We start from the raw sequence: 56,408 nt of genomic DNA on the forward strand, positions 1-56,408 counted from the left end.
TCTGGTAACTCATCGTAATTAGAAACATCAATAACACCTTCTTGACCGACTAATTCTATAATTTCATTTCCGAAACTGTCAAACTGCAAAGTTAAGTCTGCTCCAATACCATAAGTTACATGGTGTATGCTTTCAACTTTTCTCCCTAAATATGCTTTATTTCCTTCTTCATCATAAATTACTGGTACGACATTGACTGTTCGCATCGTAAACCGTCCGTCTCCATCCACAAAAATCGGTGAAAACTCGATTTTACTGATACCGGAATAATTCTCCTTGATATAAGTAGCTATCTGTTCCTCATAAAGTCTGAAACCATGTTTATAAAGCTGATTCACTTTTTCTCTTGCCATATAACGATTATACCCCCAAATTCCTGTGATAGCGATGAGAACCACAGCCAGCAGTCCCCAAAACACTTTAGCTGGTCTGCTCAATCCTTTCTTTTTAGCCATAGCCTGCTCCTTATCTTTTGAGACAACACTATTCATTCGTTTTAATTGTTGTTAGTATAGCATAGGATAAATAAAAAGGCAAACAGTTTAACTGATAAAAAATTGCCTTCTTTCAACAATATATTTCTTGCCATAAGGAATATTCCCATGGTTCTTCCTATCCAGATAGGTCACATCTCTGGTCGAATCCATATAAATGGTGGCGTGCTGATCCAGCCAAGCCTTCTCCTCAGCGGTTATGCCTTTAGGATTAGCCTTAGAATAGAGAGCGCTGCTGGCTGCCCAGTCCATGAAGTTGGTGATTTTGGGAACCTGATGCGCTGCGGCTACTTTAGCAACTGCCGGACCCGACTGGCTGAAGCCGGACATGTTGGAAATGGTCCCGCCGCCATGGTCTTTTTCCAGTTTGGCAGCTGTGCTATCATAAAAATCGGAGATATCGTCCACCTGCGGGGTCATCCCGCTTCGAGCTTCGATTACATTTTTAGTGGAATTCCAGGCATCCTCACCAAAACCTTCTTTGCCAACCAGCTGAGTGCCGGCCACCACAATGGTGGTTTGGCTGTAGTCGGTGTTTGTACAGTTTGCATCAGCACAAGGTGCAAGAGCTACCGCTTCGGTTGTACTGTCCTCAACATGGATAACTTCATACCAAACAGGCTTACTTTTTGTACCTACATTGACAGCCTGACCTATTTCACATTTAGAATAATCTATATTCCCTTGTATTTGTTGTATTTGACTATCTGTCAGTGCCATTGAGCATAGTCTCCCTTCTTTATCTCCAAGTTATAAACAATCTCAACATCTGGACTGCCTTCTGAATTTTTTTCTATCCCTTTTAGTTGATTATTATCAATCAAAGCGAATATATTGTCATCTAGAGCTGGAGCAGTCCCCAATTTTGCTTCTTCAGGAAGAATAATTGTATCGGACACATCAATCTCTTCGCCTGATCTTGAACTTGCCAAATAAATAATTTCTTCAGCATCACTTCCTAACTCTAGTACATAAAAATCTGTTGGAAACCCGTACCTACCATACATAGTGTTTCCTATTTTTCTCCCTAACAAAGCACGATTTCCGTACTCATCATATACCACTGGCACCACATCTAGGTTTAGAAATGAATGCTGGCCATCACCAGATATAAAAATTGGTGAGAACTCGATTTTACTGACACCGGAATAGTTCTCTTTAATATAAGTGGCGATTTGTTCTTCCAGCAACTGAAAGCCGTGCTGATAAAGCTGGTCAACCTTTTTCTTTTGCATATAGCGATTATACCCCCAAATTCCTGTGATAGCGATGACAACTGCAGCCAGCAGTCCCCAAAACACTTTAGCCGGTCTGCTTAAACTTTTCTTTTTAGCCATAGCCTGCTCCTTATTCCCTGTAGATAATTCGTTTTAATGGTTATCAGTATAGCACAGTGATACCGAAAAAACCAGTAAGTGATAATATTTTAGACAGCTCAAAGAAAAAAATGGCTTATCAGCATGCTGAGAAAGAGCACACGTTAAAGAAAAGGCAAAAGAGCCAGGGTTTCTCCCCGGCTCTGCAGTTTGCAGGTTAAAAGGCTAACCATAAACAGAAGGCTATGCCATAGAAATCTTTTTTTCAGCAGTTTAAAAGAGCCTTCTCCTTATACTGCCAGTGAATTTTAGCTTTGCATTTTTAGCTCAAAGAGCGCCTACTCCTTAGCATATTTATGGGTTAAGTAGTAAACTCCGTCCTTTTCTTTAAAGTCAAGATGGACATAAGGCAGGAAGCCTTCAGAAGCTGAGTAATCAAGATAAGTTACATCCAGCTGTTTTTCAAATCCTTCACCGTCCCCAAAGTTAACGATTCTTTGATCCGATAAACGCGGGTCTCCAAACTGCTTTTGAATATCTGTCCATTTACTGCCTACTGTTAAGTCCGAATTGGGAGCTTCAGGGGCCTCTTGCAGGGCATCAAAATCAGACTGCGTCCAGTTCGCCCGATAATCTTTCTTTATCGTGACAGTATTATTTGAAAGGCCTTCAGCTGTTGCTTTGTCCAGACTGTAAATCCCGTCTTTTCGAACAAAACGCAGCTCAACTTCCTTTAAAGAACTATAATCTCCATTGAAATAAGTCAAGGACAAACTGTCACCGTTCATTCGGCCTTCCGTTGCTTTGCCGTAAGTTTTGAGAATAGTCTTAATTCTAGTCCCTCTATTGCTGTCATGAATGGAATAAACTTTCAAGGACAGAAAGTCAGACTCGGTCCAGTCAAATTGATAATCTCCGTCAATATAGTCATTAATGTCTGCACTGTCTTCCTTGTCATCATCGCTGTCCTCCTCTTTTTTCTCTTTAACTTTTTTGCCGCTGTCCTTTTTGGAGGCATTCATCTTGTTTTGATCTTTATTGAGCCGTCCGACAGTCGTTTGAGAACTGCTGTTAAAATAGGTATAAGCTGTCACACCCGATCCGGCTGCAAAGACAAGGACAGATAGCGTAAAAGCAATAAGCAGCCAAGTTTTTTTCCTCTTTTTCCAGTTGAAAAACAGCAAGACTGCAGCAAAAGCTGCTCCTATCAAAGCTGCTGCCGCAAAGGGAAGCTTCCAAGGTGTCAGCAGAGCCAAGAGCAAAGAAAGTCCAGAAACTGCCAGAGCAATCATCGGCCAAACTTTCTTTTCACCCGTTTTCCTATCAGAGCTGACAGATGCTGACTGCTCTGCGGAATTCCCCTGAGTGCCTCCGGCAATGTCAATAATCTTGCCCGGATCAAAACCGGTCTCTTTTGCCTTTATTAATTCCTGCGGACTGGGCTTGCGGCCGACAGCTGTTTCAAATAAATCCGTCCACTCTTCTTTGGTTGCCATAAGATCTCCCTTCCCTCATTTAATCATCTTTATTTTATCATAATTTCGGAGCAATAAACCGGTCAGTTCTTTCCAGCAGCTAAATTTCATCAAAACAGCACCCCTAAAGTTAGACAAGAAATCTAACTTTAGGGGTGCTGTTCAAATCGCAGCTTTTTCGTTTAAACCGTTAAGCTGTCTCATCATTTATGTCAAAAAACGGCTTAAGCTCCGCTAGTGTATTTGTGTGTCAAATAATAAACGCCGTCTTCTTCTTTAAAATCAAGGCTGACATAGGATAAATAGTCTCCGGAAGCTGAGTAATCGCTGTAGGTAACATCCAAGGTTTTCTCAAAGCCATCACCATTACCGTAATTAGAAATACTTTCTACAGCTGACTCAGGATTGCCAAATTTCTTTTGAATATCTGTCCACTTGCTGCCTGCTGTCAGGTCCGAATCTGAAGCCTCTTTTAAATCATCAAAATCAGACTGTTTCCAGGTTGATTTATAATTTGAATCAGTCTTAATATTATCAGTAAAACCATAGGCATGAGCGTAGGCCAGTGTGTAGATTCCGTCTCTTCGGCTGAACGCCAGATCAACTATTTTAGAATTATTGCTGTCTTTATAAGTTAAATACAGATTATTATCGCTGATTCGAGCCTCACTCGCCTTGCCATAGGTTTTAAGAATATCTTTAACCTTGTCACCGCTTTTGTCTGATGAAACAGAGTAAACATTCAGAGACAGAAAGTCAGACTCGCTCCAGTCAAACTTATAATCTTTATCAATATAATCATTGATGTCCGTGCTGTCTTCCTCGTCATCATCAAGGTCATCCTTGTCGGTATCTTTATCACGATTAGGCTCCTTGGTAACAGTCTTAAACCAGTCGCTGCTGAAAGTCGTGTAGGCTGTCACGCCCAGACTGACCGCAAAAGCAAGGATAGATACCGCAAAAGCAATAAAGGTCAGATGTTTCTTTGGCTTTTTCCAATTGACAATCAGCAGCACCATAGCCATAATAACAGCCAGCAAAGCTAAGGACGTAAAGATAAGCTTCCAAGGTGTCAGCAGGGTCAGCAGTAAGAACAGACCGGAAATCACCAATGAAATAATCGGCAAAACAATTTTTTCTTTGTCCTTCTTATCAGACGGAACTCCCGCATTTCCCACTGAAGTTTTTTGGGGGTGCTGTACATTACTGTCCTGCTTCGTTCCAGATATTTCAATAATCTTAGTCGGATCAAAACCGGTCTCTTTTGCCTTCATAAATTCCTGCGGACTGGGCTTGCGGCCGACTACTGTCTCAAACAAACTGGTCCACTCTTCTTTTGTTGCCATAAGATCTCCTCCAATTTTTAATTACTCCTATTCTATCATAATTTTTAACCAGTCGCTATATGTCTATTTTTTTATAAGACGTTAATAAAATTTTTTGCAAGCAGAATAGCTAGTCAGCAGTATAAGTATCGTTTTACTGATTTGCAGATTAAAATAAGAATATAGAGATATTTAAAACGATTCAAACAGATTTGATTGCCTCCTACAATAAGCAATATATAGATTCTAGGGTGCAAAAATGGCATTATTGATCCAAAAAATCCAAAAGTATACCTCCAATGTCTCCAACCAGCTGAAGGGTTTGTTTTTTAACTTTAGCAGGATAGAGAAAAGAGGTTTTATTGATTGTCAAAAATTTTGCCTGTTTGTTTGCTGCTGTCAATTTCAAAAAAGGATATTTAATAATGGCAGGAGTGTTCATACCGACACCTAATTCCAAATAGATGATTCTCTTATTGACATTTGCTTCCAGCCATGTTCCATAACGCTGTTTAGCATTTTCCCAGCCAAGATCTTCAACAAAACGGTCATCTGAACGCAGATTAACAGTCATCACAGCACCGCATTTGGGACAATAAGGAATCAAATCACTAGGAACAGCCATGTTTTCCTGCTTCTTAATCATTTCAAGAATGACATCCTTATTATCGTATGTTTTTTGGTGGCAGGGAACGGAGCATTGAAATAATCCATAATCTCCTTGGGTATAAAAAAGCTTCTTTTTATTAAAACCAGCTTTTTGGACTTGGTGATCAACATTGGTGGTTAAAATGAAGTAATTCTTATCCCTAAGTAATTCTAATAAATTAAGATAAGGCTCCCCAGCATCAACAGCAAAGCGATTATAGTAGATATGTCGGCTCCACCAAGCCCAGTACTCTTCTTGACTGGCAAAAGGAAAAAAACCTCCGGAATACATATCAGTAATACCGTATTTTTCCTTAAAATCTGAGAAATAACGCGTGAAGCGTTCTCCTGAGTAAGTTAAACCAGCAGATTCAGACATACCGGCACCTATTCCCACTAAAACGGCTTCTGCATTTTGTAAAAGACGGCCAGCCTCTTTAAGAGTTTTGGAGTAATTTACCATAGATTTTTTCATCTTTTTCTTTGAAAACATTAAACACCACTTTTATTGAACTACCGGTTTTCTGTAAAAAATGTTTGACAGCAGTGACTGCAATTTGTGCAGCTTCTTCAGCTGGAAAAAGAAACTCCCCCGTTGAAATACAGCAAAATACAAGACTGTTTAAATGGTGCTGCTCAGCCATTGACAGGCAAGACTGATAGCAGGAACGTAATGCTTCTCGATTGCGATTTGTAAGCTTTTGATTTACAATCGGACCCACCGTGTGGATAATATACTGACTTGGCAGATTATAGGCCGGCGTTATTTTAGCCTGTCCTGTTCTTTCTAAATGCCCCTGTTCCACCATAAGTCTATTGCAAGTCTGTCTCAGACGGATACCTGCAAAAGTATGAATAGCATTATCAATACAGGAATGGTTAGGCAGAAAACAGCCTAGCATCTGGCTGTTAGCTGCATTAACAATAGCATCTGCCTTAAACCTGGTGATATCTCCCCGCCAAAGGTAGAGCTGGGGCTGGAGAGGAGAAAGATCATCAACTGCTATCACTCCTTTTTGCAGCAATTCTGTCTGCAAATAGCTGTCTTCAACAGCCAAAAATTCATCGGAAACAGCCTGAGGAGGTCTGACATTTAAAAGAGCTCGAAGAAGAGTTTTTTGCGCTTCACTACTATCAGGAATCTCAATATCACTGTAAGCCCTGTTTTCTTTTAATAAATAATGAATTAAAAATAGACATTTTTCTGTCTGTTTCATCTTAACTCTCCCCTATGCCCACTTTCCCCTTTATTACAACATTATAGAGGAATTATTTTTACATTTTTAAAGAAGCCTTCCGTCCCCACATCCACCCAAAGCCCAACTTGGCCTTTGCTGTCACCATGTTTCAAATCGTTAACTATCAGGGTAGGCTGTCCCTGATGATGTAAGTAAAATTGCGCTTTGCTTCCCTGAACAGCTATTTTTAAATGAATCCATTCATCTAAAGTCATATCCGCATAAGCTTCATATTCCCCAGGGTGTGACCTTCTTGAGTGCATATATTTAAAATGAGGATAGGAAAAATATTGTGTTGCACGGTTTCGCCGCAGCTGCAGGTCAGATCTGCCATTTGTAGGACGAATATAAAAAGCTTCAAATATCGAATCATCGGCAGCAATTCTAAAAGCAATCCCAATGAAACCACGGGCATGGTCAGGAGCATCAGGTAACAGCCGGCTTAGAACATCAGCTTCAATGATACCGTTATGAAAATGATTGTCTGACAGTTTGACATAGGTCGCTTCATCATCTTCTGTGATAGTCTTATCTTTAGTGACACAGATGACTGGTCCATGATGCCGATTGACTAAGGAATAACTGCAGCCTACTGCTTTTAACTTATTTTCCTCTAATCCGATCATTTCTTTTTCCTTTCGTTAAAGACGACTGCAGCATTGACTATAATTTTTTAATGAAACTGCATTCCGCCGTCAATTTCAAGTGTTTGACCGGTCATATAATCAGAGTCTGACCCTGCTAAAAAAGCCACACCTGCTGCCACATCTTCCGGTTCTGACAAACGTCCCAAAGTAATCGTTTGACTGAATTGTTGCAACGCCCACTCCTCAGTCTGATTATTAGCTTTGGCAAGATCTTCGACCGCCGACAGCATCATTGGTGTTTTAACAGTTCCGGGTGCATAAGCATTCACTGTAATTCCTTTTGCAGCTAAATCTTTAGCGGCAACCTGCGTTAAACCGCGCACAGCAAATTTAGAACTGCTGTAAAGAAAGGCGCCGGCATTACCGACTACGCCACCTTGTGAACTGGCATTGATAATCTTGCCGATGATTTCTGTGCCTTGTCGCTCTTTCTTTTCAAATTGTTCTAAGGCAGCCTGTGTCCCCCAAACAATGCTAGCTACATTTATATGAAATATTTGGTCGAATTGTTCTAGCCCGACTGCTTCAATTGGTGTCCCTGGTGCGATGCCAGCATTATTTACCAGAACATCAAGCCCACCTAAAATTTCAGCAGTTGTTCTAACCGCCGAAAAGAAACTGTCACGATCTGCTACATCAACCTGAACCGCCAGTGCATGGCCGCCGTCCCTCTTGATAGCTTCAGCAACTGCCTCAGCCTTTTGAATATTCAAGTCAGCAACTGCAAGCGCAAAACCGTCCTTTGCCAAACGTTTTGAGATAGCCTCACCGATACCTTGTGCTCCCCCCGTTACCATCGCTGTTTTTACCATTTTTTCTCCTTTTTCTTTCGCTTTCAATTGCTTATCTGACAAAACCATCAATCGTTTCTCTGTAAACCGCGCCAAAACCATCGAGAATTCTTTTCACCTCAGCATTTGGGCGTCCGTAGACCGTGCAGGCTCTTACCTCAACAAGATTCATATAATCTTTTGCAAAATGCTGTGTGAAACCGTCCAGATGTATCTTTGCGGCTTCGTTATCACGATAGTGTTCAATTGTATGGACTATATTATCTTTGATTGACCAGTGATAAGTGAGCGCTCCTTCTTCTTCACGCGTATGATCAACCATTTTCTTAATCAGTTCTCTTAAGGATGATAGGTCTTTTTCATCAACTTTAGCTTCTACCAAATACATAATACTGTTTTCTTTCATATCCATTCCTCTTTTTATTTTATAATTATTTAGTTCATTGCAGCGCCGCCATCGACATTAATAGCTTGCCCGGTGATATAGTCAGCCAGGTCAGAAGCTAAAAACAGAGCCGTATATGCAATATCTTCCGGCTTCTGATCGCCTCTTTTAAGAGGGATAAAATGTTTCAGGCTTGTTCTCCAAGCTTCTTCTTTGTCTTGCCCGGCTTGGGCATAACTGTCTAAAATTTTTTCCCACATTTGTGAGCGGATAATCCCAGGACAAATAGCATTAACATTAATATTATAATCTGCTCCAGCATACGCTCCTGCCTGTGTCAAATAAATGATGCCCGCTTTAGTCATACCATAATGAGAAAATCCTTCTGGTAAAGCATGACGTCCTGCAAATGATGAGGTATTAATAATTTTACCCTTATCATATTTCCTCATTCGCTTAATTCCTGCCTGCATTCCGTTATTTGCTCCAAGCAAATTGATGTTAAACAATTTCTGAATATCTTCTTGGCTGGTTTCTAAAAAGGAATCCAGAGTCACTATCCCTGCATTGTTAATAATAATATCCAATCGTCCCGTTTCTTTTTCTGCTTTTTCTAAAACAGCATCAACCGATTCATAATCTGAAACATCACAGGATACAGCTACAGCTTTATAGCCTTGGTCAACAATATCTTGGGCTAAAATCTGTGCATTCTCAAGCATAATATCTGCCACATAAACCGTTGCCTGAGCTTCAGCAAAAACTTGGGCCATCGCTTGACCGATTCCCCGCCCTGCACCGAAAATAACAGCAGTTTGTTTATCCAATAAAATTTCCATTATATAATCCTCCTTTATTTGATACTACTATAAAAATCCTTTGCCACATCAACATACTCTTTTCCTTCGACATCAACTTGAGCATTAAGTTTTGTGACGGTTTCAGTATCTAAACGTGCTGACAATTTATTTAAAATAGTTTTAATTTCAGGATTTGCTTCTAAAATAGTGTCCCGAACAACAGGAGCTAAGTTATAGGGCGGCCAAACATGTTTGTCATCCTCTAAAATAAGAAACTTATCAGTCTCTGCCAGCTGGCCTTCAGTTGTATAAGCAGGCGTCACGTCTGCCTCATTGTTCTCAAGGACCTGATATTTCAAACTGTTGTCATAAACTTTTGAAGACTGCCAATTAAATTTTCCGTAGACTTTTTCAAGCGCCGGCAGACCGTCCTCACGCTCCTCGTATTCACCCTGTGAAGCCATACGGATATTTCCAGCATTTTTTTGCAAATCTGAAATAGTCTTGATATTGTATTTATCAGCTGTTTCTTTGCGAATAGCCAGTCCGGCACTGTCATTAGCCTCTGCGTAATCCAGCCAAGTTAGCTGAAACTGCTCCTCATACTGTCTCTTTACGGTTTCGTACACTTTTTCAGGATCTGTTTCCAGTTCTTCTCCCAAAATGGTTAATAACCCTGTCCCCGTATATTCAGGATAAAGGTCAATCTCATCATTAAGAATTGTTTCATGGATAAGAGAGCTTGAAATATTAGCGACACGTTCAACCTTATAGTCCGCATCTTCCAGTGCTAAAGCATAGATTTCAGCCACAACCAGATTTTCTGTGAAATCTTTAGACCCTATTCTGATAGTCGTCTCACTTTGAGAAGTTCGGGCTGACTGTCTAAACCAAATCAACCCTCCGCCAATTACTCCTATGATAAGCAGCAAAAGCCCTAAAATACGTTTCTTTCCTTTCATTAACTTTCTCCTTCAACAAGATACAAAGCCCGTTAAAAAATCCGTATGAAAATAGGGACAGACGAACGATGACTCGCGTCGCGACGGATGTCATCTTTTTCACTAGGATTTTAGGGCGTGTTCAATTATAACAAGATACAAAGGCCGTTTAAAGCTCACAGCAAAAATAGGAGCCTGACCGACGAGTCACTAAAGACTCTAGGGAGGGCTATCTTTTTTGCAAAGAGCTTAGGGCGTGTTCAATTATAACAAGATACAAAGCCCGTTAAAAAATCCGTATGAAAATGACGGTAAGTCCGAAATCTTCGATTTCGCAGACGCACCTCTGCTAGGACGGCTAGAAGGGTGCAGCAGGCTGTTAAGACTGCAAAGCCTTCAGACGTTTACGACTGCCTAACTGTGAAATCAGTTCGATATTTGACAAGGCTTTTTCCCGCAGCGTTTAGGCCGTGTTTGATTTTTAAGCATCATATTTGTTCTTTAAAAGATAGCGTTTGGCTGATAAATTGGGAGAGAATGATTGAAATTCTGCCCAAACTTCAGTCAAATAGTAAGCGATAACCTTATCAGGCTGGTCACCAAATTGTGAGCTTAACACTGGACTGGATTCAAAACAGCGCTCAATAATTCGCCTGTCTTTCGTAAAGTTTACCTTTCCGCCCAGACGCAGGTAAGTCATCGTTTCCTGCTCACCGATACAAAGCTGCAAATAGGGATGCGTTCGCATTTCTCTATATGAACTGTAGAAGGTCACAGTATCAAAATACAAGACACCGTCTTCCTCAAATTTAAATTCTAGCGGACGAATCTGCGGGTAGCCGTCCAAACCAAGTGTTGTCCCGTACTGCAGAGGGAAACGTTCAAAAATCTTGGTCACTACGGCCAGTCCATCATCAAAATCTAGTGACCTAAAAAATTCCAAATGTGTCATCGCCATTCACTCACCTCCCATAATGCCATTTCATCAGCAATCAATTTCGAATAGTAGCCTAAATCGAGTTTCTCTGCAGATAAAGTGTCTATCGGTTCTATGCGCAGTCGGCTGTTAGCCACTTCTTTTAAAGGTGTATCCGGCTTGATGCCGTATTTTTTAAAAAAGACCGCTTCTTGGCTGACTGCTTTTTTACTGACATACAGCCGCCTGTAATCCCATGCTTCCTTACTTTGTGATACAAAGAAGGCTTTCGCAGACAAAATTTCCTGACAGCAAGCATTTTTAAACACAAATTGCCGGCGATTCTTTAAAGGATACAAAGGAAGCATAAAGTATTCTTTGATATGTTCTAACGACTCTTTTTGGATAAAATCTGCCAAATAAACTGAAATCACAGAGGCATCAAATTTCCCCAATTCAATAATCATACGACGCAAAACAGCATCCACAATCGGCGGTGCATCCAAATTAGTTGCCACATCAGCACCCTCATAATGATTAAATGAAGATCCTCTAAAAACCTGTTTTTGTTCCCGACTATCAAAGTAGGTATAATTGTTAGTATCTTTAATCAACAAATTTTCAACAATGCGATACTCAAAGTAGCTGTCTAAGGTTTGCAGCTGCTGCTCGAAACGTTTTTGATTTAAATGATGTGTTTCCAGAAAAATCACTTCATTATTAAGACTGATCGGGGACATGCCTTCCTCAACTAATGTTGTCAAAAGACCGACCAAGAGGAGATTATGTGTTATGCGCATACTATAAGCATAATGCGGAGTGTGCAAATGGTGGTCAAAAGAAGTATCCATACTTCCCTGAATCGGATATAAGAGCCGATTCAAAGCCTGACGTTTATCCGGTTCGCTCCGCCATTTTGTCAAAACTTTTGCCACCTGCTGCTGAAAATAAGCATCTTTTACCGTATGCTGCATAATACTTGCCTGAATATGAGTCAAGTCAAGCCGAATGGCATAATCAAAGTGTTTCACTTTAATTTGATTACTCCAATTCTTTTTAGGATCAAATGGCTCAATCTGAAATCCAATAGGGGCGGAAGCTCCTGATGAAATAACAAATTTTCCTAGTTGCGTAAGAGCACCGTTTTTGCCAAACTTTTTTCTGATAGCCTGTTTAGGATTAGGTCTTTGATAAGTATAGTAAAGCTGTTCAAGATTCCCTTTTAAAAAATAGGTGAAAGGCAGGTATTTCTGAGGAATAAAAACCGAAGCAGCATCTCTTAGCTTTTTTTGTGTATAAAAAGATTCTGACAGCTGAGCATCAGTTGTTGTCAGATTAACAGGAATCGAAAACTGTCCCGAAAATTCTTGCAGCAAATAATTCTTTTGCTGGAAAACCTTTTGAAATGCTTTTGTTTGAAAGATTAATTCTAAGTGCATCAGATAGTCTTTGACTGTCCTAGCAGGGCGTAGTTGTGCCTGAATTTCCAAACGGTCAAAACTGTTATGGTAGATTCGGCCATCGAAGGTCTCAATATCTAACATAAGCGGATGGGTCAGTAATTCTAAGTAAAAAGAATAATAGTCAGCACCTGTATCAGCCAGTACATTTCTTAAACGCTGACTGGGAGATCCTATCAATTCTTTAAGTACTTTGACTTTTTGACTAATATTTTTAGCTGTCAATCCCCTAGATATTAAAGTACTAACTACTGTAAGTATTGGTTTTTCTATATGGGCACCGCGGTAAGAAATTTTATAGTAAGTTTGGTTTTCCAGCAGCCAAGTAAGTTTTTCTCTGAATATTTCATAGTCAGCAGTTAAGCTAAATACAGAGTACTGCCCTTCAGACCAGAAGTGTAAATGAAGAGCCTCCTCGGCAGTCAGACTATAATAAATAAACTTCATGACAGGTCCTCTTACTACAGGTGGTTTTTGTTATATTTTAAAATAAGAAGGATAATTAGTCAAACATTTTTACTAATATAAATTGACCGATTTCTTAAATTTAGCTCACAGATCTCTGTAGTCTATCAAGCTGATATCTTGCTGGGTCAGCCATTGTTTGACATCAGGGCTTGTTAGCACAGCAACTTCTTGTGTTCGAGGGATGGTTAGGCTGGAGTGCGTTAGAATGTCATCATCAAGATAACCGGGGTGAAAAACAGCCAGCTGGACCACTTCCTCATCTGCCTTTGCCACCATACGTTTTAACATATCAAAAGGATTGTAATCTGGCGCCATCGATTCCATATTGAACTGGACCTGTGACTGGCCTATCCTAAGGGGAGCTCCTCCCATAGAAAAACCGGAATATTTCAAATGGTATTTATCTGCCACATGCTCCAATCCCTTAAAGAAATTTTCTGAAGCTACCGCATGCCCTTCAAAATAGTCCGGCTGCCGGCCGAAAACCTCCACAAAACGATGGTACTGTGCTTCAATTTCCAAGACCACTTCCTCAAAGACAACAAAGTCTTCCTTAGCAGAACGGTATACTTTCGATGATTTAAAGTCACCATTCTCATCAACCAGACTTGGAATAAGCGCAGGATTCGTTAAAGGCTTACCAGCACAAATGTTAGTATGTACGCCAAGAGCCAAATCACAGTCTTTGATTAAATCAACACCGTGCTGGGTAGCCGGCATGTTAACCATCACTCCCAGACTGCGGATAAGACCAGCTTTGATGGTTTTTTCAATCCCGTAATTAACCGCCTCAGAATAACCGAGGTCATCTGCACGTAACAGTAATTTTTTTGGCATAAGCTCTCCTTATTTAATCAATTTTAGCAAGAAATTTCCTGGTAAAACATCATCTTCAGTTGTTGCCACAACACTCTCAAATGCATCTGTATTACTAACGACAATCGGTGTAAGGCTGCTGAGCCCAGCTTTTTTAACGACTTCAAGATCAACATCAATTAACTTCTGTCCTTTTTTTACCTTATCACCTATAGTCACATATGTTGTAAATCCTTGACCATCAAGCGTTACTGTGTCCATACCAATATGAATAAGGACTTCAGCTCCGTCATCGGTTGTCAAACCAATTGCATGACCAGTAGGAAAGAGAACGCTTATCTCTCCATCGGCCGGTGCGAAAACAGCCCCTTCAGATGGTTCAACAGCAATACCCTTGCCCATCATGCCAGATGCAAAAACGTCATCTTCCACATCAGCAAGTTTTACAGTATTACCGGCCAAGGGACTGGTAATTGTAATAGTTTGTGTCTTCTCTGACACCGATGGACTGACGTGCTGACTTTCTTTTTCAAAACCAAAGAAATATGTCAAAAAAGCAGTTCCAAAAAAAGCAAGACCCGTTGCTACAAAACCATTAATAATATTAGCCATTCCTCCGGCAAAATAGCCGACAACGCTGAGAAAATTCGAAGCGCCGGCAACATACAAACCAACATGGGTTAAACCAGCATAAGCACCTGCTAAACCACCGCCTAAAGCTAGGGTAATAATGGTACGCTTATATTTGAGCATGACCCCGTAAATAGTGGGCTCAGTCACTCCGCCAACAATACCGCTGATAACATAACCAAAGGTAAGTGCTTTTTCTTCCTTATCTTTAATTTTAAGCGCCGCTCCTAAAGCCAATCCAAATGTTGCCCAAGTAGCAAGAATAGCTGCTACCATAATAAAACGGTCAACACCATTAGTAAGAAGACTGGTTAAAGCAAAAGTAATTAAGACAATATGCATGCCGGTCATGACTAACAATTCCCAAAGAGCAGCAACGACAGCAACCGCTAAGAAACCTCCGATTCCACCAAAAGCAATCAGACCGCTACCAATCCAGCCGCCTAAAATATTACCCAGCGGAGCAAGCGCGGCAAGTACAAGCGGTGTCATGATGAACATCGTTAAGAAAGGAACAAAAATGGTTGATAGCACAGCCGGAATTATCTTTTTAAAAAATTTTTCCACATAAAACATCACCCATACACTTAAAACCGCTGGAATGACAGTTTGAGAATAGTTGTGGATAGTTGTCGGAATAAGACCATAAACAGTAAAACCTTGACCATCCAGTTGAACCAATTCCGGAACAACTAAAAGTGCTCCGACATATAAGCCCATAATCTGACTGGCACCCAATTTTTTAGCCGCAGTGAAACCTAAAAAAATTGGCAGAAAGTAGAAGAAAGCACTGTAAAGAAAACCACATAAGAGGTAAAAGTCGCTTTCTGCACTGACCAGACCCAGTAATTCCGGTCCGACAACTACTTGAATGGTCTTAAACATTGCTGCTGTAATCATAGCAGGAATGAGAGGTGTCATACTGCCTGACAGATAATCTAAGGCTTTTAAAAAAGCAGATTTGACTGTTAATTTTTCTTTTAACTTATCTCTGTTTTCCGATTCTGATTTAACAGCCAAACCAGTTAAATCAGTAAAAGCTGCAAAAACTTTATCCACAGTCTGACCAATAATAATCTGGTACTGTTCTCCGGCACGATTAACCCCTATCACACCCTTAATCGCTTTAACCTTCTCGTCATTAATCTGTGACTGATCTTTGAGATTTAAACGCAGACGTGTCATACAGTGAGTTGCATTGGAAATATTATCTTTCCCAACTTCTGCAATAATTTGTTCGGCCATTTGCTTGTATCCATCTTTAGCCATAAACATTACCATCCTTGATACATTTTATTTAAGCTTTCGCTCACCTATAGTATATTCTATTTTTTGCACTAAAACTATTCTAAAAGATTGCTTGCTTTTGTTTCAGAAAGCCCATGAAAGCTTATTTTATAGACCTTTATATTTTATAAGTGAATTTATTTATTTTATTTCTTGCTCACTTTGACAAAAAGGAATATACTAAAAGTGAAAGTGAGGCTCGCATGTTCATCTACACTTGTGATTTAAAAAAACAGCTCCCCTCCTCCTCATTAGGAAGCCCATATCTAACAAACCTTTACTATATTCAGGAACAGGAAGAAGGCGCATGGACCTTTAATTTGCATGCCCATGCAGATACACTGGAAATCTCCTATCTTTTTAAAGGAGAAAACCAAACTGTATATTGATGGTAAACTTTATGATGTTCAGGCTGGTGATCTCATCATTAAAAATCCATCAGTCCCCCATGCAGAAAAATCCAGTGTCGCCAACTCAATTGAAGAAATTTGTCTTAATATCAAGGGTTTAAAACTTGAAGGAATGGAAGAAAATTATCTGCTGTCAAATGACTCTTGGCCTATCATACCAACAGGTCGGCACCAGAAAATAATAGATTCTATTTTTCGTGAAATGCTTAATGAAATTTTAAAGAATCCGTCCCCAAGCATAAATCACGTCAATTCTCTTCTATCCTCTGCTCTCCAGATTATCACCTATAAAACAGAAGGACACCGTCTGATAACTGCAAATAAACGTGAAAATGCTATCTGGGAAATCAGAAAATACATTGACGATCATTTTAAAGAAGATCTCTCTTTGAATTCCTTGGCAGAAACCTTCCATATCAGTGTTTTCCACCTATCCAGACAGTTTAAAAAATACACTGGCTACACAATTAATCACTATATAGCCAGCTGTCGATTAGGAGAAGCTCAGATTAGGTTGATTTTTGGAAAGGATTCTATCTCTGATATCGCCTTTGACTGTGGCTACCCAAATCTTTCCTATTTTTATACCAAATTTAAAAAGAAAATCGGATGTACTCCTTCAGAATACCGGCAGCGTTACAGTTAAAAAATGAACATTTTATGTCCGATTCAATTTAAAAAGAAAAACTCTATATCACATAGAGTTTTTCTTTTAGAGAACTTTACTTATAAAGGGCAAAACCGCCAGTGAATGAGATTTTTTCTTGGACAGCTAAAGCCAATTGGAGAAATCCAAATGATTCAAGCTCACGTGCACGCTTAAGACTACCGACATCCAAAACAGTTAAGCCGGAACCGGTCAGTGCATCTGTAAACTCTGCTTTAGCAGCTGCATCATCACCTGCTAGCAGAACTGTCGTATCAGCTGTATCTGCTACTTTTTTGCTGGTAAGGCTAGCTGCAAAATTGGTATTAAAAGCCTTCACAACCTTTGCTTTTGGCACCCTTTTTGCAATTTCTGCTGCTGCCGAACTATCTGACGGAACAGCCAAATCATCGAATGTTGCAAAATTTAAAGGATTAGTAATATCAACTAAAATTTTATTTTCCAAAGAATCAGCATATTTTGCCAGAATATCTTCAACTGCTGAGTATGGTACTGCAAGTATCACAATAGACCCTAAAACTGCATCTGCTTCATGACCGATTAGAGTAACTGTATGACCAGCTTCTTCATAGCGGGCCTGCAGAGCTTGAGCCATATTCCCCTTACCAAAAATAGAAATGTTTGTCATTGCCTAGACTCCTTTTTCAAATATATTTAGCTTGTTTTTCTCAAGCTATAGTTTTATAATATACCTATGAATTCTATTTGGGAAGTACGCACTTTTAAGTTTTCTAGTTACTTTAAGGTACCAAATGAATAAAATAAACCATTCTCAAAATTATTTTTTTTAGGAGGCATAATGGTAAAAAAACAATTACCCGACTGCCCTGTCGAAACAACATTAACAATTGTCGGAAATAAATGGGTAGTTCTTATCCTGCGTGATTTACTGACGGGCACCAAACGGTTCGGTGAACTGAAAAAATCACTGACTCCAATCAGCCAGAAGGTCTTAACCCAGCAATTGCGGGCTATGGAAGCAAACGGTATTGTCCATAGAGAAGTATATCCGGAAGTTCCCCCGCGTGTTGAATATTCTCTGACCGAATTAGGCTTAAGTTTAGAGCCGATTGTCCAAAGTATGAGAGAATGGGGCAAATGGTATAAAAAACAAATGTGAAGCGGTAAATCACTTACAAATATCTGGCTCAACTGTCACTGAGTTATGTTAAAATGAAGGAAACACCGATTTGCAAAGGAGTCCCTATGAAGAATTACTTATCTTTGATTTTTATAGCTGCCTGCCTTCTCATTTTAAGCGGCTGTGATGACTTAAACCGCTTAATTAAAGGAGAAGACTATGTCGCTTCCAGTCAATCGGCCAGTGCCAGCCGATCAGCCGAGAGCCGGTATCAGAAAGATTTAGATAAGGCGTTAAAATCCGATAGCACTGCTTTCCCGCAGCTTTCCAAGAAAATCGCTTCTGATGAGGCACAGGTTGTGCTGCAAACATCTATGGGCGATATTACCATTAAACTCTTTCCTACCTATGCACCATTAGCTGTTGAGAATTTCCTGACACATGCTAAGTCCGGTTATTATGACGGCCTGACTTTTCATCGTGTGATTGATGATTTTGTCATCCAGGGAGGTGACCCAAGCGGTAATGGCAGCGGCGGCGAATCTATCTGGAAAGGAAAGGACAGCAGCATTGACAGCGGCAAGGGTTTTGCTAATGAAATCTCTCCTTATCTCTACCACCTCCGCGGTGCTCTGGCTATGGCTAACAGCGGGGCAGACACCAATACCAGCCAATTTTTTATCGTTGACAATTCAGAAGACCAATCGGCCTCCCTGTCGGAGAACCAGTATCCGCAGGCCATCATTGATGCCTATAAAGAAGGCGGCTATCCTAGTTTAGATGGGAATTATACCGTATTTGGCCAAGTGACTGACGGAATGACGGTTGTTGATAAAATCGCTCAAACACCTACTGATGACAATGATAAACCTCAAACAGATGTGACAATCACTGCCATTAAAATTATCAAAGATTATTCATTTAAAAAATAAGCCTAAAACAGGCCAGTCTGCCAGTGATTAATTTCACTAGAACAGACTGGCCTGTTTTTTGAGAGCGGAGGGAAAATATACTTTTTGTCACAGTAATTTTTACAGCGTAAGTCAAAATTAGCCCAAGGTCATTCATTCCAAATTTTACAGCTGAAGCGACCTCTTGCTGCTGCGCTCAGCGCATTTGGTCCCAATTGGTAATATTTTCTTCCCAGATATAGCTGTAGTTATTGACTATATCGGCAGCTGTCCTGGGTTCTTGACCAGTCAAATCTTTGATAGCTGTTGATTCAACATCTTCCATACCGTTTAAAACAGCTTCATCATTGGTAACAATGTCTGCACCGCAAAAGGGCACAGGTGACTGTGAAAAATCCCCGGTAATTAAGCGAGGAATGTGCAGTTTTTCAAGGTACTGATAGTATTCTTCCGGTTCAACACCGAAATATTTTAACGGACGTCCTGATGCTTCAGCGACTAGATCACAAATTTCATGCACCGAAATATGTTCTGAACCGCAAATATTATAAGATCGATTCACTTGACCTTTACCAAGCAAGAGAGCAGCTCCGGCACGCGCAACATCATCTTTATGGACAAAAGTCGCTTTTCCATCCTTAGCCGTACTGTACCATTCATTATTTGCCATAAAAGCAAGCATAGGGTACATCGTCAAATAGTTTTCAAGATAAAGATTATTGCGCATTGTATTCCATGTAATCGTACTAAGGCTTCGCAAATACTTTTCTGTTGCGGTGTGATCCGGTGTGATGTAAACCTTTTCATACTCGGGTTCTGTTGCACCGATACAGGAATTATAAATAATATGCTTGACACCCGCTTCAATCGCAGCATCGATGGCATCACGATGCTGCTTAGTTCGTTTGCCAACCTCTAATCCCGACATAATATAAATACGGTCTCCACCTTTAAAAGCATCAGTCATCTGAGCATAATTATCATAGTTGGCTTCAGCAACTCTCACTCCTATTTTTTCCCATTCAGCTATTTGCTTTTTTTTCAAACGATTAAGAGCTGAAGCAGTGAATGTTAATTCTGACCCTGCGACAGCCTTCAGCATATTTTCTGCGATACGGCGGCCTAGCTGTCCGTCAACTCCAGTTACAATATAACGCATTGTTTTGTCCTCCTTTTATTTTATGTGAAAAGGATAACATAAAAACGTTTTCTTTTACAATAGAAGTTTGTTATACTTAATAACAAAAAGTTATTAAAAAGGGGACAAACCAGGCAGAGCTTAAAAATATAACATAAACAACCGCCCTTCCTTACTGCTCCTTCAGCAGCATAAGAATATCTTAATTCTCTCACAATTTAACATAAGGAGGAAATGATGGATTTCCAAAAATTAGACCTCTTTCTTCATTTAGCTGAAACTCTAAATTTTTCAACAACTGCAGATGCTTTACATATCAGCCAGCCTGCTGTAAGTAAGGCTATCCAAAATTTAGAAGATGAATTAGGTTTTCAGCTGTTTCAGAGAGGGAGGCGCTATGTCAGATTAACGGAATCTGGCAAAAGTTTTTATGAAGACTGCAAGCATATCACTGCTAATATGAATTTAGCAATTAACCGTGCCCGAAATATTTCACAGCGCCTTTCCTCGTCATTGGCTATAGGCTATACTGGTACAGTCTTAGAAATGCAGTGTTTACCCCATTTAGTTAAAAAGTTAAAAAAAAAGAATATTCAGCTACTCAGCTTTACCTTAGCAATTCCAGCCATACGATTCTGCAGCAGCAGCTTCTCAACGGGGAATGTGACTTTATCTTTACGACACTAGACGATATTGAACAACTTAACAATATTCATTTTACAAATTTATTAGAGGGAAATTTTATCTGCCTCCTTCCTCCTAAACATCGATTACGGCATTGTACTGCTATTCGAATAGAAGAACTCGCTAATGAAAATCTGATTTTTATAAATGCCTTACAGGCACCTCCTAAGCAGAGTGCTATCCAGCGTCTTATAAGTGAACAGTGTCCCAATGCCTCTATTTATTTTACTGACTCAATTATCCTTAGCCATACTTTGGTTCAAGGTAATATCGGAATTGCTATTATACCTTCCTTTGTAACTACAAAAGATAGCAATCAGTTACTTGCTGTTAATTTATCCGTTGATTGCCCTTTATGGTATGGAGTCGCAAGTAAGTCTGAGCAAAAATCCCAGTTTTTTGGTGACTTTATCCGTTTGGCAAAAGAAATCTTTTCAGAAAACCGATGGGATAGTATTTAAGAGTTGAATCAAAATCATACAAAATTACCAACTTAGATGATTTTGAATAAATCAACTGTTATTTCTCTGTTTTTAAGAAACGCTGTTTAGGCGATAAAAGAAAGGAAAGAAAGAAAATACCGGCAGCTGTTAAAACGATAGACGAGCCAGCAGCAATATTAAAAGTGTAGCCTAGGAAAAGTCCGACAGCAGATGATAAGGCACCAATTATGCTCGACAAAATCATCATGGCCTTCAGGCTGTTGGCATATAAATAAGCCGTTGCTGCCGGTGTAATCAGCATGGCGACAATTAAAATGGTTCCGACACTTTGCATGGCTGTAACAGCAACTAATGTTAAAAGAACCATTAACAGATAGTGGTAGAAAGTTACATTCAGCCCGATGGACTTAGCAAAAACAGGGTCAAATGAACTGATGAGCAGCTCTTTATAACAGACAATCAGACTGATTAAAACTAACCCCGAAACAAAGAAAGTCAGCCACTTATCGCTATCTTGTACTGCTAAGACATTGCCAAACAAAATATGAAAAAGGTCTGTTGAGCTATTGGCCAGACCAATCAAAATGACACCCAGAGCCAAAAAAGAACTGAAAGTAATCCCGATAGCCGTGTCTCCCTTAATTGTACTGTTTTCTTTGATAAAGGTAATGATAATCGATGCTAAAAGACCAAAAACAATGGCACCTGCAAAAAAATGAATGCCCAATATAAAAGAAAGGGCGACGCCAGGAAGAACAGCATGGGAAATCGCATCACCCATTAGAGACAATGAGCGCAAAATGATAAAACACCCTACCGCTCCTGCGACAACACCGATCACAACTGCCGTCAATAAGGCATTCTGCAAAAAATGATAATGCAGCAGTCCATCAAAAAAATTCAGCAGCATCGTTTACACCTCCTCATTAAAAAACACTTCTCCTCCAAAGGCAGCTCTCAAATTATCAGCTGTAAAAACCTGCGACACCGGACCATAAGCCAGCAGCTTCTGTTTTAAAATCACCAGTTGATCAAAATACGCTCTGACCTTGCTCAAATCATGATGGACAATAATAATAGTTTTACCGGCCGTCCGCAATTCTTTTAATAAACTAATAATCATCTGCTCGCTGACAAGGTCAATGCCGGCAAACGGTTCATCCAAAAATAGATAGTCTCTGTCCTGAATCAAACATCTAGCTACCATAACCCGCTGAAACTGACCGCCTGAAAGAGCATGGAGCGGACGGTTGGCATAATCAGCCAAATCCAGTTCCTCCAAAACAGCATCCACTGATTTACCTCTATTTTTACGCAAAAACGGGAAAGCCCCGCCTCCTTGATAAATTCCCAAGCGAACACATTCTTTAACAGTAATAGGAAAGTGGAAATCAATATGGCTTCTTTGCTCAACATAAGCAGCTTTGCCGCTTAACTGCCGGTAATCTTCACCAGCTACTTCAATAGTCCCGCTATAGGTTATTAAGCCCATAAGGGCTTTAATAAAAGTAGATTTTCCTGCACCATTAGGGCCGATAATTCCAATAATCTTCCCCTTATCCAAAGTAAGAGAGATATCATCTAAAATAGACTGCTCTCTGATATAATGACAAGTCAAATGACTAACTCTAATCACATCCCGCTCCTTCCAACAAGATACAAAGCCCGTCAAAAGAGCAAAGCAAAAATAGGAGACTGGACGAAGAGCTGCTAAGCTCTAGGACAGTCTATCTTTTTTGCACAGCTCTTAGGGCGTGTTCAGCTCATCAAGATACAAAGCCCGTTAAAAAATCCGTATGAAAATAGGGGATGGCAAGTGATGCTGGCATCACGATGACAGACATCTTTTTCACTAGGATTTTAGGCCGTGTTCAATTCCAACAAGATACAAAGCCCGTCAAAAGAGCAAAGCAAAAATAGGAGACTGGACGAAGAGCTACTAAGCTCTAGGACAGTCTATCTTTTTTGCACAGCTCTTAGGGCGTGTTCAATTCACAAGATACAAAGGGCGTGAAAAACGCAAAAGGAAAATGACGGTAAGTCCGAAATCTCTGATTTCGCAGACGCACCCCTGCCAAGACGACTAGGGAGCGAGACAGAACCCCAGACCGTAAAGTTCGATGTCTCGCCCCCGCAAAGCCTAGCAGACATTTTAAAGCTTTGAAAAAACGACTAAAATGCCGCTAGGCTACTGCGTCTTGTTTATACTACAAGTAATGATTTGGGAGGCTAGAAATTTTTGTCTGCCTTCAGACGTTTACGGCCAGTTAATTTGAAATCAAGTCTAAACTTAACCATATCTTTTTCCCGCAGCGTTTAGCCCGTGCTCAATTCCAACAAGATACAAAGGGCTTTAAAAGCTCACAGCTCCCTTGTTAAGCAAGGGATAACGACCTCCCTAATTAAGAACAAGAAAATCGAAATCGTCATAAAATGACGATTTACCGATTTTTGTCCCACTCTCAGCCTTTTATTTGCTGTTACTGCGACAGGCCGGCGGCAATTTTATCAATATTCCATTTCATCATGGCATAATAACTGTCGCCGTCTTTACCTTTTTCAGCAACAGAATCCGTAAAAAGCTGTGCATATATCGGAATACCGCTGTCTTTCGAAACGGATTCCATAGGACGTGAATCCACACTGGATTCAACAAAAAGAGCTGAAGGAGGCTGCTGTTTCAGCCTTTCTACTAAAGAGCGAATTTGATCCGGCCTTCCCTCTTCTTCTGTATTAATTTCCCATATGTAAGCTGATGGAACTGCATAGGCTTGTGAAAAATATTTAAGGCAGCCTTCACTTGTAACAACTAAACGCTTTTCAGGAGCTATTGAAGCAAAAGTTTTTTTAGCTTCCTGATCCAGCTTTTCAAGCTTGGATAAGTATTGACTGCAGCGTTTTTTATAATAGGCTTCATTGTCTGGATCTTTGGCAATTAATTGCTTGCTGATGTTTTCGGCATAAACCATGCCATTGCCCAGACTGAGCCAGGCATGAGGGTCTTCTTTCCCTTCCTTTCCTTTCCCTTCAAGGTAGATAGGCTCAACGCCATCACTGACAGCAAAGTAATCTTGATTCTTTTTTTTTCCTGTATTTTTAATTAATTTTTTAAACCAGGCATTGCCGCCAGTTTCAAGATTGATGCCATTATAAAAGATAAGGTCGGCTTCTGCTGTCTTTCGGACATCTTCAGGCAGAGGCTCGTACTCGTGCGGATCCTTTCCGATAGGGACAATACTGTGTAAATTAATCTTATCGCCTGCGATATTTTGCGTCATATCTGCAATTATCGAATTGGTCGTGACGACATTAAGCTTACCTTTATCAGATTCTTGTTTTACAGTTGAGCAGGCCGAACAGGCAAAGATGAAAATAGCCATGCTAAATATAATGGGGATTATTTTTTTCATATGAAACTCCTTTATTTATAAAATTAGGTTTGCTTAACTTTATATTTAGGATAGCTTAAAAAATAATCTTTGTCAATAGTTTTAATGAAAATTTGTTATAATAGTTTTACAGTAAAAGAGAGGAAAAAAATGACACCGAATAAGGAAGACTATCTGAAATGTATTTACGAAATCAGTCAGGACAGCCAAAAAATTAACAACAAGCAAATTGCCGCCAAAATGCAGGTCTCAGCTCCTGCTGTTTCAGAAATGATTAAAAAGATGCTTGCTGAAGACTTGATAGATAAGGATAAAAGGCATGGCTACCGTCTGACCAAAAAGGGGCTGCCTTTAGTTTCAGAACTCTACCGCAAACACCGCTTGATTGAGGTCTTTTTGGTAGATTATCTCCATTATGCCATTGATGAAATTCATCAAGAAGCGGAAGTCTTGGAACATACCGTTTCAGCTGCTTTTGTTGAGCGCTTGGACAGAATGCTCAATTATCCTCGTTTTTGTCCTCACGGCGGAACTATTCCTAAAAAAGGTGAACAGCTCAAAGAAATTTACCACTTGCCACTCAAGCAGGTCAAGCAACCAGGGTTCTATTGTGTCAGACGTATTCATGATGATTTCCTCTTGCTTGACTATCTGGCTAAACATCAATTGGTGCTGGGGCAGAACATCGAAATCACGCAGATTGATGACTATGCTAAAACCTATACTATTACCTATGCAGAGCATGAGCTGACACTTCCTGAAAACATCGCTGCAAGCCTCTATGTTGAAAAAGCGGCAAAGTTGCAGAAATAGAAGATTCAGCTTTTAATCTTTCTTGTAGTCAAAAAAAGGGGAACATCCTTTGATTGTAAGCAATCATAAGATGTTCCCCTTTATTTAAGAATTTTTACTGGCAGATAAAATGGTCGCAGAACAGAAAACGCCTATCCAAGACGCTCTAAAAAGTCCAGCAAGAGCTGAGCTGATTGGCGTCCGGCTTCAAGGACAAATTCATTAAAAGTTATGTCAGCATCATGGCTGGCTGTGTCGCTCATAGCGCGGATGACAATAAAAGGCTTGTCTGCAGCGTGAGCAGCCTGCGCCACTGCTGCCCCCTCCATTTCAACAGCTAAAGCTTGAGGGAAGTGCTCCATAATAGCCGCAATTTTGTCCCGTCCCGCAATGAAACTGTCTCCGGTCACAATGAGACCGATCTCGGCAGGCAAAGCTCTTTCCTCCAGCAGACCTTTAAAAACTTGGATAAAGTGCGGGTCAGACTTAAAATAAAGCGGCTGACCGGACATCTCACCATAATTGTAGCCAAAAGCCGTCAAATCAACATCGTGATAGGCCAGCTTATCTGCTATAACAATATCGCCGATTGCCAAATCAGGAGAAGCTGCACCAGCTGACCCTGTATTAATCACGGCATCAACCGAGAAGCGATCAGTCAAAACAGCTACACTCATGGCTGACATCACCTTACCGACACCTGATTGAACTAAGACAAGATCATGCCCGCCGATTTTTCCTGTATAATAGGTTTTACCAAAAACTAGCTGTTCAGTGCTTTCCTGCAGCTGCTCCAGCAAAAGTCTCAGTTCCTGCTCCATGGCAGCTATAATTCCAATTTTCATATTTTCCTACCCAAAACAAGCGTGTTTAACTTATAAATAAAAGACGGCATAAATCAGAATAGCCAGCAGAATCACAAGGACAATAAAAATTTTATTTAATTTCGACTGAAATTCACCGCGCTTGGCATTTTCAATCCGGCGGCTTTTAACAATCCGCTCTTCCCGGCGTTCCTGCAGCAGGTCGTCTTTAATAAGCTGTTTATCCAGAACTTTTGTTGCGAAATCATCTGCGCTGTCCTCAGACAGCCTGCGATCGCGGTTAGCTGCTTCAATAATTTCATCAGTCAAAAGTGGTTTGCCCATTTACTGCCCTCCTTTAACATGCAAGGCAAAGTACTGAAGCGCTATAATTGTCTTAGCATCCTCAATCTTGCCTGACCGAATCAAATCCAGACATTCTTCATAGGTGAGCTCGAATCGTTCAAGCACCTCATCAGCATCCTGCGGCCGCGGCTGGGGTACTTTTGTGAGATTGGTCGCTAAATAAAGTTTAATTTTCTCATTGCAAAAACCGATAGCAGTATAAAACTCATAAATCTGCTGTAAATCACCGCTGTAACCTGTTTCTTCTTCCAGTTCACGAAGAGCTGCCTGATATTCAGAACCGTTTTCACCGACTTCCAGTTTGCCAGCCGGAATTTCATAAGAGACCTTCTCAATGGCTTTACGGTATTGCTTAATGATGATGAGCTTATTATCAGGAGTGACAGCCAAAACGGCAACAGCTCCTCTGTGAAAAATCAATTCACGTTTAGCCTGTCCCAGATTATTAGGCAGTTCAACATCATCAACAGCCACTTCAAAAATACGGCCTTTAAAAACCTCTCGGCGCTTCAGTGTTTTTTCTTCAAAATCCATATTTTTATCCTTATCCCAAAGAAATAAATTTAAAATTCTGTTACTCCAATTGTACTACAATTCAGACAGAAATGCCATTTTCTGTAGTAAAACAAAAATCGGCCGAATCTTAGCTGACTTTAAAATTCTTGACCGATTTTATTAAGAGGTTAATCCTGGCAAACAGTTACTTTATTTCCGCTTTTAAGCTGCGGAAGCGGTTAAGGGCAGCACAGAATTCCTGCTTTCGCGGCAAAGCTAAATCCCCTGGATAAGAAGGTGCAGAGGCGAGAGCTGCCAGTCCTTCTTCTTGTATAAAGGCATAGAGCTTATCGGCTATTTCCTGCAGTGAACAACTATCATCTAAAAGATTGTCCTTAGCAAATTTCAGCATCAAAGCCAGACAGTTTACCTGAGAGGGAGTAACAAGCTGCTCTAAGCCGGAAAGATCAATAGTCTCCCGTCCGTAAACCAGCGTATGCAGGCCCTTAGCTTTAAAGCGGTCTTCTTTATCTTTATTTGCAAAACTTGATTTCAGCAAAACCCGCTTGTTTCTTGCCGCTAAGGACTGTTTAGCAGGCATTACTCTATGATAGCGGTCTTTTTGAGCTATCGCTTTTGCCTGACTAGTTACATCGTAGGTAAGATAATTATCCATCAAAAGAACCCTGTCAGCCACATCGAAGTAGGCTCCGGAACCGCCAACTACAAGAATAACAGAAATCCCAAGCTCTCTGTGAAGAGCTTCAGCCTGCTCTACAAAAGGTGTGATCGGCTCTTTCTCTTTTGCGACCAGTTCCTGCATACGCCGGTCACGAATCATAAAATTAGTAGCCGATGTATCTTCATCGATGAGCAAAAGGGAGCTTCCGCTTTCTAAAGCTTCGATGACATTAGCTGCCTGCGAAGTTGAACCGCTGGCATTTTCTGTAGAAAACGCAGTGGTATCTTGCTTAGCAGGAAGATTATTAATAAATGGACTGATATTGACCTTGACAATACTGCGTCCGTCTTCTGATCTAATCTTAACAGCATCGCTTCTGGTAATCACGTATTCCCTGCCATCACCTGCAATATGGGAGTAAATTCCTCTCTCCAGAGCATTTAAAAGAGTGGATTTCCCGTGGTAGCCGCCTCCAACAATCAGGCTGACTCCGGGACCAATACCCATGCCGCTGATAACTTTACCGCTGGGCAGACGAAGAGTGACTTCCCTGCTTTCAGGACTTTTAAAGGGAACCGCTGATTTCAGCGGCAAATCAGAGACACCACTGGCTCTGGCCAGAAGTGAACCATTGCCGATAAAAGCGACTAAATCCCTTTTTCGCAGTTCCTCACGAATATAAAGCTGATCTAAAAATAAGCGAACCTGTCCCTGCAGGCCTTTTTGATCAATATTTTGATAAAAGAGAGACTGTTTAACAATCTGCGGAAGAACAGCATTCAGCAATTTATCAGCAGCAACCCCCATAATTCTCCGCCCTGCAGCCGGTAAATTAACCGTGAACCGAACTTCCAGACTATGGGGGTGAATCAAGACAGCAGTTTTATCCAATATTTCCTGCCCACAAGCGTCAACTGCAATATCCCCCTTACCGCCGACTGCCTTAATATCCTTGCTGTGCGCCCTAACCGCCTGTGCAAATGAACGATTTAAAAAATCACTGACTGCCCGGCGCTTGTTGTGGGAAGACAGTAAGTTATCCGGCAGACCAGCAGCTGACCGCCTAAGCAAAAGACGCAGTTTTGATGGCGGCGCATAAGGATCCGCCTGAACATGATCAATGAAGAGACGGTAAACTGGACAGTCATAACTGCCAGCCAAACTTTTATACGCGCCATAACCTTTGCCATCTATAGCCAGCAACCGTTTCCGTAGCGCTGTATCACTCATAATAACAACCCCTCCAAGAAGATACAAAGAGCTTAGCCCATATTCAATTAACAAGATACAACGGGCGTTAAGAACGTAAAAGGAAAATGACGGTAAGTCCGAAATCTTTGATTTCGCAGACGCACCTCTGCCAAGACGGCTAGAAGGGTGCGGGCGGCTTTTAAAAGGAAAATAGGAGACTGACCGATGAATCCAGAAAGATTCGAGGTCAGGCTATCTTTTTCCCGCAGCGTTTAGCCCGTGTTCAATTTAACAAGATACAAAGCCCGTTTAAAAATCCGTATGAAAATAGGGGATGGCAAGTGATGCTGATGGCATCACGCTGACAGCCATCTTTTTCACTAGGATTTTAGGGCGTGTTCAATTCAACAAGATACAAAGCCCGTTAAAAGGGCTTTTTTACGAAGTTCAGGCAAAGAGCTCCTTTGCAGCTATTTCAAAATCTTTCCTCTACCGATAGCTGCCAAACAAAACACGTCGCAATAAAGACGATTGCGGCAGCCAAAAACAAAAACAGGGTCTTAATGCGCTGCATTCCTGCCGCCATAAAACCCTAAATCTATTACTTGCCACAAGGGCAGCAGCTCTTCTTTAACCTGAGGTATAAATGCTTTTACTCTTTAAAAAATCACTGCTGCCTTTTTTGATTGTTGGGATGATGGGGCTTCGCTGTCGCATAGCCGTCCTTATTGACTTGACGGTTTCTGGCGATTGCAATACTGTCAGCCGGCACGTCTTCATTAATTGCGGATCCGGCTGCAGTCAAGGCATTGTCACCCAAACTGACCGGAGCAATCAAAGTAGAGTTGCTGCCGATAAAAACATTATTACCAATAGTTGTTTGGTATTTATCCTTGCCATCATAATTAGCTATAATCGTACCGGCCCCAAAATTAACATTCTTTCCAACAGAGGCATTGCCGATATAAGTCAGGTGTCCAGCTTTGGTTTCTTCACCGATTTGTGCTGCCTTAACTTCGACAAAATTACCAATATGTGCCCCCTGAGCGATGTGTGAACCTGGTCGTATATGGGCATAAGGCCCTACAGTTACCTGATCAGCAAGACTTGATTCTTCTATCATTGATTGTGTGATGACGGTCTGCTGTCCGATAGTACTGTTAACAATATAGCTGCCGTTGGTTATCAGAGAACCTTGACCAACCTTAGTCTTACCTTTGAGAGAAACATTGCCTTCAATGAGGACATCTCCTGCAATCTCAACTTCGCTGTCAATATAAGCAGTATCTGGGTCAGAAAAAGTTACCCCATTGAGCATATGCCTTTTATTAATACGCTGGCGCATAACTTTTTCGGCCGTTGCTAAAGCAAAACGGTCATTGACACCGAGGCTCTCAGCAAAATCTGCCAAAGTATAGGCACCTACTTTTTCTTCATTGTCGCGGAAAATAGAAATAAGATCTGTCAGATAGTATTCTCCCTGCGCATTATCAGTGTTAAGTTCCTTTAAAGCCGCAAATAAGCGCTGATTATCAAAAACATAGGTCCCTGTGTTAATTTCCCTGACCTGCTGTTCAAAGTCTGAAGCATCTTTTTGTTCAACAATTTTTGTCACTTCGCTGCGGTTATTGCGGATAATACGGCCATAACCAAAAGGATCATCAGCCATAGCCGTTAGAATAGTGGCGACATTTTTATGCCGTCGATGGTAATCCAGCAGATTTTTCAGACTTTCACCTGTAATTAATGGTGTATCGCCGGCAATAATCAAGGTTTGTCCCTTAAGACCTTCCAGAGCTTCCGCTGCCATCATGACAGCATGACCAGTCCCTAATTGTTCCTTTTGCAGAGCAAAGGCTGATTTTTCAGCAGCAACTTCCTCAACCAATTCTGCCTTGTGACCAATAACAGTGACTGTTTTGGCAGGGTTAATTGCTCCGACACTGGCAAAAACGTGCTCCAGCATCGTCAGTCCTGCTACTTTGTGCAGAACTTTAGGAAGGTCGGACTTCATGCGGGTTCCTTTTCCCGCTGCTAAAATAATTGCATAATTGTTCATTTTCATGTTCCTTATGTCTAATAGAATAATCAACTCATTATAGCATATTTCTGCTGTTTTGCGGTAAAAACAGCTGTTAAAAAATTTCCTCACAGAAAAGAAGCAAAAAAAGCAGCTTCAGCCGCTTCTTCTCCTCTTATTTCTCAAAGGAAATCCCGCACTTCTGGCAGCTCTTCCGGCCCGTCACAGATGACAGCTCAGCTTCCCACTCATAGCGGCAGCTCTCACAGCGAAAACGCCCCTTGCTCTTATCAGACTGTAACCCAAGAAAGGCTACATGAGCGATACTCAGATCCAGGCGCCGCTTGAGCATACTTAACGCTTCAGCCTGCCGGCGCTCCTTTTTCTGCTGCTCCTGCAGCTCCTCTACAGCCTGATTGTAGGCAGTGGTCTCTTTTGTTCTAGCCTCCTCTAACTCATCTTCTTTCTGACGAATCTTACGCAGCAACTGGTCACGCTCATCTTCTAAGGCCCCTATCGTCTGGCTGGGCATAGCCTCAGGCAGATCACGGCATTGCTCAAGCAGCCAGTTAGTCAAAGTCTCTGTCCGCTTAGAGGCCTCCTGCTGCATATCCTCGCAGCGCCAAACAGCTTCGTCTATGGCTTTGACCCGCTCCGAATGCTCCTGTGTCAATTGCTCTTCTTTATCTATCATCTCTTCCTCCCCTTTTAAGCCCGTATCAAGCTGCTAAAGTCTGCCTGAGGCCATTCGGCCAGATAGGCCGCTGCACTGTCGGCTGCCTGACCCGTAAAACAATCCGCCAGCTCAGTAGCTATCGTCCCCTGTGCTAAAGTCTGCAGTTCAGAAGCTTTCGTCTCTAAGCGGCTCTGTAAATCAAACGATTGGCTCTCCCAATCGCCTTGCTTTGCCAACAAAGCCCCCTGAATGGCCAAACGCTCCTGCGCTTTCTTAGTCTCCTTGGCCGCTTGGACAAGCGTGTCTAAATCAGCCGTTACTCCCATAAGATTCCCACTTTCTATGCTTCAGTTACAATGCCCTTTATGCACCATCTGCCTACTTGTTGTTAGTCGAAAACAAAGCTGCCCCTTCCTGATCCGCCGCTGTTAAGTTATCAGCTGCTGCATCCAGCTTATCCGCAAAAGCCATCATCCTGTTCTGGTAGGCATCAGCTTCGGCCAGATTTTGGGCCTCTGCCTGACTGTCCCATAAATTCTCCATGGTGTAAGGACTCAGCAGTTCGGCCACCTCACTGTCCGTCAGTTCTTCTGCTATTTGGTACATAGCCTGATGCGTCGCCGTGATGTCAGCTTGCAGAGCTTCTTTTGCCTGAGCAATCTCATCTTTAATCTCTTGAACTTTAAGCTCGGCCTGCAGCCTGGCTTTCTCAGCAACTGCTCGCAACAGCTCCACCCGCAAGCTGACTCTCTTAGACCCTGTCGCTGTTTTCAGCTGACTTCTCAGCTCCTTAACCGTCTTCTTGTAAGAGCTCAGCAACTCAGTCTGGCTTGGTCCAGCCGCAAAGTCGCCGTAGGTCATAACATATCTCAGCAGATAAAACCGGTAATCAGTGCTGTTAAACCAAGTGCTGGGGTCTTTAATATCCCAGTTTTTCGCGGCTTCTCTAGCCTTCTTTCTGGCCACCTTTATCACCTGCTCCTTGGTCATGCCGGAAGCAAACTGGCCCTTCTTCACATAGTAGTCAATGTCCAGCTCATCTCCTTTTATGTGAAAGAACTTTGGATTGTGGTCGCCGATGGGATCGTTGAGGCCCTGTGTCCCCTCAACAACCACTACCTTCCCATAAGGAATCTCACCTTTGCCGCCATCAAGGTAGGTCAAATCTTTTCCGGAATCCGAATAAACTGTCGCATGGTCTTTCAGATAAGCCAGCTCACTGTTAGAAAAGGCACCGCTCTTTACCGCTTGGGCTGCCGCCCAGTCTGTGAAGTTGGTAATCTTTGGCACTTGGTATTTGGCGCCGACTTTAGCCACACCAGGGCCGGACTGGCTGAAACCGGACATGTTGGAGACTGTGCCCTTATGCACTTCCAGCTTTTTCACCGTCTCCTGATAAAACTGGTCAATGGCTTCGGTCTGGGCAGTCAGCTGCCCGTCGGTCAGGCCGAAAACCCCGCTGGCCTCGACAGCATTTTTGGTCGATTCATTAAGACCGGGCTGGGTCCCTGCCACAACGATAGCCGTTTGGCTGTAGTCTACTTGGCCATCTGAATAAACCGGAGCTACAGCTAAAGCTTGAGTAGTATCGTTGACACTGTTAACGACCTGATATTTTTTTCCTTTTGCTTTAACAAAACTGCCCTCTGCCTTATTTGCTTGGTCTTTAACAATACCTTGAATATCTTGAAGATTTTTATCACTTAATGCCATGTTGTATAATCTCCTTTTTTAATTTCTATATTGTATTTTACTTCTGCTTGGGAACTACCAATTTCTCCTTTTTCTATTCCTTTTAACTGTCCATCATTGATTAATGCTTGGATATTCTCATCAATACTGCTACTTGAAAGAAGTTTTGCTTTATCAGGCAAGTGGGTATCATTAGAAACTTCTATTTCTTTATCGTTATCAAAATCTTCTAGGTAGATTATTTCATTACCACTAATATCAAAATCAAGAATGACTCCACTATTTAGCCCATAACTTGTATAACTTGTATTCCCTATTGTACTTCCCAATAAGGCATGGTTTCCCTCGCTATCATAAATCTTAGGAACAACATGCATTCTAAACATCGTAAATTTTCCATCACCGTCTATATAAATTGGTGAGAACTCGATTTTACTGACACCGGAATAGTTCTCTTTAATATAAGTGGCAATCTGTTCCTCCAGCAACTGAAAGCCGTGCTGGTAAAGCTGTTCAACCTTTTTCTTTTGCATATAACGATTATACCCCCAAATTCCTGTGATAGCGATGAGAACCACAGCCAGCAGTCCCCAAAACACTTTTGCCGGTCTGCTTAACCTTTTCTTTTTAGCCATAGTTTACTCCTTATTTTTTGAGACAACACTATTCATTCGTTTTAATTTTTATCAGTATAGCATAGCAGTTTCAAAAAAGCAAGTGACCTTTGCCAGCATTTTTGGTCGATTCATTAAAACCGGGCTGGGTCCCTGCCACAACGATAGCCGTTTGGCTGTAATCTACTTGACCATCTGAATAAACCGGAGCTACAGCTAAGGCTTGAGTAGTATCGTTGACACTGTTAACGACTTGATAAGTTTTTTTATCCTTAGTTATAAAAGTATCACCACTGGGGATAATCTCTCTTTTTCTAAATTATCTTTTAGTCCATTTTGTAACTCCTGAAGATTTTGATCTGTCAATGCCATTGATTATTTCCCCCATCTTATTTCTGTATTATATCTGATAAGTGTATTAGAACTACCGTCTTTACTTGCAAATACTCCTTTCAAATGGTTAGCTTGTACTAAGCTAGTTATATTATCATCTATGAAATCATTCGTGGAAAGTTTTGCTTTAGCAGGTAAATGGTCATACTTAGACACATCAATCTGATTCCCATTAGCTGAATTATCTAGATAGATAATCCAATTACCATTAATATCAAAGTCAAGTGACGAAATCCCATTAAGTAAACCATGTTTAGCATATACCCTATTAGTATTTTCAACACGTCCACCAAGTTTTGCTTTATTTCCATAATTGTCATAAATAATAGGAATAACATAGGCCGTTCTCATCGTAAATTTTCCATCACCGTCTATATAAATCGGTGAGAACTCGATTTTACTGACACCGGAATAATTCTCTTTGATGTAAGTGGCAATCTGTTCCTCCAGCAACTGAAAGCCGTGCTGATAAAGCTGGTCAACCTTTTTCTTTTCCATATAGCGATTATACCCCCAAATTCCTGTGATAGCGATGAGAACCGCAGCCAGCAGTCCCCAGAAAATCTTTGCCGGTCTGCTTAACCTTTTCTTTTTAGCCATAGCCTGCTCCTTGTTCCCTGTAGACAACTTCAGTAATTCGTTTTAATTTCCATTAGTATAGCATAGTGTTACTGAAAAAACAAGTGCCATTTGTCAGCATTTTTAGGCCCCTGCCACAACGATAGCCGTTTGGCTGTAGTCTACTTGGCCATCTGAATAAACCGGGGCTACAGCTAAGGCCTGAGTTGTCTCATCTATACTGTTAACCACTTGGTAATATTCGTTTGTTTCAGGGGTTTTAAAAAAGCGCACAGAACAGCAGGGAGGAGTTCTGTGCGCTTTGGTTATTTTTTACTTCTTAAATATTCCTTTTATGATCTACCTGTACCGGCTGTTTACCATTAAAAAAATGAGATAAATGAAAGTGAGACCAGCTAAAATGAAAAGTAGTTTTGTCAAAAAAGGAAATAGGGGATTAAAAGACAAGACACTGGCGGACAATAGCAGCATCCCAAAGATAAAGGCTACAATAAAGCGATTAGCAAGCCCCTGCAGAGTTCTTATCCTCTTGTTATAATCATGGATATCATGATTTATAAGCAGCTGACCGTTAAGAAGCTTTTCAGAAAGTTCATTGATTTTTCTGGGGACAGATTTCCCTTTTTTCAAAAGATAAAACAGCTCAATAAGCAGACTTTCCCGGTTAAGAAACTGAGTCAGTACCTCATCTCCCATATTCTCAATAAAATAATGTTTGGCCAAAGTCATCAGATTCACATCAGGAGCTAATTCTCGAAAAATCCCTTCAATCTGGAGGACAGCCTTGCCCAAAACCGTAATCTGCGGCGGAGCTTTAAGGTGATTGCGCTGTGAAACATTGAGCAAGTCCGACAGCAAATCTGCAATAAATAGATTTCCCAAATCCAAATTAGCGTATTTGGCCAACATTTGCTCGATGTCCTGTGCAAAACCTGCTTTATCGATCAAGCTGCTGTCAGCTTGTGTGACAGTTAAAACAGCCTTAGCCATGCCATCAACATCCTGTGTTGTAAAACTGTAAAGAACATCATTAAGGGATGCCCGCATATCATCCTGAAGATGCCCCATGATACCAAAGTCAATAAAATAAATTTTATTATTATGGATAAGAAGATTCCCTGGATGCGGATCACCGTGAAAATAGCCGTCTTTAAAAACCTGTTTAATAAAGCTCAGCATCAGCTTTCTGCCGATATCTTCTAAGTCATAGCCCTCCTTAATCAATTCATCATAGCGATTAATCGGAATCCCAGGAATATACTCCTCGACAATCATATGCCGAGTCGTGAAATCAGTAAAAACCTGCGGAACAGCCAGACATTTAACAGCCTGATTTTTCTCAGCAAAATCCAGCATGGCCTGTGCTTCTTGGCGAAAATCAATTTCATCAGCCAAGCTTTCTTTCAGCTGCAGCAAAACCTCCCTTAAATCAATTGAAGGCAGAAAGTGCTTGGGGATTCTTTTGGACAGACGCAGCAAAATAGCAATATCTTCACTAATAATCTCTGCCAGATGGGGGCGCTGAATCTTAATAACAGCCTCCTGCCCTGACAGAAAAACAGCCCGATGTGTCTGAGCGACTGAAGCACTGGCCAGCGGCTCCTGTGCGACTGTGCGAAAGACATGGCCGACAGGCTGCCCTAATTCTGCCTCAATAGCCTGCAGTGCCAGATTTGCAGGCAGCGGCAAAACAGAATCTTGCAGCTTGCTGAGTTCTTTAATGTAGGGCTCAGGCAGTAAATCGCTGCGTGTCGACAAAATTTGCCCGATTTTAACAAAACTTGGTCCTAATTCTTCAAAAGCCAGCCGTAATTTTTGCGGTACTGTCTGTTCATCAAAACTTTTGCGCCTTTCTTTTAAACCTGTCAGACCGACAGCAGAAAACGCCCTGACAATTTCCCGCAAACGCTTATTCGCCATCCCATTTCCCTTTATATAAGATACAAAGGCCGTTTAAAGAGCAAAACAAAAATAGGAGACTGGACGAAGAGCTGCTAAGCTCTAGGACAGGCTATCTTTTTTGCACAGCTCTTAGGCCGTGTTCAATCAATAAGATACAAAGGCCGTTTAAAGAGCAAAGCAAAAATAGGAGACTGGACGAAGAGCTGCTAAGCTCTAGGACAGGCTATCTTTTTTGCACAGCTCTTAGGCCGTGTTCAATTCACAAGATACAAAGCCCGTTTAAAGCTCACAGCAAAAATGACGGTAAGCCAGAAATCTTTGATTTCGTAGGCGCACCTCTGCCAAGACGACTAGAAGGGTGCGGTCGGCCGCAGGACGACAAAGCCTTCAGACGTCTACAGCTAGCTAACTTGAAATCAATTCTAAACTTAGCCATATCTTTTTCCCGCAGCGTTTAGGGCGTGTTCAATTCCATCAAGATACAAAGGGCGTTAAGAACGCAAAAGGAAAATAGGAGACTGACCGATGAATCCAGAAAGATTCGAGGTCAGGCTATCTTTTTCCCGCAGCGTTTAGCCCGTGTTCAATTCATAAGAAACAAACTGCTAGAGTTCAGTCTTCTTTTTCAAACCGTTTCAGCAGTGCATCTAGTTTCCCTTCAAGACGTGCAACATCTTCCTTGCTGGCATACTGGACCTGCTGCTTTTGCTGATCAAATTTCTCAAGAACTTCCTTTGCTTCTGCTTGGCTTTTGCGTTTCAGTTCACTCTGCAATTCCCTGCCTTCTTCAACTGTCAAACGCCCTTTAGCTACTAAGTCTTTAACAAAGCCATCTGCCTTTTCAAGTGTCATCGATGTCAAACCGATACCGGCAAGTAAAACTTTCTTCAGTTCATCCATTTTTTCATTACCCCTTTCATGGTGTCACAGTTCGGCTATAGCCTGTGCAATCGGCGTTTGGCCATCTGCCATAGGAATAACTTTTTTAAAGGTATTAGGCTGGTCTAACAGCTCTGCTAGAACTTTGGCAACATTAGGGATAGAATTCTGTCCCATAGCAGCTGCTGTGAAATCAACTAAACCGCTGCCGTCCTCAGTTTCAACAAGATTGCCCGGCTGTAAAATCGTATAATCCAGTTGGGTGTTATGAATCAGCCACTCATCAGCAAAAAATTTAGCAATAATATAGTTTTTCAAACGGTCAATACCTGCTGCCTGCCATTTTTCAGGTTCTGTAGACAAAATAGAACTTAGCATGATAAAGCGCTTAATACCTGCTTTTTCCGAAGCCTGCATAACCTTAACAGCTCCGAAAGCATCTGTCTGCAACAAGTCCTTTCCTCTGGATCCGGCTGTAAAATAGACAGCATCCATTCCCTTTAATTTTTGACTTAAAGCCTCTACTTCATCGTGTAAATCAAATGAAACAGGGTGGATGTTTTCACCTTGAAGTACTTTTTCAGGTGAACGAGCTCCGGCAAAAACCTCATGGCCTTTTTCAGTCAAATCTTTCAGCAAACGTTCAGCAACCCGTCCATTTGCTCCGACAACAAATACTTTCATCTTTCCATCCTCCTCTTTAAAAAATACAAAGCCTTCAGACGTCTACGGCCGGATACTGATGAAATCAGCACTCGGCCTGACTAGTTTTCCCAGTAACTTTAGGCCGCTGTATTCAGCTTTTTGGATTATTATAGCACAAAAAACGGGAGATTTCTTAGATGAAACACTTTGCAGCAATAAGTAAAACTGCTCTCATCTATGCTGCTTACTATTATAATTAAAAAACAGAAAGTCTTATTCACTTCCTGTCTATTAAAGTAGTAAACTTAGCGCTCTGATGCTGTAAAGTCCTTAACAGAAAAATACGACTAGCGGTTTTTTACACCATCTGCCTATTCTTTAACTTCTTCAAAACCGTAAATTATCAAACTTAGGCCAAATAACCGCGGGGACATGTCTTTAATATCAGAGAAATCCATTGCAAACCCTTCTACTTGTGCCAAACGTTCAAAATCAGCCTTTTGCATATCAATAACAATACTCACAAGCCATTTATAATCAGCTGTAAGTGAACCTGTAACCGAGACACCTTCGATGGTCATTAAATCTGACATTCCGGAATCGTCGCTTAAAGACTCCTCTAAAACTTCCTGAACGGTCGCAGGATCTAAAGCACGCATTTGGGCCTGCTGTTCTTCGGGAAAGGTGTGAGTCATATCTATTTTAATCGTTTGATACTCTGACCCCTTATATGTTAAGCTGACTAAAACATCCTGCTCAATGCCGTTTGACTCTTGAGTGTATTTGTATTTATCAGTCGTCTCAACTGCCTCAGTTGTCGTTTGCTCAGTCGTTGTGCTTATTTCTTCTGTTGCTGTCATACTTGAAGTGCTTCTTTGACTAACATGCTGTTTAGATCTTGGAAGGGGGATACAGGCCACCAATCCCAGAGAAACAAACAACAGCAGCAATCCATAACTTATCTTTTTCATCTCTTCTCCAACTATATAAAATACTAAGCCCGTAAAAAGAGCAAAGCAAAAATGGCGGTAAGTCCGAAATCTTTGATTTCGCAGACGCACCCCTGCCAGAACGACTAGGGAGTGGGACAGAACCCCAGACCACAAAGTTCGTTGTCCCACCCCCGCAAAGCCCAGTAGGCCATTTAAAGCTTTGAAAAAGCGATAAAGTGCCACTAGACGACTAGTGTCTTGCACAAAACACTATAACAAACATTAAAGACTATTTTTTAAATCGTCCTTCAGACGGCTACGGCTGGCAAGCATGCAATCAATAAATCTCAGACGATAAGATATCCAGATATCCCCTTGCCTTCATTTCCGAGTTGATGCTGTCCTTTATAGACTATTTCATTATACCTAGTTAAAAAGTATTTGACAAGTTTATTAGAGAAATTAAATTTTTATCTAAATAGAATGGTTAATATTAGAAAATACTAATGATTTATTAGCAAGGGAAATGTCTTTCGATATATCTGCTGCTCAATAATAACATAATAAAAAACTCTGCAGAAACTAAGGAGATTATATATTTTCTGCAGAGTTTAGTAACAAAATTAATAATATAAGGATTCCCCGTTTGTTGCGATGACTTCTTTATACCAATCAAAAGATTTTTTCTTATAGCGTGCTAAGCTCCCTGTGCCGTCATCATTGCGGTCAACATAGATAAAGCCATAGCGCTTGCTGAGCTGGGCTGTTGAAGCTGAAACTAAATCAATAGGTCCCCAAGTCGTATAGCCCCAAAGTTCAACGCCATCTTTAAGCGCTTCACCTACTTGCTGTAAGTGCTTTTTCAAATAATCAATGCGGTAGTCATCTTCGACGGTCGGACCGTCCGGACCATCAACTAGGACATCTTTGGCTCCAAGACCGTTTTCAACGATAAAGAGCGGCAACTGATAGCGATCATAGAAATCATTAAGAACCAAGCGCAGCCCGACAGGGTCAATCTGCCAGCCCCATTCAGAGGACTCCAAATAGGGGTTTTTAATACCTCCCATAATGTTGCCGCGGCCGGTTTCATAATCTTCCGGATTGTGGGCCTGAGCGACACTCATATAATAAGAGAAGGAAATAAAATCGACTGTATTCTTCAGGATAGCTTCATCTCCAGGAGCAAATACAATGGAGATGTTGTTTTCCTCAAAATAGCGTTTGATGTAGTTAGGATATTTGCCGCGGGCGTGGATATCAGAGAAAAGATAGTTTTGATTTTCAAACTCACGCGCAGCCAACTGATCCAGAGGATTTGCTGTATACCCATAAGCAGGCATGGCCAGAACCATACAGCCGATTTTAAAATCAGGGTTAATCTCATGGCCGATCTTAGTCGCCAAAGCAGAAGCCACCAACTCATGATGCACTGCCTGATACAAATCCTGCTTAGACAGTTCTGCAAAAGGCGTTGCAATGCCTCCCGACATAAAAGGCCCATGGAGAACGGAGTTAACCTCATTAAATGTCAACCAGTATTTCACTTTATCCTTATAGCGATTAAATACTGTACGAACATAGCGTTCGTAAAAGCCGATTAACTGGCGGCTGGCCCAGCCGTTATATGTACGGGCGAGATGAAGAGGTGTTTCATAATGGGATAGAGTCACAAGAGGCTCAATATTATATTTAGCTAATTCGTCAAAGACTTTATCATAGAACTGCAGCCCCGCTTCATTAGGCTCTTTTTCATCACCTTTAGGGAAAATCCGACTCCAAGCAATGGACAGCCTAAAAACTTTGAAGCCCATTTCGGCAAAAAGAGCAATGTCCTCTTTATAACGATGATAAAAATCGATTCCTTCAAGTTTTAAATTATCAGGAGTCGGCTCATCAGTAATCAGAGGATCCAAATCACCGATATTTGCCGGCATTCCGCCCTGCGGAGTAACGTCCTGGACAGACAGCCCTTTGCCGTCAACGTTATAAGCTCCTTCAAACTGGTTTGCAGCAGTGGCTCCGCCCCAAAGGAAATTTTCTGGAAATACACTTTGAGTCATTTTATACTCCTTTTTCGTTTTATACATTTAAGTATAAAATGTTTTTAAGGAAAATGCTTACATTATCATTTTAGAAAATAATACTATGCTACGAAAAGAAGCAGCTTCATGACCGCTTCGAAGAAAAAATTCTTTGTGAGGGCTGAAGATTGTGCCTATGAATCAGGGACGAATGGCGTTTTTTTTGCTATAATTATACTATAATATGCCAACATAGAAAGGATTGTCCAAAATGATTGTGAAAAATGATACTTTTAAACAAGAAATGGAGGACAGACCACATTTGCTGCCCTACAATTTTTTTGATACCTATGTCGAAGACGGCCGTCCTGATGTCCTTTTTCATTGGCACCCGGAAATCGAAATTAATTATGTTTATGAAGGCTCAGCCAGATATCATATCGATTATGATTTTTTCAACAGCCAGCCCGGTGATATTATCCTCATCAGACCCAATGGTATGCATTCCATTCATCCGATTGAGAGTAAAACACATCACACCGAAACGTTTCAGTTCCATTTAGATATGATTGGCAATTCTGTTGTCGACCAGGTCAGCCTGCGTTATCTGCAGCCTCTGCAGACCAGCAGCTGCAAATTTGTTCCCAGAATTCAGCCCGATATGACCGGTTATGAAGAAATTAAAGAGGCTCTTTTTCAAATTTTCAGCCTTTCCCGCAATGAGGGGCGGCATTTTGAAATTCTTCTCAAGGCCAAGCTCAATGAGTTGATTTATCTGCTCTATTACCACCACTATGTCCTGAAAAAAAACACAGATGATACTTACCGTAAAAATGAACGTATCCGAGAGCTGATTGACTTCATTAACCATAATTATCAGCATAATCTTTCAATCAGCTATCTAGCTGACTTTATGGGCTACAGCAAAACACATTTTATGACAGTCTTTAAACAGCAGACCGGCACCTCCTGTACGGAATTTATCATTCAGGTCAGACTGAATAAAGCCAGCGATCTGCTGCTTAACTCAGCTGATCCGATTCTAGAGATAGCCAGCAGCGTTGGCTTTAACAATCTGTCCAATTTTAACCGCCAGTTCAAGAATTATTTCCATGTCACTCCCAGCCAATACCGTAAGCAATTCAGTAAAGCCAAAGGCAGCCTGACCCCAATCAGGTCAGCAAGAAATCAGCAAAAAGACTGAAAAAGAATGATTCTTTTCCAGTCTTTTCTTTCTTTTACCAAAGCTATTCTAAGCTAGTTGCCGGCTCCTGACTGCTCGTCAAGCAGGCTGCTGAACCAGCGTCCATTAAGGACAGTACTGTTGAGCTCTTCTTTCACATCGTCCGAAAGACTGCTGTCTTTGGCCATTTTATCCAGAATAGTCTGAGCATCTTCTGTATCTGCAGCCGCTTCGATGAGGGCTCCTTTTTTATCTGCCGACAGAGATAAAACCGACTCATTTTTCTGACTCCACTGCGGCCATTTAGTCAGGTCATTGCCATTTGGATTATCAGAGTGCAAAAAGTTTTTTAGATATGCTTTGAAATCCGCGGATAAGTCTTTGGCTCCTTGTCCATCAAAAGCTTTGCCAATGATGCTCTCATAATTGGACGGAGTCTGCAAAAGCGGCTCAAAGATACCATGAAAGGCACCAAACGTTTTAGCCAAATCAGGTGTTATCTCTTGGTCATCACCATATGAAATCTCACCGATGTAAATAGGTGAATCATAGCTGTCTCCCAGTATGCGAGCACTCTCTACTGTATTAGATAAGCGGTAAAGCTGGCCGCCGTACTTTTTAACATAATTAAACTCAGCTGTCTTTTGCTTATCATCAAAAAGGGATTTATCGCTAAAGTCAGCTGCAAAGCGCTCATCATAGGCCGCAAAAAGTGAGAACTCACTGGTGCCTGAAATCAGCAATAAGGGAACATCATTGTATTGGTCTGTTTCAAATCCTTCCGTCGGAAGCACCTCACCGTCCTTATAGAGATGCGGGAAAACGCGCATACGAATCGCGGCATTGCCCATCAGCCCGGCCAGCCGCTCAGCAGACAAACCGTAAAGATAGTCAGTTACTTGGCTGTCAGCAGTCAGCAGCCAAGATTTAGCTTCAGCTTCGGTTTCTTTCACCTGATCCTCAACAACAAGGGGAGCAAGCGCTTCGGCAAATATGTCCTGACTTTCTGCCTCATCAGCCAGTGTCATACCGCCGCTGAAAGAAATGGCTTTCTGATATTTTCCAGCAAATATAGGGGAAATCAAACTGGCCATGACATCGCGGCCGCCGGCAGAAAAACCGACTAGAGTGACATTGTTTTTATCACCGCCAAAGGCAGCAATATTCTCTTCCACCCAATCTAGAGCAGCAGCGATATCCAAGAGGCTGTAATTGCCCGAATTTTCATTATCATTGCCATTTTTCAAGGCTTGCAGAGGATTAAAACCCAGCGCTCCCAGTCGGTAGTTGACAGAGACATAGACAGCGTTTAAATCATTAACAAAACTGTTGCCCTTGATTTCCTGAGAACTTCCTGTCTGATTGTTGCCGCCGTGAATGTAGACCACAACAGGCAGGTCTGCTTCCTTGCTGTCCGGTCGGACAACATCTAAGTTCAGCGCGTCTTCTGAACCGACAACTTCACCGTCTGACAGTTGAACAGCCGTATTGCCGTATTCATCAGCTTTGAATGTTCCCTCCCAGCTCTCTGCTTTTTGCGGCTCTTTCCAGCGCAGCTGACCAACCGGTGCCTGAGCATAGGGGATACCTAACCACTGCATGGCCTTATTTTCTTTATCCCTAGAACCTTTAACCTTACCGGCAGCAACAGTTTGTGTTAACGATTGGTTAAAATCTGCACCAGACTTTTTGCTGTCACTATTGTTACAAGCGGTCAGGGAAGAAAAACCAAGCAAAACAGCCAGCAGGACTAAATAGAGTTTTTTCATAGCATCTCCTAAAAAATTACTTGCTTTGTGCATTCAGCCAGTCAAAGATATTGTCGTATTCTTTTCCGCCGCTTTCTGCTGTAGCAGAACCGCCTTTATTCTTATTATTAGCTTTAAAGCCTGTCAGCTCATCAGCTTTCTTAACCGCTTCTGCATCTTGAACGCCGGCTACTTGGTCATTAAAGAAATAAACCCAAGACCAGTGACCGAGATACTCCGTATCTTTCATATCTGACCCTTCAACGGTTTCATAGTAAGAGAACCATTTATTTTCAGCACCGCTGTCAACCAAAGCTTTATAGATTGGCAGAGAGTAGGCAGTAGGATCTACTGTTGTATCATTAGCTGAGTGGACAAACCAGATAGGGATATCTTTTAGTGCAGATACTTTTTCATCATCAAAGTAAATATCTTCGGTAGGCACCATTTCCGTACCTGACAGACTTTCTTCGCTTGGTACTCTTGTGTAGCTGTTATCAGCTTCACGTTCATATTCATAGTAGGAATAGGCTGTCGCCAAAGGAGCCAAACCGGCAAAATAATCCGGATTATGGATAGCAAGGTTGAGTGTCATATAACCACCGTTTGAACAGCCAGCTAAGTAAATCCGGTTCGTATCCACATCAGCATTATTTGCCACATAATCCTTTATCGCATCCATCAGAATTTCTGTGTAGCGAGAGACGCCGGCTCCGGCTCCATTAGTGCCATCGCCTTCATCCATCCAATAAGTCGGAGCCTGAACTACTAAAACATAAGCTCCGGTTTGTTTACCGGCGGTAAAATGTTTTTGGATATCTTCTCTGGCTAAGGCCACCACTTCATTGCCTAGAAGCGAAATATCTGGATCTTCTCCTCCTTCACCTTGGCCATGGAGCCAAATAATCAGCGGATTCTTCTTTCCTTTAGCTAAATCTTTTGGCTCATAGGCTGCATAATTTAAGGTCAATTCATCCTGACTGTCAGTCATCGGATTAGTATAAGTTCCGCTGAAGCTTCCCCGGTTTTTAAAGACGGCAGCTTCCGGAGCAATGCGATTGTTAATGGCATCAGCTTCTGTACTGAGACTGGCTGTCTGGTCGTCGGACCCTACCTCCAAACCTTTAATTGTCACCTTATAATCACTCGACCATTGATTTTGAAAAATGTCCATATTATAGGTAAAAGGCGATGCCTCTCCTGCATTTTTTTCCGCATCAAAACTGACCGGCATCTGAATCGTTACATATTTACTGCTTCCGCTTTTAATTTTTTTCCCGTTTTTATTGGACAGATAAACGCTCTTGATTTTTCTATCGACACCCGCAGTTGTCACTTTAACATTATCTTTAGAGACTGAGCTTACCTCACTATCTAATTCAACAATAACTCTTGGAACAGCCGGGCCAAATTCATAGCCCTTAACTCCAATAGAAACCTTGTTAATTTCCACATCTAAATCCTTTGCAAAAACGCGACTGCCCGCCATAAAAAGACTAACAACAAATAGGCTCAAAGCAACTATAACCGATACTTTCTTCATCATCCTCTCCTCCAATAAGATACAAAGGCCGTTAAGAACGCAAAGTAAAAATAGGAAAATTGACGAAGAGTCGTTAAGACTCAAGGAAATTTTATCTTTTTTACACAGCGTTTAGGCCGTGTTCAATTCATCAAGATACAAAGGCCGCTGAGAGCATTGTAAAAAGACGATCAGTCAATAACTGATAGCGATCCTTGTGCTGCCCTTTAGACAAGCTTCTGTTTCTTATCTTTCATTTTTTTTACTTCTGTTTGTCTGCTATACCCTCCTTCCTCTATTTCTGTGTAAACAGACGGTGACTGTTTACAGAAAACACAATATGCTTACAAAGACAGCTCAGCTGGATTAAAACCGTTTTATCTGTATAATAGAACCTGACTCTTTTCTTGTCCCAGTTAAGTTTATCATAGCTTTTTAAGACTGTTTTTGCAAACGCTTACCGTTTTTTCGTGGGATAATATCACTTTTCCTTACTTTTGTATAAATTTCAGAGAGTGAGAAAAAATTTGTCCCAACCTCTTTGTTCTAAGAGATTTAAAAATCACTTGACCGGCCGATCAAGTGATTTTATCTCTGTTTATTTTACAGCTGTCAGCAGATAATCTCCTGCAACAACATCTTTTTCTTGAGTTGTTAAGATATCAGTAAAGGCATCGCTGTTTGTAACAATAACTGGTGCAGTTACCGGCAAACCGGCAGCTTTAATCGTTTCAATGTCAAAGGACAGCAGTTTTTGTCCTGCTTCAACTTGGTCACCGACAGCAACAAAGGATTCAAATCCTTTACCATCAAGAGAAACAGTGTCCATACCAACATGAATCAAGAGTTCAGCACCATTTTCAGTCCGCATACCTAGGGCATGCTTACTAGGAAAGACTAATGTTATTTCAGCTTTAACTGGTGCCAGCACTTCGCCGATAGTCGGCTCAACGGCAATCCCTTTGCCCATAGCACCGGAAGCAAAAACTTCATCCGGAACATCAGCCAGATCAACAACTTGGCCAGTCAGCGGGCTGGAGAGGATTTCTTGTTTAATTTCTTTAAGAGGAGCCGCTTTTTGGGCTGATTCATTAGCATCAGATGCACCGGCTTCTGCAGCAGGTCCACCGTACAGATAAGGGATTTTGACAAACTGTGTCAAAATAAAACCGAGCACAAAGTTAGCGACAATGGCAATTAAGAAGTGAATCAGTGTCATGGCATTATCAGGCTCAATGAAAGATGGGATGGAAAACAGTCCTAATCCACCCATAACCTGCATATGCACATCAAAAAAGGCCAGATAAGCACCGGTAAGTGCACCGGATATACATGTCATGATGAATGGCAGTCGCATTGGCAGGGTAATCCCGTAAATTGCCGGCTCAGTGACACCAAAAAGAGCTGAAATGAAAGCAGGAATTGATAGCTGTTTAACCTTATCTTCCTTGGTTCTAAACATAATATTAAGGAGCGACCCGGCTTGAGCAAAACAGATAGCAGCTGTTGCAACCAAGATGACACCAGGTCCTTTTTGCAGTTCCAAGATAGCCAAAGGCACCAAGCCCCAGTGCAAACCAAACATAACCAGGACCTGCCACATAGCACCAAGCACCAGGCCGTAGACAACGGGACTGAATCCATAAATTCCTGTAAAGATGACACCAACCAGATCAGACGCCCAGCTCATCACCGGACCGATAGCTAGGAAAGAAAGCGGTACTGTGACTAAAATAGTAAAGAAAGGAACGACAAAGACTTTGACAACATCAGGGATAATTTTTTTGAAGAAGCCTTCGATTTTAGAGCCGATCCAAATAGCTACAATAATCGGCAGTACAGTCTGCAGATAGCTTGATGCCGGAAAGATAATCGGAAGCCCAAAGAAGGTCGCGTAAATCGGTGATTCGATAAAAGTCCCTTTAAATAGGGTGTACAGCGGCGTTTCGCCAGCAAAGCTGAGAGCGATATTGGGATAGACAAGTGCAAAACCAATAGCTAAAGCAGTGAACTGTTCCATTTTAAAACGCTTAGCTGCAGTCAGTGCCAAGATAAGCGGTAAAAATTGGAAAAAGCCATCCCCGGCTGCATTCAGAATAACATAGGCGCCATCAGTTTCAGGAACACCTACAGCCGCCATAACGGCTACTAAGCCTTTAATCATACCGGCTGCCGACAGGGCACCAAGCATCGGTTGGAAGAGGCCGGAAACAAGAGCGATAAAGCGGTCAAGAAGATTGCCTTGAGGAACATCTCCCTCATCAACATCAATACCGCCGCCTCCAGTAATTCCGGCTACTTCTGTTACTGCTGCATAAACATCAGGAACATGGTTGCCGATAACCACTTGGTACTGTCCACCTGCTTTGACCACAGTTACAATACCGTCTCGTTGTTTGAGATAATCATCATCTGCTTTGCTTTCATCTTTCAGTGAAAAGCGCAGACGGGTCACACAGTGAACCAGCTTAGCAATATTGTCTTTGCCGCCGACATGGGCAACAATATCCTGGGCTAATTCAGTATAGTCTTTTGCCATTATAGGTCCTCCTAAAATAGTTATTGGATAGCTCTTAAGGGCATAAGAAAAACCTAAATAAATACCAAACAACCTCAAAAAGCAAAAGTCCAGCTATGCTTTTGATGTTATCCTGCATATTTATTTAGGTTTTGCCTGCCTACCAGTAACAATCCTTATAATCTATCATAACAGATTTTTATATTTTTGCAAGCGCTTTTTTTATTTTTTTGCTTCTTCTCTAATTAATGGTATCCAGTCTTTGGAGATGAATGGTCAGATAGACCTGCTCATCCCGGCTCATAGGAAAATCGTAGCGCGTTTCAACGTAATGCTTGATCTTCTCCGAACAGAAAAATGCTTGAGGATAATTTTGCTTAACCTGCTGAAAAAGAAAGGCGTCGTTCTGACCTTGAACCAAACCGTTAACAACTCTTTGAGCAAAATACTGAACATGTGTCACAAAGCGATTGTAACTGACAGCATCTTCATCGGCTACTTTCCCGTAATGCAGACGGACAATGTCCAAAATAGCGGTGACAAGCCGTGTAATTTCTTGACCTTCCGCCAAGAGATTAGAGTCTTTTTGAGCATTGATGAAATGCAGGGCGATAGCAGATACTTCATCTTCCGGAACCTCTATCTGCAGCTTTTGGGCAAGAATATCCAAGGCATCGCGTCCGACTTGAAATTCCTTGGGAAAAAACTTGCGAATTTCCCATGACAAAGGATTAGGGACAGATAAATTCTCTGAGAGACGCTGAAGTGTGTAGTGCAAATGATCAGCTAAGGCAATATACAAAGAAGTATCAAAGACTGTCCCTAAAATTTCCTGACCATGCTCAATAATAGCCAGAACACTCTCAGTTTCCTCAGGGCTCAAGTCCACATATACACGGGACAGCTCATCTGCCTGCTGATTATCTTCCAGAATGAATTTTTTCTCTATCAAAGAAGAATCAAGAGATTGTCCTGCTTTTTTCTGAAAACCGAGGCCCTTTCCCATGACAATCATTTCTCTGCCTGTGCTGCTTTTGACTTGCACCACATTGTTATTATAAACCTTTTCAATTTTCATTCAAAGATTTACCTGTTCCTTTCAGACTTATATTATACGTATCATAGCAAATCTGCCTACTTTTTTCAAGATACTGCAAAAATGGACAAGCAAATTTCAGGAAGCCTGCTGCTTCCTTAGTCCTATTAATTTCGAACACTATTATTTTCGGTACATTTTTACCTGCAGATAGAAATCATTGTAAATGCCCAGCCAGTCGGAACCTAGATTATCATAGACCTCAAGATTATTCAAAACGGACTTATCGGGATAAAAAGCCAGATTATTTTTAACAGCATCCGGCAAAAGTGCTTCAGCAGCCGAATTTGGGGTCGAATAACCAATGTACTGGGCATTCTGAGCCGCATTTTCCGGCTCCAGCATAAAATTGATAAAAGCATAGGCTTCATCATAGTGCTTAGCAGTTTTAGGAATAACAAAATTATCAAACCATAAATTGGATCCTTCACTGGGAACAATATAGGCAAGATTAGCATTAGCCTCCAGCATTTCGCTAGCTTCTCCCGAAAAAGTCACACCGATAGCACTGTCTTCCTGGATCATATAAGTCTTCATTTCATCGCCAACAATGGCTTTAATATTCGGCACCAAAGCCTGCAGATGCTTTTCAGCTTCCTGCAGCTCTGCCCTTCTTTTCGTATTCAGACTGTAGCCAAGACTGTTCAAGCTAAAGCCTAGAACCTCCCGGGCGCCGTCCACAAGCATAATCTGATTTCTATACTCTTGACGCCACAAGTCATTCCAATGCTGAGGATAACTGTCCAAAAGCTTTTTATTATAAACAATGCCCACAGTTCCCCAAAAATACGGAATGGAGTAGTCATTAGTTTTGTCAAAACTCTTCCCTAAAAACTCCGGAGCAATATTATCCAGCCCCTTAAGCTTAGCTTTATCCAATTTGACCAGAAGCTCTTCATCTATCATCTTATCAATAATATAATCACTGGGAACTGCCAAATCATAAGTTGTCCCCCCTTGCTTTATTTTGGTATACATGGCTTCATTTGAATCAAATGTTTCATACTGCACTTTTATCCCAGTTCTTTCAGTAAAAGCAGTCAGTAAAGCCGGATCAATATAATCGCCCCAATTATAAATAACCAGCCTATCTGCGGCAGAACCAGACTGCTTTTGCATTAAGACTAAGAGTGACCAGAGCAGAAAAACAATTGCACAGATACCAAAGAGAAAAGAATACAATTTACGCATCCCTATCACCTGCTCTTTCCTGCGAGATAAAATAATAGCCGATAACCAAAAGAATACTAAAAAGAAAGACAACTCCTGAGAGCGCATTAATTTCCAGAGAAATTCCCTGCCGAGCCCGTGAATAAATCTCAACTGACAGAGTTGAGAAACTGTTACCCGTCACAAAAAAAGTGACGGCAAAATCATCTAAAGAGTAGGTGAAAGCCATAAAATAAGCAGCTATAATACTCGGAGTCAAATAAGGCAGCATGACTTCTTTAAGCATCTGCAAAGAAGTCGCTCCCAAATCATAAGCCGCCCGAATCATATCAGTATCCATAGCCTTTAAACGAGGGAGCACCATCAATACTACTATAGGAATGGAAAAAGCAACATGACTTAATAAAACCGAAAGCAGGCCAAGCGAAAAACCAACACGAGTAAAAAGCAGCAAAAAAGCTGCACCTATCATCACATCAGGAGCAACAAGCAAAACATTATTGAAAGACAGAAGCGCACTCTCATATTTTTGCTGCTTTTCCCAAATAAACATTGCACCAAATGTTCCAACAACTGTAGCCAGCAGAGAACTCAGAAAAGCCAAAAAGAAAGTCTGTACCAGAATTAAAAGCAAACGCTGATCAGCCAGCAATGTCCGATAATGCTCCCAAGTAAAACCGGTAAAACCATTCATATGACCAGCTTGATTAAAAGAATAAAAAATCAAATAAAAAATAGGCAAATAAAGAAGAAGAAAAACAAAAACTAAATAAACAAACGCAACTCTCTTCATCCACTTCACTTTTCTTTCTAAAACAAGATACAAAGGGCGTTAAGAACGCAAAGAGAAAATAGAAGCCTGACCGCTGAGTCACTAAAGACTCAAGAGAAGGCTATCTTTTTCTCACAGCGTTTAGCCCGTGTTCGATTCCACCAAGATACAAAGCCCGTTAAAAGAGCAAAGCAAAAATGACGGTAAGCCAGAAATCTTTGATTTCGTAGGCGCACCTCTGCCAAGGCGACTAGAAGGGTGCGGTCGGCTGATAAGACGATAAAGCCTTCAGAGGGCTACGGCTGACGGTAAGCCAGAAATCTTTGATTTCGTAGGCGCACCCCTGCCAAGGCGACTAGGACGGGTCAAGCAAGGGGAAGGGAACCATCTAGCTGTTTCACTTGGATTTGGTTTTATGTTCACTTGTCAGCCACATGACAGCAGCCATGGCAAGAATTAAAACAAGACCGATAGTTGCCCCCATTCCCCAGTTTTGTGTTGTCAGAAAATGCTGTTCAATAGCCGTTCCCAGAGTAATAACACGATTTCCTCCAATCAGTCTGGTTAGCATAAATAGACTTAAGCTGGGAATAAAAACAGACTGAATCCCGCTTCTGACTCCATTGAGGGACAGCGGCAATATAACTTTTTGAAAGGTCTGCAGCTCATCAGCTCCTAAATCCCTGCTGGCATTCAGCAAATCCTGATCAATAGCGTCCAGAGCGTTAAAAATCGGCAATATCATAAAAGGAATTTCAATATAGGTCGCAACAAATAAAAAAGAAAAGTCTGTAAAAAGAAGCTGCTTAGGCCCGATACCAATAAAGGTCAAAAAGTCATTGACCGCTCCCTGCTGGCCAAAAATCCCCATAAAAGCATAAGCTTTGAGCAGCAAATTAATCCAAGTCGGCAGCACAATCAGCATCAGCCAAAGCTGCTTATGTTTCAATTTCCTCAAAATCAGGGCTGTCGGATAAGAAATAAGCAAGGCTGCGCAGGTAATCAGGGCAGCATATAAAATGGAGTTCAGGCTCATTCTGAGATAAGTCCATGACCCAAAGAAGGTTTGATAATTGGCTAGAGTAAACTGCCCCTCTACATTAAAAAAAGACTGATAAATCAGTAAAATCAGCGGTGCTAAAACAAAAAGAAAAAGCCAGAGAAAATAGGGCAAAGAAAAAAGATTAAAGCGTGTTTTCATTTTTCCCCTTTCGCAATGGCATTAAGCAATCCTTCTTCATGTTCATCCAAATCAACATACTCTTCAATCCGAGCTTCAAATTCTGCCTTGCTTTCATTAAGCCGCATAATATGAATGTCTTCCGGACGAAAATCCAGACCGATAACTTCGCCTTCGATAGCCTTACGGGTGGAATGAATCAGCCATTCATTATTCAATTCATCATGGGCAATAATTTCATAATGAACACCGCGAAAGAGCTGAGTATCGACTCTGACCTGAAGTTTCCCTGCTTTGGGCAAGGTAATCTGTAAATCTTCCGGCCGAATAACCACTTCGACTGCCTCCTGAGGCTCCATTCCGCCATCAACTGCTTCAAAGCGCTTACCGTTAAACTCAACCAGATAGTCAGCAATCATCGTTCCCGGCAAAATATTGGACTCACCGATGAAAGTCGCCACGAAATGATTAATAGGCTCATCATAAATATCAACAGGACTGCCGGCCTGAACAATCTCACCATCATTCATGACAAAAATCCAGTCACTCATGGCAAGTGCCTCTTCCTGATCATGCGTCACAAAAACAAAAGTAATGCCCAGCCGCTGCTGCAGGGTCCTAAGCTCATACTGCATTTCTGTCCGAAGCTGTAAATCCAAAGCTGAAAGAGGCTCATCCAGAAGGACAACTTTAGGACGGTTGACAATCGCTCGGGCGATGGCAACGCGCTGCCTTTGTCCGCCGGATAGTTTTTGAATCCGTCGTTTTTCCAGTCCTTCCAATCGGACCAGCTGCAGCGCTTCTTGAACACGCTGGGTGATTTCCTGCTTATTCAATTTTTTTAGCTTCAAGGGGAAGGCAACATTTTCAAAGACTGTCATATGCGGAAACAGAGCATAGTTTTGAAAAACAGTATGAACATCACGCTTATGCACAGGAACATCATTAATCCTCCGGCCGTCCAGATAAACATCGCCGCTGGTCACATCCAGTAAACCGGCTATAATATTCAAAATGGTTGACTTACCGCTTCCTGAAGCTCCAAGCAGTGTGTAAAACTTCCCCTTTTCCAATTCAAAATTAATATTTTTTAAAACAACTGTTTCGCTGTCTTCAAATACTTTTGTGACATTCTTAAAAGCAATGATTGGTTCAGTCAAGTCTCACAGTTCCTCCATAGACAATCTACCACTGTTTTTTCTCGCCGATAATTCTTACCTCCGGCTCCAGCCGAACCCCTGAATGAGCTTCCACTTTCTCAATGACATCAGCAATCAAATCTTCATAGTCCTGAGCGGTTCCCCCAGCAACATTAACCATAAAACCAGCGTGTTTGCGGCTCACTTCAACACCACCGATCCTATGACCTTTAAGACCGGCTTCACTGATCAGCTGGCCGGCAAAATAACCTAAAGGCCGTTTAAAAACCGAACCGCAGGAAGGGTATTCCAAGGGCTGTTTTAATTCGCGCAAATGGGTTAAACGGGCCATTTCCTGACTGATTAGCCTATAGTCCCCAGGTTTTAAAGCAAACTTAGCCGAAATAACAACCTCACCGCTGGCCTGAACGGCTGAACGCCTATAGCCAAAGCGCATATCCCGATTGTCAATCGTTCTGACATCTCCGTTTTTAGTTAGGACCTGGGCTGACAGAAGGATATGGGCAATCTCACCGCCATAAGCACCGGCGTTCATAAATACAGCACCGCCGACACTTCCCGGAATACCACAGGCAAATTCAAAACCTGTTAAACTGTGAAATTTTGCAACACGGGTGGTTTCAATAAGATTCGCTCCTGCTTCTGCTTCAATGATATAACCGTCAACTGTTGTCGTATTTAATTTATCAAACATAATGACAAAGCCGCGAATACCGCCATCACGAACAATAATATTGCTGGCATTCCCCAAAACCATCCAGTCAATCCCTTGATGATTGGCATATTTAACCACTCTGGATAATTCATAGCGGTTGCGCGGAAAGGCTAAAAAGTCAGCCGGACCGCCTACTTCAGTATAGGTATACTTTTTTAAAGGTTCGTTGACACGGATATCTATCCCTTTTAATTCATTCTCTAAAAAATCAAACATTTTTCTCAATTCTGTACTTCTCTGCTGTGATATAAAATTGGTCATCACCGATTATCATTATAGCAAAAAACACCTTGTTTGGATATAGCTTAAAAATAAGTTGCAAGATTCTTTTTTCATGCAAAAAACGGTCTTACAGACTAATGCTAACCTTTATCACATGATTGATCACTTATTTTTTTCACCCCAGTTACGTCCAAACCGCTGATATAAGTTTTAAGCGGAACCCCCTCCAAAGTCAGATAAGGTGCTATCTCTTCCAAAGGCAGCAGCACAAAGGCCCTTTCTGTCATGTAAGGATGGGGAATCTGAAGATTGTCTTGGGCAATTACGGCTTCCCCGTAAAGCAGCAGATCAATGTCAATCGTCCGTGCACCCCAGTGCTCATGGCGTACACGTCCTAAATCTTCTTCAATCTTTTGGCAAGATAGCAGCAGGTCTTGAGGGGGCAAGTCCGTTTCAAGTTTACAGCAGAGGTTGAGAAAGTCAGGCTGGTCTGTTTTCCCCCAAGGAGCTGTTTCATAAAAGGAAGAGCAGTCAGTCACCTGCGTAAGCGGTAAAGCATCCAATGCTGCAAGAGCATGGCAGAGATAGGACTTTCGCTCTCCCAAATTGCTCCCTAAACTTAAGTAAACACTTGTCATGTCCGGCTCCGTTCCAATTCAACCCCGACAGCTGAGTAATGCCCGTTAATCGGCGGATTCTTCTTACGTATTGTCAGTTTAACCGTCTGAACTGGCAAAAACTGCCGAAAAATATCAGCAATAATAACACCGGCTAATTTTTCCAGAAGCTGGTATTTTTCATGTTCAACATGCTTTTTAAGGCAGTCAAACACCATACCATAATGAACAGTATCTGTCAGACGGTCTGTTTGAGAAGCCTTTTCTAAGTCAAGAGACAGTGTACAGTCAACAATAAAAATCTGTCCCAGCTTTTGTTCCTCAGTAAGGGCACCATGATAGCCATAAAAATGGCAGCCCTGCAAGTATATTTTATCCATAATCCTCTTCAAAACTAAACAGCTGACGCCCTCTTAATCCATCAAACAGCAAATAAACCGTTATCTGACTTCAGACAGCCGCTAAAATCCATTATTGCCAATCTTCTTTATTCCTTAAAAGGAGACAGCTGGCTGATAGCCGTAACAATATCACGGTTGGCCTCAACATTGTGCACCCGAACCATACGGCAGCCTTTTTGCAAAGCCCAGGCCGAAAGGCCAGCTGTTGCCATGTCCCGTTCAGAAGGCTTGGTTTGGCCGCCTAAAAGGTAGTCGACAAACCGCTTGCGGGAAACGCCGAACAACACCGGATAACCGAGCTGACAAACTTGATCTAAACCTTTCAGCAATTCAAGATTCTGCTCAACATTTTTTGCAAAACCAAAACCGGGATCAAGCCAAATATTTTCCTTACTAACCCCAGCTGCTAAAGCAGCCTCGGCACGTTCAGATAAAAAGCGGCAGACATCCTGTGTCACATCGCTGTATATTTCCTCTTTTTGATTATGCATCAGCATAATAGGAACATTTTTTTGAGCTGCCAAAGTCAGCATATTCCCATCATAAAGACCGGCCCAGACATCATTTATAATATCGGCACCGGCCTCTAAAGCAGCTTGAGCAGTCTCGCTTTTATAGCTGTCAATACTGATTAGACAGTCAAAATTTTCTTTGATGGCTTTAATAATCGGCAAAACACGGCGCATCTCCTCATCTGCTGATACAAAATCAGCCTTAGGCCGTGTAGACTCGCCGCCGACATCAATAACTGCCGCACCGGCCTCCAGCATTTTCCGAACTTGCTTTAATGCTGAATCAACATTCAAATAATTCCCGCCATCCGAAAAAGAATCCGGAGTGACATTTAACACCCCCATGACACAGGCGTTACCTGAAACATTATGACAACCAATCCTCATCTCTACACTCCATAGTAAGATACAAAGCCCGTTTAAAACGCAAAAGGAAAATAGGGGACTGACTGACGAATCGCCAGATTCTAAGTCAGGACATCTTTTTCCCGCAGCGTTTAGGGCGTGTTCAATTAACAAGATACAAAGCCCGTTTAAAAATCCGTAT

At 41.6% G+C, this 56,408-nt stretch carries 55 protein-coding genes; 7 read left to right on the forward strand and 48 right to left on the reverse strand.

Annotated features, from left to right (window positions below):
• The 16 genes from AB3329_RS07420 to AB3329_RS07495 all read right to left on the reverse strand — a co-directional run.
• On the reverse strand, positions 1-455 hold a 455-nt coding region (locus AB3329_RS07420), incomplete at its 3' end, for a hypothetical protein (RefSeq protein WP_368395205.1).
• Positions 456-542: 87 nt separating this feature from the next.
• The gene (locus tag AB3329_RS07425) at positions 543-1,214 is read right to left on the reverse strand and encodes a hypothetical protein (RefSeq protein WP_368395207.1); all 672 of its coding nucleotides are present in this window, start codon (positions 1,212-1,214) and stop codon (positions 543-545) included.
• The gene (locus AB3329_RS07430) at positions 1,205-1,831 is read right to left on the reverse strand and encodes a hypothetical protein (RefSeq protein ID WP_368395209.1); all 627 of its coding nucleotides are present in this window, start codon (positions 1,829-1,831) and stop codon (positions 1,205-1,207) included. The genes AB3329_RS07425 and AB3329_RS07430 overlap by 10 nt, the downstream gene beginning before the upstream one ends.
• A 317-nt stretch (positions 1,832-2,148) precedes the next feature.
• The gene (locus AB3329_RS07435; RefSeq protein ID WP_368395293.1) at positions 2,149-3,306 is read right to left on the reverse strand and encodes a hypothetical protein; all 1,158 of its coding nucleotides are present in this window, start codon (positions 3,304-3,306) and stop codon (positions 2,149-2,151) included.
• Between the two features lie 203 nt (positions 3,307-3,509).
• The gene (locus tag AB3329_RS07440; protein ID WP_368395294.1) at positions 3,510-4,631 is read right to left on the reverse strand and encodes a hypothetical protein; all 1,122 of its coding nucleotides are present in this window, start codon (positions 4,629-4,631) and stop codon (positions 3,510-3,512) included.
• 244 nt (positions 4,632-4,875) lie between these two features.
• Entirely contained in the window at positions 4,876-5,721 is an 846-nt protein-coding gene (locus AB3329_RS07445) for an SIR2 family NAD-dependent protein deacylase (RefSeq protein ID WP_368395211.1), read from the reverse strand.
• Entirely contained in the window at positions 5,696-6,475 is a 780-nt protein-coding gene (locus tag AB3329_RS07450) for a protein-ADP-ribose hydrolase (protein ID WP_368395213.1), read from the reverse strand. The genes AB3329_RS07445 and AB3329_RS07450 overlap by 26 nt, the downstream gene beginning before the upstream one ends.
• Before the next feature lie 41 nt (positions 6,476-6,516).
• Complete coding sequence (locus AB3329_RS07455; RefSeq protein ID WP_368395215.1) at positions 6,517-7,122, reverse strand: hypothetical protein; 606 nt, start codon at positions 7,120-7,122, stop codon at positions 6,517-6,519.
• A 47-nt stretch (positions 7,123-7,169) separates the two neighbouring features.
• Positions 7,170-7,955, reverse strand: coding sequence for an acetoin reductase (locus tag AB3329_RS07460; RefSeq protein WP_368395216.1), 786 nt, complete (start codon positions 7,953-7,955; stop codon positions 7,170-7,172).
• Between the two features lie 31 nt (positions 7,956-7,986).
• Positions 7,987-8,340: a putative quinol monooxygenase gene (locus AB3329_RS07465; RefSeq protein ID WP_368395218.1), complete on the reverse strand. Its 354-nt coding sequence runs from the start codon at positions 8,338-8,340 to the stop codon at positions 7,987-7,989.
• Between the two features lie 29 nt (positions 8,341-8,369).
• Positions 8,370-9,158, reverse strand: a complete 789-nt coding sequence (locus tag AB3329_RS07470; protein ID WP_368395220.1) for an SDR family NAD(P)-dependent oxidoreductase — start codon at positions 9,156-9,158, stop codon at positions 8,370-8,372.
• A 14-nt stretch (positions 9,159-9,172) separates the two neighbouring features.
• On the reverse strand, positions 9,173-10,081 hold the full coding sequence (locus AB3329_RS07475) for a glycine betaine ABC transporter substrate-binding protein (protein ID WP_368395222.1): 909 nt from the start codon (positions 10,079-10,081) through the stop codon (positions 9,173-9,175).
• 460 nt (positions 10,082-10,541) lie between these two features.
• Positions 10,542-11,018: a pyridoxamine 5'-phosphate oxidase family protein gene (locus AB3329_RS07480; protein WP_368395223.1), complete on the reverse strand. Its 477-nt coding sequence runs from the start codon at positions 11,016-11,018 to the stop codon at positions 10,542-10,544.
• Positions 11,009-12,883 carry a hypothetical protein gene (locus tag AB3329_RS07485; RefSeq protein ID WP_368395225.1) on the reverse strand — a complete coding sequence of 625 codons (1,875 nt, stop codon included), beginning with the start codon at positions 12,881-12,883 and terminating at the stop codon, positions 11,009-11,011. The genes AB3329_RS07480 and AB3329_RS07485 overlap by 10 nt, the downstream gene beginning before the upstream one ends.
• 105 nt (positions 12,884-12,988) lie before the next feature.
• Positions 12,989-13,741 (reverse strand): ChbG/HpnK family deacetylase, encoded by a 753-nt coding sequence (locus AB3329_RS07490; RefSeq protein WP_368395227.1) that lies wholly within the window; start codon positions 13,739-13,741, stop codon positions 12,989-12,991.
• A gap of 9 nt (positions 13,742-13,750) precedes the next feature.
• On the reverse strand, positions 13,751-15,619 hold the full coding sequence (locus AB3329_RS07495; RefSeq protein ID WP_368395228.1) for a glucose PTS transporter subunit IIA: 1,869 nt from the start codon (positions 15,617-15,619) through the stop codon (positions 13,751-13,753).
• 342 nt (positions 15,620-15,961) lie between these two features.
• On the opposite strand from AB3329_RS07495, the gene AB3329_RS07500 reads away from it, so the two are divergent.
• Positions 15,962-16,693 carry a helix-turn-helix domain-containing protein gene (locus tag AB3329_RS07500; protein ID WP_368395230.1) on the forward strand — a complete coding sequence of 244 codons (732 nt, stop codon included), beginning with the start codon at positions 15,962-15,964 and terminating at the stop codon, positions 16,691-16,693.
• A gap of 76 nt (positions 16,694-16,769) precedes the next feature.
• Here the strand turns inward: AB3329_RS07500 and AB3329_RS07505 are convergent, their stop codons facing one another.
• Positions 16,770-17,342: an NADPH-dependent F420 reductase gene (locus tag AB3329_RS07505; RefSeq protein WP_368395231.1), complete on the reverse strand. Its 573-nt coding sequence runs from the start codon at positions 17,340-17,342 to the stop codon at positions 16,770-16,772.
• A 171-nt stretch (positions 17,343-17,513) separates the two neighbouring features.
• On the opposite strand from AB3329_RS07505, the gene AB3329_RS07510 reads away from it, so the two are divergent.
• Together AB3329_RS07510 and AB3329_RS07515 are read left to right on the forward strand one after the other, a co-directional pair.
• On the forward strand, positions 17,514-17,834 hold the full coding sequence (locus AB3329_RS07510; protein WP_368395233.1) for a winged helix-turn-helix transcriptional regulator: 321 nt from the start codon (positions 17,514-17,516) through the stop codon (positions 17,832-17,834).
• 86 nt (positions 17,835-17,920) lie between these two features.
• Positions 17,921-18,727 (forward strand): peptidylprolyl isomerase, encoded by an 807-nt coding sequence (locus AB3329_RS07515; protein WP_368395235.1) that lies wholly within the window; start codon positions 17,921-17,923, stop codon positions 18,725-18,727.
• Between the two features lie 175 nt (positions 18,728-18,902).
• Here the strand turns inward: AB3329_RS07515 and AB3329_RS07520 are convergent, their stop codons facing one another.
• A complete protein-coding gene (locus AB3329_RS07520) occupies positions 18,903-19,865 on the reverse strand; it encodes an NmrA family NAD(P)-binding protein (protein ID WP_368395237.1) in 963 nt (320 codons plus the stop codon).
• A gap of 213 nt (positions 19,866-20,078) precedes the next feature.
• On the opposite strand from AB3329_RS07520, the gene AB3329_RS07525 reads away from it, so the two are divergent.
• The gene (locus AB3329_RS07525; RefSeq protein WP_368395239.1) at positions 20,079-20,531 is read left to right on the forward strand and encodes a LysR family transcriptional regulator; all 453 of its coding nucleotides are present in this window, start codon (positions 20,079-20,081) and stop codon (positions 20,529-20,531) included.
• Positions 20,480-20,989: a LysR family transcriptional regulator substrate-binding protein gene (locus AB3329_RS07530; protein WP_368395289.1), complete on the forward strand. Its 510-nt coding sequence runs from the start codon at positions 20,480-20,482 to the stop codon at positions 20,987-20,989. The genes AB3329_RS07525 and AB3329_RS07530 overlap by 52 nt, the downstream gene beginning before the upstream one ends.
• 58 nt (positions 20,990-21,047) lie before the next feature.
• On the opposite strand, the gene AB3329_RS07535 is transcribed toward AB3329_RS07530, so the two are convergent.
• The 3 genes from AB3329_RS07535 to AB3329_RS07545 all read right to left on the reverse strand — a co-directional run bounded on the left by AB3329_RS07535 (position 21,048) and on the right by AB3329_RS07545 (position 24,381).
• A complete protein-coding gene (locus AB3329_RS07535) occupies positions 21,048-21,881 on the reverse strand; it encodes a metal ABC transporter permease subunit (RefSeq protein WP_368395240.1) in 834 nt (277 codons plus the stop codon).
• A 3-nt stretch (positions 21,882-21,884) separates the two neighbouring features.
• The gene (locus AB3329_RS07540; protein WP_368395242.1) at positions 21,885-22,607 is read right to left on the reverse strand and encodes a metal ABC transporter ATP-binding protein; all 723 of its coding nucleotides are present in this window, start codon (positions 22,605-22,607) and stop codon (positions 21,885-21,887) included.
• 844 nt (positions 22,608-23,451) lie between these two features.
• Positions 23,452-24,381, reverse strand: a complete 930-nt coding sequence (locus AB3329_RS07545; RefSeq protein WP_368395244.1) for a metal ABC transporter substrate-binding lipoprotein — start codon at positions 24,379-24,381, stop codon at positions 23,452-23,454.
• A 129-nt stretch (positions 24,382-24,510) separates the two neighbouring features.
• Between AB3329_RS07545 and AB3329_RS07550 the strand changes: the two genes are divergently transcribed.
• The gene (locus AB3329_RS07550; RefSeq protein WP_368395245.1) at positions 24,511-25,173 is read left to right on the forward strand and encodes a metal-dependent transcriptional regulator; all 663 of its coding nucleotides are present in this window, start codon (positions 24,511-24,513) and stop codon (positions 25,171-25,173) included.
• A gap of 131 nt (positions 25,174-25,304) precedes the next feature.
• Here the strand turns inward: AB3329_RS07550 and AB3329_RS07555 are convergent, their stop codons facing one another.
• The 15 genes from AB3329_RS07555 to AB3329_RS07625 form a co-directional block, all read right to left on the reverse strand.
• Complete coding sequence (locus tag AB3329_RS07555; protein ID WP_368395247.1) at positions 25,305-25,997, reverse strand: 5'-methylthioadenosine/adenosylhomocysteine nucleosidase; 693 nt, start codon at positions 25,995-25,997, stop codon at positions 25,305-25,307.
• 30 nt (positions 25,998-26,027) lie between these two features.
• Entirely contained in the window at positions 26,028-26,300 is a 273-nt protein-coding gene (gene macP / locus AB3329_RS07560) for a cell wall synthase accessory phosphoprotein MacP (RefSeq protein ID WP_368395249.1), read from the reverse strand.
• A complete protein-coding gene (locus AB3329_RS07565; RefSeq protein ID WP_368395251.1) occupies positions 26,301-26,855 on the reverse strand; it encodes an NUDIX hydrolase in 555 nt (184 codons plus the stop codon).
• A 166-nt stretch (positions 26,856-27,021) separates the two neighbouring features.
• Positions 27,022-28,728, reverse strand: a complete 1,707-nt coding sequence (locus AB3329_RS07570; protein ID WP_368395252.1) for an ABC-ATPase domain-containing protein — start codon at positions 28,726-28,728, stop codon at positions 27,022-27,024.
• Positions 28,729-29,356: 628 nt separating this feature from the next.
• Complete coding sequence (gene glmU, locus AB3329_RS07575) at positions 29,357-30,748, reverse strand: bifunctional UDP-N-acetylglucosamine diphosphorylase/glucosamine-1-phosphate N-acetyltransferase GlmU (protein WP_368395254.1); 1,392 nt, start codon at positions 30,746-30,748, stop codon at positions 29,357-29,359.
• A gap of 136 nt (positions 30,749-30,884) precedes the next feature.
• Complete coding sequence (locus AB3329_RS07580; protein ID WP_368395255.1) at positions 30,885-31,403, reverse strand: hypothetical protein; 519 nt, start codon at positions 31,401-31,403, stop codon at positions 30,885-30,887.
• A 14-nt stretch (positions 31,404-31,417) separates the two neighbouring features.
• Positions 31,418-31,711 (reverse strand): hypothetical protein, encoded by a 294-nt coding sequence (locus tag AB3329_RS07585; protein WP_368395257.1) that lies wholly within the window; start codon positions 31,709-31,711, stop codon positions 31,418-31,420.
• A 52-nt stretch (positions 31,712-31,763) separates the two neighbouring features.
• Entirely contained in the window at positions 31,764-33,098 is a 1,335-nt protein-coding gene (locus tag AB3329_RS07590; protein ID WP_368395258.1) for a hypothetical protein, read from the reverse strand.
• Complete coding sequence (locus tag AB3329_RS07595; RefSeq protein ID WP_368395259.1) at positions 33,089-33,712, reverse strand: hypothetical protein; 624 nt, start codon at positions 33,710-33,712, stop codon at positions 33,089-33,091. The genes AB3329_RS07590 and AB3329_RS07595 overlap by 10 nt, the downstream gene beginning before the upstream one ends.
• A gap of 354 nt (positions 33,713-34,066) precedes the next feature.
• Entirely contained in the window at positions 34,067-34,684 is a 618-nt protein-coding gene (locus AB3329_RS07600; RefSeq protein WP_368395260.1) for a hypothetical protein, read from the reverse strand.
• A 318-nt stretch (positions 34,685-35,002) separates the two neighbouring features.
• Entirely contained in the window at positions 35,003-36,583 is a 1,581-nt protein-coding gene (locus tag AB3329_RS07605; RefSeq protein ID WP_368395261.1) for an ABC1 kinase family protein, read from the reverse strand.
• Between the two features lie 594 nt (positions 36,584-37,177).
• Complete coding sequence (locus AB3329_RS07610) at positions 37,178-37,465, reverse strand: phasin family protein (protein WP_368395263.1); 288 nt, start codon at positions 37,463-37,465, stop codon at positions 37,178-37,180.
• Positions 37,466-37,489: 24 nt separating this feature from the next.
• Positions 37,490-38,128 (reverse strand): SDR family oxidoreductase, encoded by a 639-nt coding sequence (locus tag AB3329_RS07615; protein ID WP_368395264.1) that lies wholly within the window; start codon positions 38,126-38,128, stop codon positions 37,490-37,492.
• A 332-nt stretch (positions 38,129-38,460) separates the two neighbouring features.
• Positions 38,461-39,060 carry an SP0191 family lipoprotein gene (locus AB3329_RS07620; RefSeq protein ID WP_368395266.1) on the reverse strand — a complete coding sequence of 200 codons (600 nt, stop codon included), beginning with the start codon at positions 39,058-39,060 and terminating at the stop codon, positions 38,461-38,463.
• A gap of 584 nt (positions 39,061-39,644) precedes the next feature.
• Positions 39,645-41,084 (reverse strand): glycoside hydrolase family 1 protein, encoded by a 1,440-nt coding sequence (locus AB3329_RS07625; protein ID WP_368395268.1) that lies wholly within the window; start codon positions 41,082-41,084, stop codon positions 39,645-39,647.
• 232 nt (positions 41,085-41,316) lie between these two features.
• Between AB3329_RS07625 and AB3329_RS07630 the strand changes: the two genes are divergently transcribed.
• Complete coding sequence (locus AB3329_RS07630) at positions 41,317-42,249, forward strand: AraC family transcriptional regulator (protein WP_368395269.1); 933 nt, start codon at positions 41,317-41,319, stop codon at positions 42,247-42,249.
• A 53-nt stretch (positions 42,250-42,302) separates the two neighbouring features.
• On the opposite strand, the gene AB3329_RS07635 is transcribed toward AB3329_RS07630, so the two are convergent.
• From AB3329_RS07635 to folP, 12 genes are all read right to left on the reverse strand, one after another.
• Positions 42,303-43,997 (reverse strand): carboxylesterase family protein, encoded by a 1,695-nt coding sequence (locus AB3329_RS07635; RefSeq protein WP_368395271.1) that lies wholly within the window; start codon positions 43,995-43,997, stop codon positions 42,303-42,305.
• A 16-nt stretch (positions 43,998-44,013) separates the two neighbouring features.
• The gene (locus tag AB3329_RS07640) at positions 44,014-45,522 is read right to left on the reverse strand and encodes a prolyl oligopeptidase family serine peptidase (protein ID WP_438272900.1); all 1,509 of its coding nucleotides are present in this window, start codon (positions 45,520-45,522) and stop codon (positions 44,014-44,016) included.
• A gap of 574 nt (positions 45,523-46,096) precedes the next feature.
• The gene (locus tag AB3329_RS07645; RefSeq protein ID WP_368395273.1) at positions 46,097-48,037 is read right to left on the reverse strand and encodes a beta-glucoside-specific PTS transporter subunit IIABC; all 1,941 of its coding nucleotides are present in this window, start codon (positions 48,035-48,037) and stop codon (positions 46,097-46,099) included.
• A gap of 220 nt (positions 48,038-48,257) precedes the next feature.
• Positions 48,258-49,094, reverse strand: coding sequence for a BglG family transcription antiterminator LicT (gene licT / locus AB3329_RS07650; RefSeq protein ID WP_368395274.1), 837 nt, complete (start codon positions 49,092-49,094; stop codon positions 48,258-48,260).
• Between the two features lie 141 nt (positions 49,095-49,235).
• Entirely contained in the window at positions 49,236-50,303 is a 1,068-nt protein-coding gene (locus AB3329_RS07655) for an ABC transporter substrate-binding protein (RefSeq protein WP_368395276.1), read from the reverse strand.
• Entirely contained in the window at positions 50,296-51,075 is a 780-nt protein-coding gene (locus AB3329_RS07660) for an ABC transporter permease (RefSeq protein WP_368395278.1), read from the reverse strand. Before AB3329_RS07660 ends, AB3329_RS07655 begins: the two co-directional genes overlap by 8 nt.
• A 376-nt stretch (positions 51,076-51,451) precedes the next feature.
• Positions 51,452-52,255, reverse strand: a complete 804-nt coding sequence (locus AB3329_RS07665) for an ABC transporter permease (protein ID WP_368395279.1) — start codon at positions 52,253-52,255, stop codon at positions 51,452-51,454.
• On the reverse strand, positions 52,252-53,394 hold the full coding sequence (locus AB3329_RS07670; protein WP_368395281.1) for an ABC transporter ATP-binding protein: 1,143 nt from the start codon (positions 53,392-53,394) through the stop codon (positions 52,252-52,254). The genes AB3329_RS07665 and AB3329_RS07670 overlap by 4 nt, the downstream gene beginning before the upstream one ends.
• A gap of 25 nt (positions 53,395-53,419) precedes the next feature.
• Complete coding sequence (murB, locus tag AB3329_RS07675; RefSeq protein ID WP_368395291.1) at positions 53,420-54,325, reverse strand: UDP-N-acetylmuramate dehydrogenase; 906 nt, start codon at positions 54,323-54,325, stop codon at positions 53,420-53,422.
• Between the two features lie 146 nt (positions 54,326-54,471).
• The gene (gene folK, locus AB3329_RS07680; RefSeq protein WP_368395283.1) at positions 54,472-54,969 is read right to left on the reverse strand and encodes a 2-amino-4-hydroxy-6-hydroxymethyldihydropteridine diphosphokinase; all 498 of its coding nucleotides are present in this window, start codon (positions 54,967-54,969) and stop codon (positions 54,472-54,474) included.
• Positions 54,966-55,328 (reverse strand): dihydroneopterin aldolase, encoded by a 363-nt coding sequence (gene folB, locus AB3329_RS07685; RefSeq protein WP_368395285.1) that lies wholly within the window; start codon positions 55,326-55,328, stop codon positions 54,966-54,968. The genes folK and folB overlap by 4 nt, the downstream gene beginning before the upstream one ends.
• Before the next feature lie 107 nt (positions 55,329-55,435).
• A complete protein-coding gene (gene folP, locus AB3329_RS07690) occupies positions 55,436-56,248 on the reverse strand; it encodes a dihydropteroate synthase (RefSeq protein ID WP_368395287.1) in 813 nt (270 codons plus the stop codon).
• Between the last annotated feature and the right edge of the window lie 160 nt (positions 56,249-56,408).

Origin of the sequence: Streptococcus huangxiaojuni (assembly GCF_040930515.1) — a bacterium.
Lineage (GTDB): Bacteria > Bacillota > Bacilli > Lactobacillales > Streptococcaceae > Streptococcus > Streptococcus huangxiaojuni.

Coding starts and splice junctions, on each gene's coding strand:
- AB3329_RS07425 (WP_368395207.1), bottom strand. CDS start 1,214: ATGGCACTGACAGATAGTCAAATACAACAAATACAAGGGAATATAGAT.
- AB3329_RS07430 (WP_368395209.1), bottom strand. CDS start 1,831: ATGGCTAAAAAGAAAAGTTTAAGCAGACCGGCTAAAGTGTTTTGGGGA.
- AB3329_RS07435 (WP_368395293.1), bottom strand. CDS start 3,306: ATGGCAACCAAAGAAGAGTGGACGGATTTATTTGAAACAGCTGTCGGC.
- AB3329_RS07440 (WP_368395294.1), bottom strand. CDS start 4,631: ATGGCAACAAAAGAAGAGTGGACCAGTTTGTTTGAGACAGTAGTCGGC.
- AB3329_RS07445 (WP_368395211.1), bottom strand. CDS start 5,721: ATGGTAAATTACTCCAAAACTCTTAAAGAGGCTGGCCGTCTTTTACAA.
- AB3329_RS07450 (WP_368395213.1), bottom strand. CDS start 6,475: ATGAAACAGACAGAAAAATGTCTATTTTTAATTCATTATTTATTAAAA.
- AB3329_RS07455 (WP_368395215.1), bottom strand. CDS start 7,122: ATGATCGGATTAGAGGAAAATAAGTTAAAAGCAGTAGGCTGCAGTTAT.
- AB3329_RS07460 (WP_368395216.1), bottom strand. CDS start 7,955: ATGGTAAAAACAGCGATGGTAACGGGGGGAGCACAAGGTATCGGTGAG.
- AB3329_RS07465 (WP_368395218.1), bottom strand. CDS start 8,340: ATGAAAGAAAACAGTATTATGTATTTGGTAGAAGCTAAAGTTGATGAA.
- AB3329_RS07470 (WP_368395220.1), bottom strand. CDS start 9,158: ATGGAAATTTTATTGGATAAACAAACTGCTGTTATTTTCGGTGCAGGG.
- AB3329_RS07475 (WP_368395222.1), bottom strand. CDS start 10,081: ATGAAAGGAAAGAAACGTATTTTAGGGCTTTTGCTGCTTATCATAGGA.
- AB3329_RS07480 (WP_368395223.1), bottom strand. CDS start 11,018: ATGGCGATGACACATTTGGAATTTTTTAGGTCACTAGATTTTGATGAT.
- AB3329_RS07485 (WP_368395225.1), bottom strand. CDS start 12,883: ATGAAGTTTATTTATTATAGTCTGACTGCCGAGGAGGCTCTTCATTTA.
- AB3329_RS07490 (WP_368395227.1), bottom strand. CDS start 13,741: ATGCCAAAAAAATTACTGTTACGTGCAGATGACCTCGGTTATTCTGAG.
- AB3329_RS07495 (WP_368395228.1), bottom strand. CDS start 15,619: ATGGCTAAAGATGGATACAAGCAAATGGCCGAACAAATTATTGCAGAA.
- AB3329_RS07500 (WP_368395230.1), top strand. CDS start 15,962: ATGCCCATGCAGATACACTGGAAATCTCCTATCTTTTTAAAGGAGAAA.
- AB3329_RS07505 (WP_368395231.1), bottom strand. CDS start 17,342: ATGACAAACATTTCTATTTTTGGTAAGGGGAATATGGCTCAAGCTCTG.
- AB3329_RS07510 (WP_368395233.1), top strand. CDS start 17,514: ATGGTAAAAAAACAATTACCCGACTGCCCTGTCGAAACAACATTAACA.
- AB3329_RS07515 (WP_368395235.1), top strand. CDS start 17,921: ATGAAGAATTACTTATCTTTGATTTTTATAGCTGCCTGCCTTCTCATT.
- AB3329_RS07520 (WP_368395237.1), bottom strand. CDS start 19,865: ATGCGTTATATTGTAACTGGAGTTGACGGACAGCTAGGCCGCCGTATC.
- AB3329_RS07525 (WP_368395239.1), top strand. CDS start 20,079: ATGATGGATTTCCAAAAATTAGACCTCTTTCTTCATTTAGCTGAAACT.
- AB3329_RS07535 (WP_368395240.1), bottom strand. CDS start 21,881: ATGCTGCTGAATTTTTTTGATGGACTGCTGCATTATCATTTTTTGCAG.
- AB3329_RS07545 (WP_368395244.1), bottom strand. CDS start 24,381: ATGAAAAAAATAATCCCCATTATATTTAGCATGGCTATTTTCATCTTT.
- AB3329_RS07550 (WP_368395245.1), top strand. CDS start 24,511: ATGACACCGAATAAGGAAGACTATCTGAAATGTATTTACGAAATCAGT.
- AB3329_RS07555 (WP_368395247.1), bottom strand. CDS start 25,997: ATGAAAATTGGAATTATAGCTGCCATGGAGCAGGAACTGAGACTTTTG.
- macP (WP_368395249.1), bottom strand. CDS start 26,300: ATGGGCAAACCACTTTTGACTGATGAAATTATTGAAGCAGCTAACCGC.
- AB3329_RS07565 (WP_368395251.1), bottom strand. CDS start 26,855: ATGGATTTTGAAGAAAAAACACTGAAGCGCCGAGAGGTTTTTAAAGGC.
- AB3329_RS07570 (WP_368395252.1), bottom strand. CDS start 28,728: ATGAGTGATACAGCGCTACGGAAACGGTTGCTGGCTATAGATGGCAAA.
- glmU (WP_368395254.1), bottom strand. CDS start 30,748: ATGAACAATTATGCAATTATTTTAGCAGCGGGAAAAGGAACCCGCATG.
- AB3329_RS07580 (WP_368395255.1), bottom strand. CDS start 31,403: ATGATAGATAAAGAAGAGCAATTGACACAGGAGCATTCGGAGCGGGTC.
- AB3329_RS07585 (WP_368395257.1), bottom strand. CDS start 31,711: ATGGGAGTAACGGCTGATTTAGACACGCTTGTCCAAGCGGCCAAGGAG.
- AB3329_RS07590 (WP_368395258.1), bottom strand. CDS start 33,098: ATGGCATTAAGTGATAAAAATCTTCAAGATATTCAAGGTATTGTTAAA.
- AB3329_RS07595 (WP_368395259.1), bottom strand. CDS start 33,712: ATGGCTAAAAAGAAAAGGTTAAGCAGACCGGCAAAAGTGTTTTGGGGA.
- AB3329_RS07600 (WP_368395260.1), bottom strand. CDS start 34,684: ATGGCTAAAAAGAAAAGGTTAAGCAGACCGGCAAAGATTTTCTGGGGA.
- AB3329_RS07605 (WP_368395261.1), bottom strand. CDS start 36,583: ATGGCGAATAAGCGTTTGCGGGAAATTGTCAGGGCGTTTTCTGCTGTC.
- AB3329_RS07610 (WP_368395263.1), bottom strand. CDS start 37,465: ATGGATGAACTGAAGAAAGTTTTACTTGCCGGTATCGGTTTGACATCG.
- AB3329_RS07615 (WP_368395264.1), bottom strand. CDS start 38,128: ATGAAAGTATTTGTTGTCGGAGCAAATGGACGGGTTGCTGAACGTTTG.
- AB3329_RS07620 (WP_368395266.1), bottom strand. CDS start 39,060: ATGAAAAAGATAAGTTATGGATTGCTGCTGTTGTTTGTTTCTCTGGGA.
- AB3329_RS07625 (WP_368395268.1), bottom strand. CDS start 41,084: ATGACTCAAAGTGTATTTCCAGAAAATTTCCTTTGGGGCGGAGCCACT.
- AB3329_RS07630 (WP_368395269.1), top strand. CDS start 41,317: ATGATTGTGAAAAATGATACTTTTAAACAAGAAATGGAGGACAGACCA.
- AB3329_RS07635 (WP_368395271.1), bottom strand. CDS start 43,997: ATGAAAAAACTCTATTTAGTCCTGCTGGCTGTTTTGCTTGGTTTTTCT.
- AB3329_RS07640 (WP_438272900.1), bottom strand. CDS start 45,522: ATGATGAAGAAAGTATCGGTTATAGTTGCTTTGAGCCTATTTGTTGTT.
- AB3329_RS07645 (WP_368395273.1), bottom strand. CDS start 48,037: ATGGCAAAAGACTATACTGAATTAGCCCAGGATATTGTTGCCCATGTC.
- licT (WP_368395274.1), bottom strand. CDS start 49,094: ATGAAAATTGAAAAGGTTTATAATAACAATGTGGTGCAAGTCAAAAGC.
- AB3329_RS07655 (WP_368395276.1), bottom strand. CDS start 50,303: ATGCGTAAATTGTATTCTTTTCTCTTTGGTATCTGTGCAATTGTTTTT.
- AB3329_RS07660 (WP_368395278.1), bottom strand. CDS start 51,075: ATGAAGAGAGTTGCGTTTGTTTATTTAGTTTTTGTTTTTCTTCTTCTT.
- AB3329_RS07665 (WP_368395279.1), bottom strand. CDS start 52,255: ATGAAAACACGCTTTAATCTTTTTTCTTTGCCCTATTTTCTCTGGCTT.
- murB (WP_368395291.1), bottom strand. CDS start 54,325: ATGTTTGATTTTTTAGAGAATGAATTAAAAGGGATAGATATCCGTGTC.
- folK (WP_368395283.1), bottom strand. CDS start 54,969: ATGACAAGTGTTTACTTAAGTTTAGGGAGCAATTTGGGAGAGCGAAAG.
- folB (WP_368395285.1), bottom strand. CDS start 55,328: ATGGATAAAATATACTTGCAGGGCTGCCATTTTTATGGCTATCATGGT.
- folP (WP_368395287.1), bottom strand. CDS start 56,248: ATGAGGATTGGTTGTCATAATGTTTCAGGTAACGCCTGTGTCATGGGG.